This is a genomic window from Tateyamaria sp. (genome assembly GCF_059783535.1).
Genome location: NZ_JBYNDP010000009.1, coordinates 1 through 57,671, shown reverse-complemented (window position 1 = coordinate 57,671; position 57,671 = coordinate 1). Strand labels below are relative to the sequence as shown.

General features: G+C 57.7%; 49 protein-coding genes and 1 tRNA gene (1 of these 50 running past the window's edge). 23 read left to right on the top strand and 27 right to left on the bottom strand.

The window, feature by feature from the left end:
• A protein-coding gene (locus AC6RA8_RS03605) for a DsbA family protein (RefSeq protein WP_500350758.1) crosses the window boundary here: on the bottom strand, positions 1-629 show its 5' portion. The gene continues 118 nt to the left of window position 1, outside the view; only the first 629 of its 747 coding nucleotides appear in the window; it begins with the start codon at positions 627-629; its stop codon lies beyond the left edge, outside the window.
• A 3-nt stretch (positions 630-632) separates the two neighbouring features.
• On the bottom strand, positions 633-1,973 hold the full coding sequence (locus AC6RA8_RS03600; RefSeq protein ID WP_500350757.1) for a M48 family metalloprotease: 1,341 nt from the start codon (positions 1,971-1,973) through the stop codon (positions 633-635).
• A 21-nt stretch (positions 1,974-1,994) separates the two neighbouring features.
• Between AC6RA8_RS03600 and AC6RA8_RS03595 the strand changes: the two genes are divergently transcribed.
• From AC6RA8_RS03595 to AC6RA8_RS03570, 6 genes are all read left to right on the top strand, one after another.
• Positions 1,995-3,137: a pyridoxal phosphate-dependent aminotransferase gene (locus AC6RA8_RS03595; RefSeq protein ID WP_500350756.1), complete on the top strand. Its 1,143-nt coding sequence runs from the start codon at positions 1,995-1,997 to the stop codon at positions 3,135-3,137.
• A 63-nt stretch (positions 3,138-3,200) separates the two neighbouring features.
• Entirely contained in the window at positions 3,201-4,409 is a 1,209-nt protein-coding gene (locus AC6RA8_RS03590; RefSeq protein WP_500350755.1) for an N-acetylmuramoyl-L-alanine amidase, read from the top strand.
• Between the two features lie 103 nt (positions 4,410-4,512).
• On the top strand, positions 4,513-7,023 hold the full coding sequence (locus AC6RA8_RS03585; RefSeq protein ID WP_500350754.1) for a penicillin-binding protein 1A: 2,511 nt from the start codon (positions 4,513-4,515) through the stop codon (positions 7,021-7,023).
• Between the two features lie 83 nt (positions 7,024-7,106).
• Positions 7,107-8,231: a peptide chain release factor 2 gene (gene prfB / locus AC6RA8_RS03580; RefSeq protein ID WP_500350753.1), complete on the top strand. Its 1,125-nt coding sequence runs from the start codon at positions 7,107-7,109 to the stop codon at positions 8,229-8,231.
• 39 nt (positions 8,232-8,270) lie between these two features.
• A complete protein-coding gene (locus tag AC6RA8_RS03575; protein WP_500350752.1) occupies positions 8,271-9,686 on the top strand; it encodes an amidase in 1,416 nt (471 codons plus the stop codon).
• Positions 9,686-10,474, top strand: a complete 789-nt coding sequence (locus tag AC6RA8_RS03570) for a DUF2189 domain-containing protein (protein ID WP_500350751.1) — start codon at positions 9,686-9,688, stop codon at positions 10,472-10,474. The genes AC6RA8_RS03575 and AC6RA8_RS03570 overlap by 1 nt, the downstream gene beginning before the upstream one ends.
• Here AC6RA8_RS03570 and AC6RA8_RS03565 read toward each other — a convergent pair.
• From AC6RA8_RS03565 to AC6RA8_RS03555, 3 genes are all read right to left on the bottom strand, one after another.
• Complete coding sequence (locus tag AC6RA8_RS03565) at positions 10,471-10,689, bottom strand: hypothetical protein (RefSeq protein ID WP_500350750.1); 219 nt, start codon at positions 10,687-10,689, stop codon at positions 10,471-10,473. The two genes, AC6RA8_RS03570 and AC6RA8_RS03565, sit on opposite strands and share 4 nt — an antisense overlap.
• Positions 10,686-11,846: an aromatic ring-hydroxylating oxygenase subunit alpha gene (locus AC6RA8_RS03560; RefSeq protein ID WP_500350749.1), complete on the bottom strand. Its 1,161-nt coding sequence runs from the start codon at positions 11,844-11,846 to the stop codon at positions 10,686-10,688. Before AC6RA8_RS03560 ends, AC6RA8_RS03565 begins: the two co-directional genes overlap by 4 nt.
• A 97-nt stretch (positions 11,847-11,943) precedes the next feature.
• Positions 11,944-12,363, bottom strand: a complete 420-nt coding sequence (locus AC6RA8_RS03555; protein WP_500350748.1) for a hypothetical protein — start codon at positions 12,361-12,363, stop codon at positions 11,944-11,946.
• A gap of 208 nt (positions 12,364-12,571) precedes the next feature.
• On the opposite strand from AC6RA8_RS03555, the gene AC6RA8_RS03550 reads away from it, so the two are divergent.
• Entirely contained in the window at positions 12,572-13,330 is a 759-nt protein-coding gene (locus AC6RA8_RS03550; RefSeq protein ID WP_500350747.1) for a helix-turn-helix domain-containing protein, read from the top strand.
• Here AC6RA8_RS03550 and ilvN read toward each other — a convergent pair.
• The 5 genes from ilvN to AC6RA8_RS03525 form a co-directional block, all read right to left on the bottom strand.
• Positions 13,327-13,887 (bottom strand): acetolactate synthase small subunit, encoded by a 561-nt coding sequence (gene ilvN / locus AC6RA8_RS03545; RefSeq protein WP_500350746.1) that lies wholly within the window; start codon positions 13,885-13,887, stop codon positions 13,327-13,329. The genes AC6RA8_RS03550 and ilvN overlap by 4 nt on opposite strands.
• 73 nt (positions 13,888-13,960) lie before the next feature.
• Entirely contained in the window at positions 13,961-15,712 is a 1,752-nt protein-coding gene (locus tag AC6RA8_RS03540) for an acetolactate synthase 3 large subunit (RefSeq protein ID WP_500350745.1), read from the bottom strand.
• Between the two features lie 272 nt (positions 15,713-15,984).
• Entirely contained in the window at positions 15,985-16,749 is a 765-nt protein-coding gene (locus AC6RA8_RS03535; protein ID WP_500350744.1) for a methyl-accepting chemotaxis protein, read from the bottom strand.
• Between the two features lie 72 nt (positions 16,750-16,821).
• Positions 16,822-17,466, bottom strand: coding sequence for a response regulator transcription factor (locus tag AC6RA8_RS03530; RefSeq protein ID WP_500350743.1), 645 nt, complete (start codon positions 17,464-17,466; stop codon positions 16,822-16,824).
• Positions 17,463-18,893 carry a cache domain-containing protein gene (locus AC6RA8_RS03525; RefSeq protein ID WP_500350742.1) on the bottom strand — a complete coding sequence of 477 codons (1,431 nt, stop codon included), beginning with the start codon at positions 18,891-18,893 and terminating at the stop codon, positions 17,463-17,465. The genes AC6RA8_RS03530 and AC6RA8_RS03525 overlap by 4 nt, the downstream gene beginning before the upstream one ends.
• A gap of 250 nt (positions 18,894-19,143) precedes the next feature.
• Between AC6RA8_RS03525 and AC6RA8_RS03520 the strand changes: the two genes are divergently transcribed.
• From AC6RA8_RS03520 to AC6RA8_RS03505, 4 genes are all read left to right on the top strand, one after another.
• The gene (locus AC6RA8_RS03520; RefSeq protein WP_500350741.1) at positions 19,144-20,229 is read left to right on the top strand and encodes a TRAP transporter substrate-binding protein; all 1,086 of its coding nucleotides are present in this window, start codon (positions 19,144-19,146) and stop codon (positions 20,227-20,229) included.
• Between the two features lie 111 nt (positions 20,230-20,340).
• Positions 20,341-21,297 carry a TRAP transporter small permease subunit gene (locus tag AC6RA8_RS03515; RefSeq protein ID WP_500350740.1) on the top strand — a complete coding sequence of 319 codons (957 nt, stop codon included), beginning with the start codon at positions 20,341-20,343 and terminating at the stop codon, positions 21,295-21,297.
• Between the two features lie 17 nt (positions 21,298-21,314).
• The gene (locus AC6RA8_RS03510) at positions 21,315-23,669 is read left to right on the top strand and encodes a TRAP transporter large permease (protein WP_500350739.1); all 2,355 of its coding nucleotides are present in this window, start codon (positions 21,315-21,317) and stop codon (positions 23,667-23,669) included.
• 166 nt (positions 23,670-23,835) lie between these two features.
• Positions 23,836-24,306, top strand: coding sequence for a hypothetical protein (locus AC6RA8_RS03505; RefSeq protein WP_500350738.1), 471 nt, complete (start codon positions 23,836-23,838; stop codon positions 24,304-24,306).
• 12 nt (positions 24,307-24,318) lie between these two features.
• Here the strand turns inward: AC6RA8_RS03505 and AC6RA8_RS03500 are convergent, their stop codons facing one another.
• The 4 genes from AC6RA8_RS03500 to AC6RA8_RS03485 all read right to left on the bottom strand — a co-directional run bounded on the left by AC6RA8_RS03500 (position 24,319) and on the right by AC6RA8_RS03485 (position 26,711).
• The gene (locus AC6RA8_RS03500) at positions 24,319-25,137 is read right to left on the bottom strand and encodes an arginyltransferase (RefSeq protein WP_500350737.1); all 819 of its coding nucleotides are present in this window, start codon (positions 25,135-25,137) and stop codon (positions 24,319-24,321) included.
• A 68-nt stretch (positions 25,138-25,205) separates the two neighbouring features.
• A complete protein-coding gene (locus AC6RA8_RS03495; RefSeq protein ID WP_500350736.1) occupies positions 25,206-25,640 on the bottom strand; it encodes an RDD family protein in 435 nt (144 codons plus the stop codon).
• A gap of 58 nt (positions 25,641-25,698) precedes the next feature.
• Positions 25,699-26,106 carry a DUF2852 domain-containing protein gene (locus AC6RA8_RS03490; protein ID WP_500350767.1) on the bottom strand — a complete coding sequence of 136 codons (408 nt, stop codon included), beginning with the start codon at positions 26,104-26,106 and terminating at the stop codon, positions 25,699-25,701.
• A 137-nt stretch (positions 26,107-26,243) separates the two neighbouring features.
• Positions 26,244-26,711 (bottom strand): YbaK/EbsC family protein, encoded by a 468-nt coding sequence (locus AC6RA8_RS03485; RefSeq protein ID WP_500350735.1) that lies wholly within the window; start codon positions 26,709-26,711, stop codon positions 26,244-26,246.
• A 78-nt stretch (positions 26,712-26,789) separates the two neighbouring features.
• Here AC6RA8_RS03485 and AC6RA8_RS03480 point away from each other — a divergent pair, with 78 nt between their 5' ends.
• From AC6RA8_RS03480 to AC6RA8_RS03460, 5 genes are all read left to right on the top strand, one after another.
• Positions 26,790-29,543: a [protein-PII] uridylyltransferase family protein gene (locus AC6RA8_RS03480; RefSeq protein WP_500350734.1), complete on the top strand. Its 2,754-nt coding sequence runs from the start codon at positions 26,790-26,792 to the stop codon at positions 29,541-29,543.
• Complete coding sequence (locus AC6RA8_RS03475) at positions 29,543-29,818, top strand: hypothetical protein (RefSeq protein ID WP_500350733.1); 276 nt, start codon at positions 29,543-29,545, stop codon at positions 29,816-29,818. The genes AC6RA8_RS03480 and AC6RA8_RS03475 overlap by 1 nt, the downstream gene beginning before the upstream one ends.
• Before the next feature lie 127 nt (positions 29,819-29,945).
• Positions 29,946-30,617, top strand: a complete 672-nt coding sequence (locus tag AC6RA8_RS03470; RefSeq protein ID WP_500350732.1) for a DUF6778 family protein — start codon at positions 29,946-29,948, stop codon at positions 30,615-30,617.
• Between the two features lie 39 nt (positions 30,618-30,656).
• Complete coding sequence (locus tag AC6RA8_RS03465; protein ID WP_500350731.1) at positions 30,657-31,865, top strand: RSP_2647 family RNA methyltransferase; 1,209 nt, start codon at positions 30,657-30,659, stop codon at positions 31,863-31,865.
• On the top strand, positions 31,862-32,431 hold the full coding sequence (locus AC6RA8_RS03460; protein WP_500350730.1) for an RSP_2648 family PIN domain-containing protein: 570 nt from the start codon (positions 31,862-31,864) through the stop codon (positions 32,429-32,431). The genes AC6RA8_RS03465 and AC6RA8_RS03460 overlap by 4 nt, the downstream gene beginning before the upstream one ends.
• Positions 32,432-32,465: 34 nt before the next feature.
• On the opposite strand, the gene AC6RA8_RS03455 is transcribed toward AC6RA8_RS03460, so the two are convergent.
• The 7 genes from AC6RA8_RS03455 to AC6RA8_RS03425 form a co-directional block, all read right to left on the bottom strand.
• On the bottom strand, positions 32,466-33,161 hold the full coding sequence (locus AC6RA8_RS03455) for a M48 family metalloprotease (RefSeq protein WP_500350729.1): 696 nt from the start codon (positions 33,159-33,161) through the stop codon (positions 32,466-32,468).
• Positions 33,162-33,202: 41 nt separating this feature from the next.
• Complete coding sequence (locus AC6RA8_RS03450) at positions 33,203-34,366, bottom strand: cytochrome P450 (protein ID WP_500350728.1); 1,164 nt, start codon at positions 34,364-34,366, stop codon at positions 33,203-33,205.
• A gap of 113 nt (positions 34,367-34,479) precedes the next feature.
• Positions 34,480-35,667, bottom strand: coding sequence for a vWA domain-containing protein (locus AC6RA8_RS03445; protein WP_500350727.1), 1,188 nt, complete (start codon positions 35,665-35,667; stop codon positions 34,480-34,482).
• 1 nt (position 35,668) lies between these two features.
• Positions 35,669-35,839 (bottom strand): apolipoprotein acyltransferase, encoded by a 171-nt coding sequence (locus AC6RA8_RS03440; protein ID WP_500350726.1) that lies wholly within the window; start codon positions 35,837-35,839, stop codon positions 35,669-35,671.
• Between the two features lie 34 nt (positions 35,840-35,873).
• Positions 35,874-37,232 (bottom strand): DUF2927 domain-containing protein, encoded by a 1,359-nt coding sequence (locus tag AC6RA8_RS03435; protein ID WP_500350766.1) that lies wholly within the window; start codon positions 37,230-37,232, stop codon positions 35,874-35,876.
• Positions 37,233-37,237: 5 nt separating this feature from the next.
• Positions 37,238-37,693, bottom strand: a complete 456-nt coding sequence (locus AC6RA8_RS03430) for a GNAT family N-acetyltransferase (RefSeq protein ID WP_500350725.1) — start codon at positions 37,691-37,693, stop codon at positions 37,238-37,240.
• A 297-nt stretch (positions 37,694-37,990) separates the two neighbouring features.
• On the bottom strand, positions 37,991-38,830 hold the full coding sequence (locus tag AC6RA8_RS03425) for an AAA family ATPase (RefSeq protein WP_299774534.1): 840 nt from the start codon (positions 38,828-38,830) through the stop codon (positions 37,991-37,993).
• A gap of 184 nt (positions 38,831-39,014) precedes the next feature.
• Between AC6RA8_RS03425 and dksA the strand changes: the two genes are divergently transcribed.
• From dksA to AC6RA8_RS03410, 3 genes are all read left to right on the top strand, one after another.
• Positions 39,015-39,437, top strand: a complete 423-nt coding sequence (gene dksA, locus AC6RA8_RS03420; RefSeq protein WP_222520910.1) for an RNA polymerase-binding protein DksA — start codon at positions 39,015-39,017, stop codon at positions 39,435-39,437.
• A gap of 382 nt (positions 39,438-39,819) precedes the next feature.
• The gene (locus tag AC6RA8_RS03415) at positions 39,820-40,893 is read left to right on the top strand and encodes an SMP-30/gluconolactonase/LRE family protein (RefSeq protein WP_500350724.1); all 1,074 of its coding nucleotides are present in this window, start codon (positions 39,820-39,822) and stop codon (positions 40,891-40,893) included.
• 164 nt (positions 40,894-41,057) lie between these two features.
• The gene (locus AC6RA8_RS03410) at positions 41,058-41,546 is read left to right on the top strand and encodes a GNAT family N-acetyltransferase (RefSeq protein ID WP_500350723.1); all 489 of its coding nucleotides are present in this window, start codon (positions 41,058-41,060) and stop codon (positions 41,544-41,546) included.
• Between the two features lie 100 nt (positions 41,547-41,646).
• Here the strand turns inward: AC6RA8_RS03410 and ocd are convergent, their stop codons facing one another.
• Complete coding sequence (ocd, locus tag AC6RA8_RS03405) at positions 41,647-42,693, bottom strand: ornithine cyclodeaminase (protein ID WP_500350722.1); 1,047 nt, start codon at positions 42,691-42,693, stop codon at positions 41,647-41,649.
• Between the two features lie 8 nt (positions 42,694-42,701).
• Positions 42,702-43,622, bottom strand: a complete 921-nt coding sequence (rocF, locus tag AC6RA8_RS03400; protein WP_500350721.1) for an arginase — start codon at positions 43,620-43,622, stop codon at positions 42,702-42,704.
• A gap of 103 nt (positions 43,623-43,725) precedes the next feature.
• On the opposite strand from rocF, the gene AC6RA8_RS03395 reads away from it, so the two are divergent.
• Complete coding sequence (locus tag AC6RA8_RS03395) at positions 43,726-44,151, top strand: Lrp/AsnC family transcriptional regulator (protein ID WP_500350720.1); 426 nt, start codon at positions 43,726-43,728, stop codon at positions 44,149-44,151.
• Here AC6RA8_RS03395 and AC6RA8_RS03390 read toward each other — a convergent pair.
• Positions 44,132-44,602: a disulfide bond formation protein B gene (locus AC6RA8_RS03390; protein ID WP_500350719.1), complete on the bottom strand. Its 471-nt coding sequence runs from the start codon at positions 44,600-44,602 to the stop codon at positions 44,132-44,134. The two genes, AC6RA8_RS03395 and AC6RA8_RS03390, sit on opposite strands and share 20 nt — an antisense overlap.
• On the bottom strand, positions 44,599-45,177 hold the full coding sequence (locus tag AC6RA8_RS03385) for a YqaA family protein (RefSeq protein WP_500350718.1): 579 nt from the start codon (positions 45,175-45,177) through the stop codon (positions 44,599-44,601). Before AC6RA8_RS03385 ends, AC6RA8_RS03390 begins: the two co-directional genes overlap by 4 nt.
• A gap of 88 nt (positions 45,178-45,265) precedes the next feature.
• Between AC6RA8_RS03385 and AC6RA8_RS03380 the strand changes: the two genes are divergently transcribed.
• The 3 genes from AC6RA8_RS03380 (at position 45,266) to AC6RA8_RS03370 (ending at position 54,392) form a co-directional block, all read left to right on the top strand.
• Positions 45,266-45,351, top strand: a tRNA-Leu gene (locus AC6RA8_RS03380).
• 964 nt (positions 45,352-46,315) lie between these two features.
• Complete coding sequence (locus AC6RA8_RS03375; RefSeq protein ID WP_500350717.1) at positions 46,316-52,201, top strand: cadherin-like domain-containing protein; 5,886 nt, start codon at positions 46,316-46,318, stop codon at positions 52,199-52,201.
• Between the two features lie 313 nt (positions 52,202-52,514).
• On the top strand, positions 52,515-54,392 hold the full coding sequence (locus AC6RA8_RS03370; RefSeq protein WP_500350716.1) for a Hint domain-containing protein: 1,878 nt from the start codon (positions 52,515-52,517) through the stop codon (positions 54,390-54,392).
• Here AC6RA8_RS03370 and AC6RA8_RS03365 read toward each other — a convergent pair.
• Together AC6RA8_RS03365 and AC6RA8_RS03360 are read right to left on the bottom strand one after the other, a co-directional pair.
• The gene (locus tag AC6RA8_RS03365) at positions 54,385-54,984 is read right to left on the bottom strand and encodes a nucleotidyltransferase family protein (protein WP_500350715.1); all 600 of its coding nucleotides are present in this window, start codon (positions 54,982-54,984) and stop codon (positions 54,385-54,387) included. The two genes, AC6RA8_RS03370 and AC6RA8_RS03365, sit on opposite strands and share 8 nt — an antisense overlap.
• A 127-nt stretch (positions 54,985-55,111) precedes the next feature.
• Positions 55,112-57,520, bottom strand: coding sequence for a GcvT family protein (locus AC6RA8_RS03360; RefSeq protein ID WP_500350714.1), 2,409 nt, complete (start codon positions 57,518-57,520; stop codon positions 55,112-55,114).
• Positions 57,521-57,671: the final 151 nt, after the last annotated feature.

Here is a 57,671-nt window from a genome sequence, read left to right as displayed (position 1 = left end):
GCACGTGTCCGCCGGATTTCATCCGTCACGGCTTCGCTGTCCATATGCGCTTCGATCGCTTCGGCATCGAGGCCAAAGGTCGAGGCCATGCGCCGCAGCGTGCGCATTGATACATCCCCTGACATTTCCATCATCGCGTCGCTGATGTTCTTGTAGGCTTCAGAGCCCGCAATTTGCTTCGTTGCGATTGTGAAGCGTGAAGCCAGCAGCGACTGTTCTCCGAGGATCGGGAATTCTTTGACAATCAGGCGGATGTTGCCGTCCGTTTCCAACAGTTTGGCAACCTCACCATGGGCGCGTTTGCAGAATCCGCAGCGGTAGTCGAGGAATTCGACCAGTGTGATGTCCCCATCGGGGTTGCCGCCGACAAAGCTGAAGCCGTCGTTGAAAATGTCCTCGGCATTGTCCGACACCAGTGAAAGATCGGCTTGGGCCTGTGCTGCAGCCTGCCTTTGTTCCAGCACTTGGACCGCATCCATAATCACCTGCGGGTTGTCCATCAGATATGCGCGGACTTCCTCACGGAAAATCTGCCGCTCTTCGTCGGTCATTTGGCTCAGGTCAAGCGCTTGGGCGGGTAGGGCGAATGCCATGGCAAAAGAGGCTGCGGCGAGGGGGCGGAAGAACATCGTCTATCTCCGTTTCTTGCGCTTTTCTGCGCGTTCAGATGCAAGGACCACATCCTGTGCCCGTTGCCAAGGGCCAGACCCCTCTGCCAAGAGGCCGGTGGCCCGCTTTGCATGAATACCGGCATCTTCGAGCCGACCACGCAGGGCGTAGCGTTCGGCCGTGACAAGGGACGCCATGCCGCGCTGGCCGGATTTCGCATAGGCCACACTGAGATCGCGCAACATTGATCCATCGCGGAAATCTATGCGACGGGCGCGTTCAAGGGCTGGCAGGGCTGCGCTGACATTTCCACTGGCCAACAGCGCACGGCCATAGCCTGCCTGCAGCAGCCCATCGTTGGGGCGCAATTGCACCGCGCGACCGTGTGCATTTGCTGCCGCTGCGAACTGCCGGGTTTCCATCAGAATTTGACCCTTGAGATCGTATAGGAACGGATCCTGCGGGCGCAGAGCGATGGCTTTGTCGATGGCCGCAATCGCGCGACGTGTTTGCGAGTTCTGGTGTCGTGCAGCAGCCTCGCGCATCAAGGCAATGTCGCGGTAGCCGCTTTCACCCAATCGGTTCAGTGTCCAACTTGGACGTCGGGTGAAGGATGTCAGCTTTCCCTTTGCGCGCGCAAACCAGTAGTCCCACGTGGCGGAGTCTGCGGCGCCAGAGTTACCATATGCTGCGGCAAACCCTTCAATTGTGCGCAGGCGGTCGCGGCTCAGCGGGTGCGAACGGACATAGGGGTCCTGTCGGCTGGCACTCAGCATCTCCTGGCCGCGGAACAGGCGAAAGACGTCCAGCATTCCACCCAGATCTATGCCTGCACTGCGCAAGTACCGTGCGCCTGATTGGTCTGCGGCGGTCTCTTCAGCACGAGTGTGGCTTAGAAAGTTGCGTTGTGCGGCGCTTTGGCTGCCGAGGCTGATGGCCGCCGCACCTTCGCCAGCGCCCGCGGCCGCTGCAAGGATTGCCAGTGCCTGGCCAAGCGTTGCGGCCGTGCGCGCGTTGCCGAGATTGGTGATCCGACGCGTGATGTGCCCGTTTGCGATATGCGCAGCCTCGTGCGCGATGACGGCCTGCAGCATTGCCGCCCGGTCCATCCGACTGATCAGGCCCGAATGGATGTAGATCGCATCGTTACTGATCACAAACGCGTTGAGTGAACTGTCATTGACCACAAGGATTTTGGTGCGTGAAGCACTCAACCCAGCCGCCTTCAGCACGGGCGCGGCCACTTGCGCCAACGCGTATTCCATGTCTGCATCCCGCAACAAGGTTACCGCGCGCGCAGGCAAGGCGAGCGCCAGCGACACGATCAGGATTGACGCCACCCGCGCCAGGGTATGAAAGGTCATGGTTCGATCATAGGAGACGCCATGCGAACCTCAAGACGCAGCGATGTCGATCCCTTCATTGTGATGGATGTGATGGAGGCAGCACGGGCCGCCGAAGCCGCAGGCCGCCACATCATTCATATGGAAGTGGGGCAGCCTGGGACTGGTGCACCTCAGGCGGCGATCCGCGCATTGGAAGCGGCAATGAATGAAGGGCCACTTGGCTACACCGTAGCCTTGGGCTTGCCTGCGCTGCGGGCGCGCATTGCACGACTATATGGGGACTGGTATGACATTGATCTGAACCCGGAGCGTGTGATTGTTACCTCGGGAGCATCTGGCGGATTTATCCTTGCATTCAATGCGTTGTTCGACAGCGGAGATCGTGTTGGCATCGGCGCGCCGGGCTATCCCAGTTACCGGCAAATTCTGACTGGTCTGGGGCTGACACCGGTGGATTTGCCGACGGCCGCCGCAAACCGTTATCAACCTGTGCCCGATGATTTTGCCGACCATGAACTGCAGGGCTTGCTTGTCGCCTCTCCGGCCAATCCTACCGGGACAATGTTGGACCGTACCGCCATGACGCGTCTGGTTGAAGCCACGCAAGATGTCGGAGCCAGCTTTATCAGTGACGAGATCTACCACGGCATCGAATATGAGGCCAAAGCTGTCAGCGCGCTGAATGTCAGTGATGATGTCTATGTCATCAACTCGTTTTCCAAATACTTCTCGATGACGGGCTGGCGTGCGGGATGGATGGTGGTGCCCGAGAATCACGTGCGTGTGGTCGAGCGCCTGGCGCAAAACATGTTCATCTGCCCTCCACACGCCAGTCAGGTGGCCGCGCTTGCGGCTATGGATGCGACGGACGAGTTGGAAGCAAACCTGGATGTCTACCGCACCAACCGTGCCCTGATGCTCGAGGGTTTGCCGAAAGCCGGGTTCACGCGCATCGCGCCGCCTGACGGAGCCTTCTATGTCTACGCCGATGTGTCAGAGCTGACCAACGACAGCCGTGCATTTGCAGCGCAGATATTGGACGAGGTGGGTGTTGCCGTGACACCAGGCCTCGATTTCGATCCCGTTCGCGGGCACCAGACCCTGCGTTTTTCCTACGCACGCGCAACAGACGACATTGCAGAGGGCCTGCGCCGACTGAAGACATTCATGGATAAGCGTTAATCGGGGATTCCCGCGAGGAGCGGGGGCCGCTATGCTGCACGCAAAACGAAAAGGGCAGTGGCGATGCGGGCGATCTTGATCGCAATGATGATGTGGGGTTGTGCCATCTCAGCCATGGGGCAAGACCTGTCCGGCCTGGCGCGGGTGGATGTCGCGGAAAGCGAGATTTCGGACGGCTGGTTCGGATCGACTGATTTAACACTGTCGTTGAGCCAGGGCGTGCCATTCCGTGTCTTTTCGTTGTCTGACCCAGCGCGGCTGGTCGTTGATTTCCGAGAAGTGGATTTCTCCGGCATTTCGCCAGATGCCCTGTTGCCCGAGCCCGGCCGCATTTCAGCGGTGCGTTTCGGAGCGTTCAAACCCGGTTGGTCCCGACTTGTGCTGGATTTGAACACGCCGATGGTACCGAAGCAAATTGCAATGCCTGTCAACCCGTCCTCGGGTCGAGCGGTTCTCACAATCGCGTTGAAAGAGGTTTCGGCAACGGAATTCGCGGAACAGGCGGGTCCGCCTGTTGATGCTGATTGGGGGGTGCAGGCCGCAGACGAGCCGCGTGAAACGCAGCAGAATGGGTTCGTGGTTGTCATCGACCCGGGCCATGGTGGGATTGATCCGGGCGCCGTGCGCGACACCACCAGCGAAAAGGAACTGATGCTGGGGGTTGGACTGGCGTTGCGCGACGCATTGCGCCGGGCCGGTGGTGTCGAGGTCGTGTTGACCCGAGATACGGACACTTTTGTTTCGCTGACTGGCAGGGTTGCTTTGGCACATCAGGTCGGGGCGGATGCTTTCGTGTCCTTGCACGCTGACGCCCTGAGCCAGGGTCAGGCAAGAGGGGCCACGGTCTATACTTTGTCGGACGAAGCAAGTGATGCGGCATCAGCGCAATTGGCGGCGCAGCATGACCGAGCCGACATTTTGGCCGGCGTGGACCTAAGTGGCACGGATGATCAGGTTGCATCCGTTCTGATGGACTTGGCCCGCACCGAAACCATGCCGCGCACGGACACTTTGGCGACGGCACTCATCGACAATATGGCGGCGGCGGGCGGGCCGATGAACAAACGCCCGCGACGCGAGGCAGCGTTCTCAGTCCTCAAAAGCGCGGACATCCCATCCGTTCTGGTCGAAGTTGGATTTCTGTCAGACGAACGTGACCTTGCCAATCTGCGCGACCCCGTTTGGCGCGCGGTCATGGTTGAAGCATTGGCGGCGGGTATCCTGCAGTGGCGGGATGATGATCTGGCAATGCAACCGCTGATCCGGCAATAGCCGTTCACATCGGCGATATCGCGCTGCCGTTCGCTTTTGACCCTGTCCACGCCCTCGCGTATACCCAAACAAAAGCTACCGTTGAAAACAGGTGCGAGCGGTCATGTTTCGGTTCATTCTTTCTTTCTTTGGTGGGATTTTCACCACGGTGACGATGGGTGTCGCCATGATCGCGCTTTCTGTCGGGGCGATTTTCTGGATGTATGGGCGGGATTTGCCAAGCCACGAGTCGCTGGCCCAGTATCAGCCCGCCACGATCAGCCGCATCTATTCCGGTGAAGGACAAATAATTGACGAGTTTGCACAAGAGCGTCGCCTGTTTGCGCCGGCTGAGACGATACCGGATCTGGTGAAACAGGCCTTCATCTCGGCCGAGGACAAGAACTTCTATACACACGATGGGTATGACCTGCGCGGCATTGGTGCCGCTGCCTATGACGCCGTGCGCAGCAGGGGGCGCGATGTGCGGGGTGCTTCAACGATCACCCAACAGGTGATGAAGAACTTCCTGTTGTCCGGTGATCGGCAAGCCGAGCGGAAGATCAAGGAAATCATCCTGGCTGCCCGCGTGGAAGAGGCGCTGAGCAAGGAAAAGATCCTCGAACTTTATATGAACGAGATTTTCCTCGGCCAGAACTCCTACGGCGTTGCCGCTGCCAGCCAGACTTATTTCAACAAGACGCTGACCGAACTCGCGCCGCATGAGGCTGCGTTCTTGGCATCCTTGCCGAAGGCACCGTCGGACTTTCACCCTGTACGCCGTGCAGATCGCCTGCTGTCCCGTAGAAACTTCGTTCTGAAAGAGATGATGGAGAACGGGTATATCGACGACGCCACCTATGAGACCGAGGTGGCGATGCCACTGCGGTCTGTGCAGAATGGCGACTTCGAGAGTTTCAAGGCAGAGCTGCCGCCGCGTGACTATTTCACCGACGAAATTCGTCGCCAGTTGAGCGAGGATTACGGGGAGGGCGAATTCTTTACCGGTGGCTATACCGTGCGGGCAACCATTGATGCCGAGATGCAGCCCATTGCAGCCTATGCATTGCGGCGCCAGCTTGAAAGCTATGACCGGGGGCAGGGCGTCTGGCGCGGCACCGGCAAAAACATCGAAGCGGATCAGCTTGAGAATTGGGAAGAGGCCCTTAGGGGTGTTTCAGTTGCGCGTGACATTGACCTGAACGGCGTATGGCGACCCGCCGTCGTCTTGGAAGTCGAAGACCAGCAGCTGCGCGTTGGTATTGAAGGGTGGACAGACAGCGAGCCCGTTGCGGTCGTTCCGCGCGAAGACATCAAGTGGATCCAGGGCAACTTCTTTGACAATTTCGAAGTTGGCGACGTGGTGCATGTGCGTGCCATGACGGCCGATGACAATGGGTCCTTTATCCGCTGGACCTTGCGCCAAGTGCCGCGCGTGCAGGGCGGCTTTGTCGCGATGGACGTGAACACGGGCCGCGTTATCGCCATGCAGGGCGGGTTCAGCTACCAGAACTCGGTCTTCAACCGTGCCACGCAGGCCAAACGTCAACCGGGGTCGTCCTTCAAACCGTTTGTCTATGCGGCTGCCCTAGATAGCGGGTATTCCCCGGCCACCATCGTCGTGGACGCGCCGATCGAGATCAACACGCCGCAGGGTCTGTGGCGCCCGCGCAATTCGTCCAACAAGTTCTACGGCCCCACACCACTTCGTACTGGTATCGAGCGGTCGCGGAACCTGATGACTATCCGTCTGGCGGAAGAGGTCGGTATGGACATTGTTGCCAACTATGCAGAGCGTTTCGGCGTTTATGACCGCATGGGACTATTCCTTGCCAACTCGCTGGGGTCTGAAGAAACGACGCTGTACCAGATGGTGTCTGCCTACGCGATGTTCGCCAATGGCGGCGAGCGCGTACAACCCACGTTGATTGACAGGGTACAGGACCGGTTTGGACGCACCGTGTATCGCCATGATGAACGCGAATGTCGGGACTGCACCCAACTGGCCAGTCTCGATCCGGGCATTGCGCCCCGCGTGGTGTCCAATCGTGAACGCGTCATGGACCCGGTGACAGCCTATCAGCTGACATCGATGATGAAGGGCGTGGTTGATCGTGGCACCGCAGCGCGGACGGTGAACCTGCCGGTTCCGATTGCGGGCAAGACAGGCACGACGAACGATGCCAAAGACGTCTGGTTCGTCGGGTTTTCCAGCGATATCGTCGCGGGCTGCTACATCGGCTATGATCAGCCGCGCAGCCTTGGCCGGGGTGCATCCGGAGGCGGCATGTGTGGACCTGTATTCAACACGTTCATGCAAGAGGCCATTGCCAAATACGGCGGTGGCGCCTTCGAAGTTCCCGAGGAATGCATGTTCATCAAAATCGACCGCTTTTCGGGCGCACGCCTCAGTGACGGGGCATCTGGCGAAAATGTTGTCAGCGAGTGTTTCCGCGACGGGTTCGAGCCGACATTCGGCATCACTTTCGACGGCGGTTTTGCGATGGGGGCCGATCTGCCTTTGTTTGAAGAGGTCGGGAGTAGTGGTCGTCAGGTGACCACCTCAACAGGCAAGAAAGCAGTTGTGGGTCCCAAAGCGAACTTCGGCACGTTGAGTTCTGGTGGTTTGTACTAAACCGACCTTATCTACCGCTCCGAGTGATCTTGTCGCGCAGTCTTGCATGGGCTATCTCGAAGCTCTGCCAGGAAGGGTTGGACATGCGCGCCGAAATTCAAAATGTCGTGGAAGAGATTGAAAAGTCGGTGGCTTTGCTGGCTCAGCGGCTGGATGTTGAAACGGCTCAGCACCGGCTGGAAGAGTTCAACGCGCGTGTTGAGGATCCCAACCTGTGGGATGATCCCGAAGCCGCGCAAAAGCTGATGCGTGACCGCCAGATGCTGGTGGACGCCATGGAAACGCATGACCGCATCAAGCAGGACCTGGCTGACAACATCGAGCTGATCGAGCTGGGCGAGATGGAAGAGGACGACGAGGTCGTTTCTGATGCCGAGGCCGCGATCAAGGCACTGGCCGAAACGGCGGCGCAAAAGGAACTTGAGGCGCTGCTTGATGGTGAGGCAGACGGAAACGATACCTTCCTTGAGATCAATTCAGGCGCGGGCGGGACTGAATCCTGCGATTGGGCAGCCATGCTGGCGCGGATGTATGTCCGCTGGGCCGAAAAGAAGGGCTACAAAGTCGAACTGCAGTCCGAAAGCGCCGGCGAAGAGGCCGGGATCAAGTCGGCAACGTACAAGATCAGCGGGACAAACGCCTATGGCTGGTTGAAGTCGGAAAGCGGTGTGCATCGGCTGGTCCGCATCAGCCCGTTTGACAGTGCCGCCAAGCGCCACACCAGCTTTACCTCTGTCGGTGTCTACCCGGTGGTGGACGACAATATCGAGATTGAGGTGAACCCTGCGGACATCCGCATCGACACATACCGGTCGTCCGGTGCGGGTGGGCAGCACGTGAATACAACCGACTCGGCGGTGCGGATCACCCACGCGCCTACGGGTATCGTCGTCACCAGCTCTGAAAAATCCCAACACCAGAACCGCGACATCGCGATGAAGGCGTTGAAAAGCCGTCTGTACCAGATGGAATTGGACCGCCGCAACGCCGCAGTAAACGAGATGCACGAGAACAAGGGCGATGCGGGCTGGGGCAACCAGATCCGGTCCTATGTCTTGCAGCCTTACCAGATGGTGAAAGACCTGCGCACCAATTACGAGACGTCCGACACCAAGGGCGTTCTGGACGGAGACCTTGATGGTCTCATGGCTGCCACGTTAGCTTTGGATGTGTCGGGCAAGTCCCGGGCCGAGGCGCAGGCGGAGTAATCCGCCTTTGGCCTGCCAATGTGAAGGGGGGCCAATCACATGATCGAACAAGGCGCGCTCGCACTGCGGGCGCAATTGGATGCGGGCAGCGTCACCGCCGAGGCTCTCATGGAGCGCACGCTTGATCGCATTGCTGCGCTCAATCCAAAGGTCAACGCGATTGTGTCATTACGAGACACAGACACATTGATGTCCGAGGCGCGCGCAGCCGATGCTGCGCCCAAGGCAGGTTGGTTGCATGGTATCCCGATGGCCATCAAGGATTTGGCGAATGCCAGGGGGCTGGCGACGTCAATGGGATCACCCTTGTTTGCCGGGCAAGTGGCACAATCCGACGATGTCATGGTGGCCCGATTGCGTGCTGCCGGAGCGATTATCATTGGAAAGACAAACACACCCGAGTTTGGTTTGGGGTCGCACAGCATCAACCCAGTCTTTGGCGCCACGCGGAACCCATACAATGTGGACTGCAGCGCGGGCGGATCATCCGGCGGTGCCGGGGTGGCCTTGGCCACCGGGATGCTGAGCGTCGCTGACGGCTCGGACATGATGGGATCTTTGCGTAACCCGGCAGGGTGGAACAATGTGTATGGGATGCGGCCAAGCTGGGGCCTCATCCCGTCTGAGCCGATGGGTGACAGTTTCCTGCATCAGCTTTCGACAAATGGACCAATGGCCCGTACGCCCAGTGATCTGGCGGCCCTTCTAGATACAATGGCCGGATCTGATCCGCGTCAGCCGCACGGCGTCGATGCGCCGCCTACATTGCCGCAGATCGGAGGCGGAGCCGATGGGTTGCGCCTTGGTTGGTTGGGCGACTGGGGTGGCGCGCTGCCAATGGAGGCCGGCGTGCTGGACCTATGCAAGGCGGCGTTAACGGAGATGGAGACGCTCGGCGTCACAGTGGATGCCTTGACCGCCCCGTTTGATCGCGATGTGATTTGGTCGTCCTGGATCACTTTGCGCAGTTGGGCTGTCGCCGGGAACCTTGACGTTCTGTACGCGGACCCTGCCAAGCGCGAGCAACTGAAAGACACCGCGATCTGGGAGGTCGAATGCGGCCTTGACCTGTCTGCCATGGAAGTGCACCGGGCCAGTGTGGTAAGATCGCATTGGTTCAAGGCTGCCACGGCTTTGTTCGAAAGCTATGACGTGCTTGTGCTGCCGTCTGCTCAGATGTGGCCTTTCGACGTCTCAATGGATTGGCCGCGCGAGATTGGTGGCACGCCGATGGATACATACCACCGCTGGATGGAAGTCGTGGTGCCCGCGAGTCTACTTGGTTTGCCCGTTGTATGTATACCGGCGGGTTTCGGTGGGCCGCAGGATCTGCCCATGGGACTTCAGTTGATTGGGCGGCGGGGCAGCGACGCGCTCTTGCTGCGATTGGCTCAAGCATGGCACGATATGACAGACTGGCCTGCGCGCCGTCCCGGAATGGAGGGTCTCATGTAATGGAAGCGAACCCGTATCCCAACTTGCCCGCAGGTGTGCCGCCATTTGATGCGCCGCGGCCCGAATTTATTCGCCATGCCTTATCCGCTGGTTGGAATGATTTCCGCACGGCGCCGGGCTTTGGCCTGTTGACCGGGATTGCGTCCGTTGTTGCAGGGTGGGTGTTGATTGGTCTTACAATATGGGCTGGTCACACGTTCTGGCTGATCCTCGCCGTTTTCGGTTTCCCTCTGGTGGCTCCACTTTGTGCACTCGGAACCTACGAAGTGTCGCGGCGGATCGGGATGGGTCAACCTGCGGGAATTGCCGTCATCCTCGGGCAATTGCGTGAAGAGCGGGGGAGGCAGCTGCCATGGCTTTCAATGCTGATGGTGGTTGCGCTGCTGTTCTGGTTCTTTCTGGGGCACATGATTTTCGCGCTGTTTCTGGGCCTCAAACCCATGGTGAACGTCACCACATCCTTTGATGTGTTCCTGAGCATCGACGGATTGATGATGATGGGGCTTGGCACCGTTGTCGGCGGTATCTTTGCTTTCATCTTCTTTGCGATGTGCGTGTTTGGCCTGCCGCTGCTGTTGGCGCGAGAGGTGGATTACATGACCGCGATCCTCGCCAGTTGGGGACATGTGCAGGCCCACATGGTCCCCATGCTGAGTTGGGCGGCTGTCATCGTGGTTCTTCTGTTTCTGGCGATGCTACCAGGACTGCTGGGTTTGGTGATTGTGCTGCCGTGGCTTGGGCATGCGTCTTGGCACATCTATGCGCAAATGGCTGCAGGTGCACGTTAAAGCGGTGTTTCACGCCTCATCTGCATCAGCATTTGGTGCAGAAGCGGCGCATCAGGATGCGCTGTTTCCAAGGCAAAGACATGCGCTTGCGTTAGGAAAAAGGCGCGCTCATTCTCGGACGGCGCCGCAATCGCGGCCTCTTGATACAGACTGACCAAAGCGGCGTGTTTGCCATCGGTATGTGCCGCCAGGAGACGCTGCTCAAGATCGTTCATTCGGCCGCGTTGGCTGCTGCGCGATGCGCCATCATTCGTTCCGCAACCCAACTGTGAAACAGGTGCGTCGGTCCATCCATCGCAGGAGAGAAGCGGCCGCCGTCAAACGCCGGTGTTTGACGACCGCGCTGCATACCTTCGACAACAAAAATGTCTTCCTCGAAGACCTGCTTCCATTGCGTGGTGTTGCGCCTCCTCAAGGTAGGATCGGTGTCAGGCTGCGCATAATACAGGTGGATGTTTTCAGTCGTTTGTCCCGGGCCCTGTGGCGCCAATATGATCGCAAACGCATGATCGCGATGCACACCCAGCAGCACATTTGGATAGGCTGTGATGTACTCCGCTGCGGTGTCCCATTTGTCGCTCAGCCCATCGAAGTCCGGAAATGTGTGGTCGTCCTCTCCGGACAACTGCCGATAAACAAGCGTGCCTTGCCCCGAATACCGACCGGGCGCCTCGATGTGGTAGTGATCTTCGAGCCGCGAGTATGTATTGAGATCCGGGTGCACCCAAGGCAGGTGATAACTCTCGCAATAGTTCTCTACCGCGAGTTTCCAGTTGCAGTTCACACTGAGCTGGAAATGGCTGTCTGCGCCACCATGATAGAGCGGTTTGTCGAACTCAGCCCAACGGGCAAGTAAATCTGCGTTGGCCCGTTCAAAGGGCAGGGTATCACCGGACAAATTGATCCAGACGACGTCCATCCATACGTGGCTGCGCACCTCGATCAATCCCAACGTGGACTTGTCGATCCCTTCGGCGGTGTTCTGACCGGGGCCTCCCACATGCGGAGTCGACACCAGTCGGCCTTCGGTCGAGTAACACCAGCTGTGGTATGGGCAGCGAATGGCGCCCTCGATCTTACGGGGGGCGTCTACAAGGATCATACCGCGATGGCGACAGATGTTGTGGAACACGCGTACCATACCAGACTTGTCCCGGATCAGGAGCAAGGGGATGCCAAGAAAGTTCAGCGGAACGGCGTCACCCGGTGCCGGAACGTCTGCCGCAACGGCCAAACCTGACCAGCCTGCCATCAAAAGCGCCTCGCGCTCCTCCTCGAACACAGCTGGACTGGTGTAGTGTTCATTTGGCAGGCCATGCGCAGATGAAATCGGACGGCGCACTGAATTCAGGGTTGTGGTTTCCATTCGCATTCCCCACCTGCTGTTTGACACCAAGGTATGGGTCAGAGCGGTCGAGGTGCGTAGATTTTCGACAGGAGTTTTCCCTGCCCGACATATCCTCTACGGTTTAGATACTACGCATCCGTTGTGGCATATCCGGCGCGGTTGCGCGGGCTTTGGGGTGGAGGCGGAAGGGAATGATTTCCGCCGAGTCCGTAACATCGACAAGTGCACGTTTCTCGTGTCTGATTTGATGCAGACTGTCGGGCAGGGCTGTATCATGGTTTTGCTGCAGCAGGCGCGCGCAGCGCACCTTGCGCATATTGCGTTCGGCAAACGCGTCAAATTCGACCATGTCGCCAACGTCAAAAAAAGCTTCCGGCATTGAAGCACACTCGTCTCGCGACAGAAATGCGAGGTCGCCGTGGTCCTCGCACCAAATGACTGCTTTCTCAGTGGTCGGATCGCTCCAAAGGATGACACCAATCATTGCTCTACCCAGAGTTAGACAGCTTTTATCAAACTCAATTCTAGACATTTCTGACATGATTAAGTCGGTAACGTTCGCTTGCTTTTTGTGTCTGCGACGGTATCGTTCAGTTGCAGTTTTGCGTCACTGTTGACGCAGATTGGCGTCACTTTTTGGGCAAGTGGCTCGGATTGGCGTCGGATTAACGATTTGCATTCCAATTCGAGCACTAGACGAAGAGACGACAATGCCTGAAAAGCGCAGATCACCGGCGGAATTGCGCAGCATGTTCGGTGAAAACTTGCGGATTCTTGCCGAAAGCTATCCGTCCATTTCCGAACTGTCCCGCCAATTGGGGATCAACCGAACGCAATTCAATCGCTACCTTTCCGGAGAGAGCTTTCCGCGCCCTGATGTCTTGGCGCGTATCTGTGACTTCTTTGATGTTGATGCGCGGGTGCTGCTTGAACCTGTTCAAAACATTATGTCGGGTTCTGATCCGCTTACTGGTCCGCTGCTCAAGGATTTCGTCGGAGCGGGGGTTGGGCTGATTGATGAAAACCTGTTTCCCAGCGGGTTTTATCGTTTTGTCCGTGCCAGCTTTCTGGACAGCGACAGATACGTAACGGGACTGGTGCGCGTCTTCAGAGATAACGGGGCTACGATTGTGCGCGGGTACGAAACCAAAGCAGCGCTGGGTGTGCAGGGAATGCCTGTTACGCGGCAGGCGCGCGAGTTTCGCGGTTTGGTTTTACGCCAAGAAGACGGCGTGAGTGCCCTGATCTCGCGTCGGGGATCTCACACAGCGTCATTCAATTACCTGAGCCGAGTGACATCTTTTGAAAACAATGTCTGGGTTGGGTACGTGGCCCGTACCGTACAAGAGACGTTAAGCAATGACCGGGTCGTCCGCATGATCTATGAGCATCTCGGTACGAGCATTGGGGCCGCGAAGGCCGCAGCGCGCGCGTCGGGATACTGCACGGAAGATGAGTTGACACCCTACGAAAAACGTTTGCTGAAAGTGGGCGAACCTTTTGCCTAATCGCCGCGGGGCAGGGCGGCCACGCCCGTCCTTGCCACCTCTACCAGTCCAAGCGGACGCATCAAGTCGGCGAAAGCGTCAATCTTGTCCGGGGCGCCGGTAATTTCAAACACGAAGCTTTCCAGAGTGCTGTCGACCACATTGGCGCGGAAAATATCTGCCAGGCGCAGCGCTTCCACCCGTTTCTCACCTTGGCCAGCCACTTTAAACATTGCGAGTTCCCGCTCCACGGACGGCCCTTCGACCGTAAGATCGTGGACTTCATGCACGGATACGATCCGCCCAAGCTGCGCCTTGATTTGCTCGATCACTTGCGGCGTGCCAGTGGTCACAATTGTGATGCGCGATAGATGGCCGGTGTGATCTACCTCGGCCACCGTTAGGCTTTCGATGTTGTAGCCGCGTCCGGAGAACAGGCCAATGACACGGGCTAGTACCCCCGGTTCGTTTTCGACCAGTACCGCCAAGGTGTGTCGTTCTTCCACGTCCGAAAAGGTGGGGCGTAGGTTGTAGGCCGAGTGGCTGGTGGAGCCTTTTTTGATTTTGAGCGCGGGCATGTCATTCATTTCCTTGTCGTCAGCAGAGATCCAGCGGACCTCTGAACCATTTCCTTTGAAAGAAAATGGCGCGTTACACCAGCACCGAACCTTTGGCGTCGATGACGCCTTGCGTTTCGGCCTCACCCAGAAGCATTTCGTTGTGTGCCTTGCCTGATGGGATCATTGGGAAGCAGTTTTCGTGTTTCTCAACCAGACAATCGAACAAGACGGGCCCATCGTGGTTGATCATCTCCATGATCGCATCATCCAGATCATCTGGATCGGAACAGATAATGCCCTTGGCCCCAAACGCCTCGGCCAGCTTCACGAAATCGGGCAAGCTTTCGGACCACGAGTGGGAATAGCGTTCACCGTGCAGAAGTTCCTGCCACTGACGGACCATACCCAAGCGTTCGTTGTTCAGGATGAACTGTTTAACCGGCAGATTGAACTGCATAGCAGTACCCAGCTCCTGCATGTTCATTAACCAGGATGCTTCCCCAGCGACATTAATCACCAATGCGTCGGGATGGCCCATCTGAACACCAATGGAAGCAGGGAAGCCGTAGCCCATTGTGCCCAAGCCGCCCGATGTCATCCAGCGGTTTGGATCTTCGAATCCCAGGTACTGTGCTGCCCACATCTGGTGCTGGCCCACCTCGGTACAGATGTAGCGATCATGGTCTTTGGTCAGAGCCTCCAACCGTGCCAATGCATGCTGAGGTCTAATGGTTTTGCCTTCTTGCGTGAACTTCAGACAGTCGACGGCCTTCCATTCATCAATCTTGGTCCACCACTGTGCCACCGCAGCCTGATTGGTCTTGCGCCCACGTGATTTCCAGACCTTCAAAATGTCTTCCAAAACGTGGCCCACATCACCCACAATCGGGATATCCGCCTTGATCACCTTGTTGATCGAGGAGGGGTCGATGTCGATATGCGCTTTTTTTGATTTCGGACTAAAGGCATCGATGCGGCCAGTGATCCGGTCGTCAAATCGTGCGCCAATGTTGATCATCAGATCGCAATCGTGCATCGCCATGTTGGCCTCATAGAGACCATGCATGCCAAGCATGCCCATCCAATGCTTGCCGCTGGCTGGATAGCAACCGAGCCCCATCAAGGTCGATGTGATTGGGAAACCTGTCGCATCCACAAGCTCCCGCAACAACTGGCTCGCGCCCGGGCCGGAGTTGATAACGCCGCCACCGGTATAGAAGATCGGGCGTTTGGCCGTCTCGATCGCGGCAACCAGTTCGGTGATTGCCTCCATGTCACCCTTGACCTGCGGCTGGTAGTGGGAGGTCGAAGGCTTGGGCGCGCTGTATGTCCCGGTTGCGAATTGCACATCCTTCGGGATGTCAATCAGCACTGGACCCGGACGGCCCGCGGTTGCCACGTGGAATGCCTCGTGGATGACGCCCGACAGACCGTCAGTCTCCTTGACCAGCCAGTTGTGTTTTGTGCAGGGGCGGGTGATGCCAACCGTGTCCGCTTCCTGGAACGCATCTGATCCGATCATGAATGTCGGCACCTGGCCCGTCAGAACGATGATCGGGATCGAATCCATCAACGCATCTGTCAAACCGGTCACAGCGTTTGTGGCACCTGGGCCTGACGTGACAAGGCAAACCCCGGGCTTGCCCGTGGCGCGAGCATAGCCTTCGGCCGCGTGCACAGCACCTTGCTCATGACGCACCAGGATGTGTTTGATTGAGTTCTGCTGAAAGATCTCGTCATAGATCGGTAGCACGGCGCCACCGGGATATCCGAATACTGTGTCCACACCCTGATCGATGAGGGCTTGGACGACCATTTTCGCTCCGGTCATTTGACGTGTCATGTTCCGCGTGCTCCGATTTGCGGTTTCTGTTGCGCATAAAAAAACCCCCGGGTTTCGGGGGCGCATGGGTGTCGGTCTGGAGTTCCGTTACCGGCCCATGCGCATATCCACTACGATGACGACTAGTTCAGTCATTAACCCTGAGGCCCTTTTCTGCGTGCGCGAACACTATGCGGACCCCAAAGGGGCGTCAACAGTGGAAAATCAGAAAAAACTGTCTTGAGGTCGGAAAAATGTGAAACTTTATTTCGCCCGAGGTCTTTCTGCCGACATTAAAGGTAATTTTTGCCCCTGATTGCGGCGGCGCACTCATCCTCACTGCCTGTCATAGCAGCGATGTCGGACCGGGCGTTGGTGGCCAGCATCTGAATCTCTTCTGCCAGGGTTTTGAATTCCACCGCGATCACACCCAGGCCGCGGCCTGCATCACCAACGCGTGCTGCTTCGACCGACGCGTTGAGAGACACAAGTCTGACATGTTTACCGATTTGCTCAAGCCGTGTCAGAGTTTTGGAAATAGCATCCCCGGCTGCACTTGCGCGCTCCACCTCCGCGTGGCGCGTTGCGTCCAGCTTGGCCCAAAGACCGTCACAAAAGCTCGACACACTTTCGAAAAAGCCGCCGCGGCCAACCCGTAAATGGACATCGAGGGCGTCACGCAGCCGTCGGACATCGTCGCCCTCGGCGGCAAGGGCGACATCGTTCGTAAGCTCGCTCATTCTCACAAAGGCAGCGACTGTCTTGGGGTTTTCTGATCCATGCTGCCCAATCCACTCACAGACCCAGTCAGGTACAGCCCTTTGTGGGTCGGTTCCCTGCACAAGTGCCGCTGACCGTGCGATAGCATCACGCTGCTCGTTCAGGATGGTTCGCCATTGCGCCCGCTTTTCAGTGGTTTCGGGACCAAGTGGATTTACACGAAACAGATATGATCCAAACAATGCTGAACGTATGGCGCGTGCCCGGGTTGTTGCGATCAGGTCGATGGCCGCCCGGCGTTGTGCAAAGCGTTCTGCGTCCGTCTCAGGTGCAGACATGGTTTGAAAAGAGAGTTGTGACATGCCGGAGCATTGCCACCGATCACTTTAGAAATGGTTAGGAGGCACCGCCTAAAGCGCATTGCCGGTGCCCTGCAGAACGCCATGTTCCAGAGCATAGCGTGTCAGACCCGCGGTGGACGATATGCCCAGCTTGCGCTTGATGTTCTTGCGGTGGGTTTCAACCGTCCGTACGGAGATGTCCAAGGCGTTAGCCACTTCCTTGTTTGACAGTCCCTGCGCGAGTTGTAGCAGGATAGTTTGTTCGCGCCCGGTCAGTGCGCCGGCGACATCTGCGCGTTTGGGTGCAATGGCCCCCTCGGCGCCAGTGCACAGGTACCGTTCACCCTTCATGACCGTCTCTATCGCCTGTGCAATCTCTTCCGTCGGAACGTCTTTCAATACGTAACCCATCGCACCGTGGCTCAGGGCGGACGAGATGTATTCGGGACTGTCATGCATGGATAGAATGAGAATGCGTGTGCCAGGCCGCTTTTCCAGCACAAGTTCGGTTGCTGTCAGGCCGCCCATCTCCGGCATGTTGAGGTCCATCAGAATGACGTCCGGATCAAGGTCGTCTAGCTGATCAATGACGGCACGACCGGTGCCAAGTGTCCCGACAACCAAAATGCCGTCATGGTCCTCAAGAACAGATTGGATGCCTTGCGCGACCATGGGGTGATCGTCAACGATCAGAACGCGAATTAAGTCAGTCATGCGCGCGCGCGCTCCTTACCGGGTGTCGAGCTTTCTGGTGGCAGTAGGTGCGTCAATGGTACCGTCGCTTCGATCACGGTGCCACCCTGTTGCCCCGCTCCAGACAAGATACGCAGCGCGCCGTCCAGTTGCTCCACACGCTCCTGTATGTTTCGCAATCCAATGCCTGCGGATCTACTGCTCAGCGATTGGTCAAGTCCAACGCCATTGTCAGAGATGCGCAGCGTTGCCCCGCGTTTGTGACCACGCAGATCGACCGATACATTTGTTGCTGCGGCGTGCCGTTCGATGTTGGTGAGCGCTTCCTGTGCGATGCGATAGAGTGCGATTTTTGCATCCTGATCCAGTCGGTTTCGGAACACCACTGTTTGAAAATCCGTCTCGATCCCGGTCCGGTTCGCAAAATCCTCGATCAGCGCTTTTAGGGCGGGGCCGAGCCCCAAGTCGTCCAATGCGCCCGGACGGAGATCACGACTGATGCGGCGTACTTCCGAAATGGCCGTGCCCAAATTGTCTATTCCTTGGGTGAGGGGGGCTGTGGCGTCGCCACTGCCCTTGTCCAAACGCCGACGCGCGCTGTCGAGTGCATAGCGGACACCAACAAGAATCTGGCTGATGCCGTCATGCAATTCGCGAGCCACGCGCCCACGTTCCTCTTCCTGCGCGTCAAAAACCCGTTGTGTCAGCTTCTTCAGCTTGGCGTCAGCCAAACGGCGTTCTCGAAAGTTTAGCGCCATGCCGGAGCCAAAGACCATCAGAAGGGCCGCCAACGTAATGGCGGATATGTAGTAGAACGTGCGTTGCACCCGGGTTTCCACATCGGCGCGTGCCGCAGCAACCGAGGTCAGAACGTCATCGATATAGACACCTGTGCCGACCGCCCATCGCCACGATGGGAAGGAGGTGACATAGGTGATCATCTCGGCTTCCTGACCGTTGGAGGGTTTCGGCCAAAGATGGGTCAGATACCCGTCGCCCTGGCGCGCGATATCGATCAGGTTGGACACAACACGCGTGCCCCGGCTGTCCGTGAGCGCAAGGTGATTGTTGTTGATCATCTCGGTCTGGCGCGGGTTGACCAGATTTGTGCCGTCATAGTCATAGACGAAGAAGAACCCCTCATCCCCGTAAATCATGGCTGACAGGATCTGGGCCACCTGATCTTTGGCTTCCTGATCGTCGGGTGCGGCTGATCCGTAGATGAAGTAGAACCCGTTGCGAGCCTGTGTCACGTAGTTGCGCAGTTCCCTTTTTTTGGCCTCGATCAACTGGGTTTCCAGCGCTTGTATTTCCCGCTCGGCCAGTGCGCGAGACTGAATAGCGACGAGAATAGCGATTGCTGCGACCGCAAGGATAAGCGGAACGGCAGCTACAAGAGACAGCTTTTGCGCATAGGTCAGGCGCAGGTTGGAAAGGGCGTGTCGCACACCACGATTCGATACGCGGATTACCGCTCGAATCAAAGAGGCACAGCGAAAATTACGTGCGCTAACAGGATCGCGGTACAATGAAATGCTGTCAAAATTGGTGAAAAAAACTGACCAAACGCGCAGAATTGCCGACTTTCTACGCAGTACTAGGTATTTTCATCGTGGCCGCCATCGCTAGTGTGTCGGCACTCGAAACGATCCGCCCCCCTGGGAGGGGAAGGGCATCATATTTGGGAGGAGTATCTCTATGGATCGTCGTTCTTTTCTAAAGACGTCTGCACTGGGTGGTTCCGCCGCCGCGGCAACAACGCTGGCCGCACCGGCCTATGCGCAGGGCAAGCGCACGCTGACAATGGTCACATCGTGGCCCCGCGGCTTTGCCGTTCTGGATGACGCGGCAAGCTACCTTGAGCAATTCGTGGGTGCGATGTCGGACGGTCAACTGACCATCGACAAGAAAGCCCCGGGCGAGCTGGTTGGCGCGTTCGAAGTGTTCGACGCCGTGTCGTCGGGCCAGGCGGACATGTACCACTCGGCTGACTACTACTTCATCGGTCAGCACCCGGCATATGCCTACTATACAGCCGTGCCCTTCGGCGGCACCGCGCAGGAAGTCACCAACTGGTACGAGCACGGCGGCGGCCAAGAGCTGCACGACGAGCTGGGCGAAATTTTCAACCTCAAAGGTTTGCTGGCAGGTAACTCCGGTTCGCAATCCGGTGGCTGGTTCCGCAACGAGATCAACTCGGCGGCTGACTTCAACGGCCTGAAGTTCCGTATGCCCGGTTTGGGTGGCAAGGTGCTCGGCAAGCTGGGCGCATCCGTGCAGAACATCCCTGGTGGTGAACTGTATCAGGCGCTTTCGTCCGGTGCTCTGGACGGTCTGGAGTGGGTTGGCCCGATGGCTGACGAGCGCGCCGGCTTCCAGGAAGTGGCGAAAGTCTACTACACCGCTGGTTTCCACGAGCCGGGTTCGGCTCTGGCGGCCAACGTGAACCTGGATGTCTGGAATGATCTGACACCACAGCACCAGGCTATCCTGACCAACGCGTCGCGCGCGGTCACGCACTACCAGCTGGCTGAAACCCTGGCCAACAACGGTGCTGCGCTGGCACGTCTGCAACAGCAGGGCGTGAAAACGCTGCAATTCTCGGATGACGTCTGGGATGCGTTCGGTGCTGCGTCGGCAGAAGTCATGGACGAGAACATGGGCGACGAGCTGTTCGCACGGACCCGTGCCTCGTTCGAAGAGAGCCTCGCGACATCGGCCAGCTGGATCAACAAGTCCGACGGCTACTATGTCCAACAGCGCGTGCGCGTGCTGGGCGGCTAAGCCGACACTTCTGAAAACGCCAAGGGCTCCGATGATCGGGGCCCTTGGTTCACGTGAGGAACTGAGGCGATCAGATGGTCACGCTCTGACCAGATCGTAGGGGGCACATTCATGGAAAACGATAACGGCGCTGAAGCCGCAAGTACCTTTGCAACGCTGGTTGATGGCGTTCTCTGGTTCTTTCAGAACCTGGGCCTGGCCTTCTACAACATTGCCTATGCCATCACGCATCCAGCGTCCTGGTTGGACTGGGTCACGTGGGCCAACACGCCCGAAGACAAACTGTCCTTGATGAAATTCGTCTACTATGGCGGGTCGACGCAGTTCTTCTTTGCCGTCCTCGCCATTATCCTTGCCGCCACCGCCATCGGCCTTTGGAAACGAGAGTTCATGTGGGGTTGCGTTCGCGTGATGGAGGGGATCGCCAACACCTCGGGCCGATTCTTTGCATGGGCTGGCCTTCTGATGGTGCTGCAGCAGATCATTATTGTTTTCATGCAGCGGATTTTTACCCGGCCGGATATCTCAATTGGTTTCGGCATCCCGTTGCAGTTCGACATTTCCTGGTTTGCCGAAGAGCTGAAGCTCTATAACGCGCTCGTTGTTTGCATGTGCGTTACCTACACGTTCGTGCAGGGTGGGCATGTGCGTGTGGACCTGTTCTATTCCGCGGTGAAGTTCCGCACCAAGCGCGTGATCGACATGTTTGGGTCTCTGGTGTTCATGCTGCCCTCGGCCACGCTGATCTGGATGTACGGCTGGTACTTCCTGTGGCGCCACCTGGTGACACCAAAACCGGCCGCAAGTTGGGACCTGGAGCGTGCCGAACGTTCGGCTCGTGCCGTCCGCTGGAACGTTGAAACGATCGGGTTCAGCCCCAACGGCTTCAACGGGTACTTCCTGTTCAAAATCCTGCTGGTCGCCTTTGCGGGGCTCGTATTCCTGCATGCCATCGCCTTTTTCTACCGCTCGTATCTTGAGTGGAGGGAAGGCGAAGAGAGCGAAGGCAAATACCTCGACCGCGATACGCTGGGCGAGGGCGAAGAAGCCTACGAAGGCACACACTGAGTTAGGGGCAGTAAACAATGTTGTTTGGACTTGATGGCGTAGAAATCGGCCTGATCATCGTCTTTGTCTGCCTCTTTGGCGGCATCCTTTCTGGCTTTCCCGTTGCGTTTGCGATTGCGGGGGCAGGGGTCATCTCCTTCGGGATCATCGCGTCGCTCGACAGTGCCGGTCTCTTGATCCACCAGGCGATTGACGAAAGCGCACAAGCTTATCGTGATCTGGTCAATTCGGGGGTCAAACCTGATACGATCAGCGTGTTCCGATACCCCGACCTGCCGCGCATTGGCGAACCTGTGTTCCCGAACGGTTGGGAAGTTGCGCTGGACCGGAACGTATCCTTTGTTGTGAACCGGATGAACGAGCGTGTGCTGGCCGGTCAGTCCATCGAAACGCTGCTGGCCGTTCTGATGTTTGTTCTGATGGGCATCACCCTCGAACGGTCGAAAATCGCCAATGACCTTCTGACAACCATGGCCCGCGTCTTTGGGCCGCTGCCCGGCGGTCTGGCCGTGTCCATCGTTGTTGTGGGTGCCTTCCTTGCTGCATCGACTGGCATCGTGGGCGCGACGGTTGTGACCATGGGGCTGCTCGCCCTGCCGACCATGTTGCGGAACAACTACTCACCCGAGATCGCGACAGGTGTGATTGCAGCATCCGGAACGCTGGGGCAGATCATTCCGCCGTCCATCGTCATCGTTCTCTTGGGGACGCTTGCAGGTGACCTTTACTCGGCTGCGCAGGAAAACCGGGCACAGGTCGCTGGGTGTACTGACGCTTTGACATATCTGGGTGAGCCTGCGGTGGTCTCCGTTGGCACGTTGTTCCAGGCTGCTCTATTGCCTGGCATTATGCTTGCACTGCTCTACGCGCTCTATGCATTCGGATATGCGCTCTTGAACCCGGAAAAGGCGCCAGCTGTCGAAATGGGCGCGACAAATGCCGAACCGATTACGCGCGGCGAAGCGTTCACATGGTTCCTGGGCGCGCCTGTTCTGATCATTGTAGGTACCATCCTGCTCGGGAACCTGAATATTGTGGGCAGTCAGTCCGCGACAGTATCCGCGTTCTCTGACATAGGCCAAGCTGCAAGCCTGCGTACCAACGTGGGGGACGAATGCAAGGCATCCATGATCGAATTGCATGGTCAGGATGCGTGGGACGCCGCCCTCGCGCAGCAAGAGGAAATCGATGCCGCAGGTGGTGTTCAGCAATCGCAACGGTTGAGCGAAGAGGAGCTTGCAGCAGCGATTGAGACCAAAGTTGCGTCGGCTGCTCCCATCGGCACTGGTACCGCGATCCTGCTGATCTTGCTGGGTCTGATCCTGACCACGGCCAAGGGCATCGCGCCAAGCAAGGAAAACCAGCCACTGATCATCGGCGGTATTGGAGTGGTCCTTGCTTTGCTGGCTGACATTCTGCTTATCGGGCCGCTCAACAGTGCGGGCTACTACGTGGCTGTCATGTTGATTCCTTTTGCACTGGTTCTTTACGGTGCGGTTGAGGGCGTAAAGCGATGTTCAAAAAACGAGCTGGTGCGGGTCGTGTTCCCACCGCTGGTTCTGATTGTGGCGGTGCTTGGCTCGATCCTTGGCGGTATCACCAACCCGACGCCAGCGGCTGCTCTGGGGGCAGGTGGTGCGATCATGCTGGCCGCCTATCGCAAGCTGACCGATATGGACCGCAGCCCGAAAGTGATCATCTGGTCTACGCTGGCGATTGTCGTCTGTATCCTCGTCGGTGTGAACTTTGACCTGCGCATCAATCAAAGTGGCGTGTCTGCTCAAAGCTGGTTTGCGTTCTTCGTAGCTTACGGAGCTTACCTGTATGCTCTGTTCGGTCTGCTGTTCTCATGCTGGATCCTCTACACTTCCGGCGTTCTTAGCCCGGTTGTGCGTGAAACGGCCAAGGTGACATCGATGGTGTTCACCATCTTGATCGGGTCGCAGCTTTTGAACCTCGTTGTGATCTCTTTCGGCGGCGAGCACTACATCCAGCAGTTCCTCAAGTCGTTCGACAACGAGTTCACGGTGTTCCTGATCGTAATGCTGGTGCTGTTCATCCTGGGCTTCGTGCTCGATTTCCTCGAGATCATCTACATCGTGATCCCGATCGTTGGGCCGGTCATTTACGGCGGTACGTTTGATCCGAAGTGGGTGACGATCATGATCGCGGTGAACCTGCAGACGTCGTTCCTGACACCACCTTTCGGATTTGCGCTTTTCTATCTGAGAGGGGTGGCGCCGAAGGAAGTGACAACCGGGCACATCTATCGCGGGATCATTCCGTTTGTATTGATCCAAGTGGCGGGGCTTGCCTTGCTGTGGACCTTCCCTGGCATCGTGACACTCGTTCCGGACCTGATACCGAACTAGGGGGTCAACTACCAATCAAGGGCGGCCATACGGCCGCCCTTTTGCTTTGCGTGCGTGGTGTCGTGTGGTTTTGAATTCCTGTTTCACTTGCGAAGCATGATCCGCTGGCTTCCACCCGTGGCGAATGGCAGGTATTGGCCGTAGCTGTTTGGGAAAGGGTGCGACGATGCCAACTTGGTGGGTGTCTGTTCGAAACGACAGTTGGAACTACACCGCGTTGCAAAGTCGGTTCCGCGCATATCTCCTCGTCGATGATTTGCCTGAGCGAGTTTGCCAGGCTCTGAACAGTCGGATCGCAAAAGTGCGTCAGCGCCCGCAGTTGGACAACGGTGTCTCTCAAATCTCCAAAGAGCTTGGGCGCCTGCGGGCGTTTCAGGAACGCATTGAAAGCTTCACAAGCCACCGGTCGCAGATTGAAATCGGTGCTGCTGAAGTGCCCGTGGACTTTAATGCGGACCTATTCGAAGGACGCTTCACGCTGCTGCATTGTTGGCAATGTCAAAGGCTTAGCCCCGCGGAAAATACATGGCTCGATCCATTTGAGGAAACGGATGGCGCTCAGGTATTCGGATATCTTCGGAAGTGTTTGTGCGGCAACATCATCGCACACCAGATTGAAGGACAGCGTCGGCCCTGACAGGGGCTCGCCTTAGCGCGTGGGCCGCGTATCCGGCAGCGAGATGTTGGCAACCTGTTCAGCTATGGGATCAGTCGAAAGGGGGTGCATATCCGGGCTGAAAGCATCCGGATTGCGCATCTTTTGCCAACGTCCGCCAATATAGACCTCAAGCCCTGAAAACTTGGATTTATATCCCATTTTCTGGCTGCCAGGGACCCAATAGCCCAGATACACATATGGCAGATTGGCTTCTTGCGCGATCCGTACATGATCTAGGATCATGTACGTGCCAAGGGATTGGCGCTGCAGGCCCGGTTTGTAGAAACTGTAGACCATGCTGAGCCCATCAGTCAGCACATCGGTCAGGCTGACGCCGGTCAATTCGTTTGTATCTTTCTCAACATATTCGATCACCCTGCTGCGGATCGGTGTTTCCTCGATCATTGCAGCGAATTCAAACACGTCCATATCGGCCATACCGCCATCGGCGTGCCGACTGTCGAGGTAGTCGCGAAAAAGGGCGTATTGTTCCTCGGTCGCCCATGGCGATGTCGCACGGCGCTCAAGGCCTTCATTGCGCTTGATGGTGCGTTTCTGGCTTTTGGACGGGCCAAAAGCGGAGACATCGATCCGTGCGGACAGGCAGGCAGAACAATCGGCGCAAGAGGGGCGATACAGTACGTTTTGTGACCGTCGAAACCCTTGCTGACTCAGGCTGTCATTCAGCTTTTCCGCGTTCTCGCCTTGCAGCGCCGTGAACAGCTTACGCTCCATCCGCCCGTCCAGATACGGACAGGGCTGCGGTGCAGTCACATAGAACTGCGGGGCAAGGGGAAGCGTGTGACGCATAGGTATCCAGCAAAAGTTCGCGCAAATGATACCAGTGCACGCATTGCTGGCAAGTGTGTAACGTGCCCTCAGGCGCGCGCGCGCCGATTTAATGCAGCACTTCCCATCACGATGTCAGTCAAACCCTGACCGCGATTGGATGTGGCCATTAACACAATTGAAATCAGTTGGAGGGGCACAACAGCCCAGCTGACCGTATATCCCAATGTGTGCAGGAATGCCTGACCCAGATCCAGACGAGCGCCCGACGAATCCCGGATTTCGATGGCCATAAGGCGCATGCCCCAGGTGCCCGATCCTATCGCCAAGGTGATTGTCCGGTACATGAAGCCAACAACTGCATACAAACCCAGCCAAAAGAAGATTGCGATAAATGCAGTGAATGGCAAAATCAGCGCACAGATGAGGCCAATAATTATCGTGTCAAAAATCCACGCCATGAACCGTTTGCCGGCCACGTCGCGATAAAACTGGGGTTGCGTGATGGGGTCAGCGAGCTGCATTCACGTGCTCCGAAGGGGAGGTTGGAAGCGGTCCCGGGCAGAGCCGGGACCGGAGTGCTTAGTCTTCGGACTTTGCCGCTTTTGCGCGTTCGTCCATGAATTGATCGAACTCGGATTTGTCCTTGGCCTCACGCAGACGCTCGAGGAAGGCTTCAAAATTATGCTGTTCTTCCTCCAGCCGACGCAGCGTGTCGGCTTTGTAGGCATCAAATGCCGAGTTGCCGGTCGAGCGCATCGTGGTCATCGCACCGCCCATGCGGCGCGTCGTGCAGGACTTAGAGAACATGCGTTTGCTCCAGATCATATAGGCAAGAAGGGCGAGGCCGATGGGCCAGAAGAAGATGAAACCGAGGACCATCGCCGCGATCCAGGCACCTTTGCCACGGTCGTCAAGCCAGCGTTCGGTCTTGGAAAACCAACCGCCTGCGCTGTGCTGGGCGGGGGCAGTGGTGGACATGGACGTCATTTTCGAACCTTTCGCGTGATGCGGGGTCGGCGCCCCGAGGATGTGTGACTGTATGTGAAGCCGTTTCACATCTCTAAGATTGGCATCACGGCATTGTGTTGCAAGGGTTGATGTAAATCTTTTTCACATAACCGCAATTATGTCGTAAAATCAGATGGTTGTGCATCTGAAATTTGGCATAGCTCATCCGGTTTGATCCGAAAAACATGGTGCGGAGTGCCCGCTGCAGCCCAAACAACATCGAAATCCACAAGGCGCGGATCCAAATAGGTGCGGATCGGATTCAGGTGCCCCACGGGTGAAACGCCGCCGATGGCAAAGCCTGTTTGCGCGCGGATCAGCGCAGCATCCGCCTTGCCCAACGCCTCACCCGCGACGGCAGCAGCCTTGGTCGCATCAACTGTATTGCCGCCCGCAGTGATGAACAGGACGGCCTTGCCGCTGTCTTGCCCTTGGAAAATGATTGACTTCGCGATCTGGTCGATCTCGCATCCTATGGCGTTTGCGGCATCTGCAGCGGTGCGGGCCAGCGGCGTTTCCATGATTTCGGTATCGATCTTTGCTGCGTCCAGTGCAGCGCGTACTCGTTTCAGACTTTTGCTCATGATCCGAATTTGTGGTTCAGCGCGCGACCATGCGCAAGGGCCATTGACGGCGCTCAGTCTGCCTTTGATGGTGCAGTCATGCGCTTGAAAGATCATATCACGCGAATGCCCCGTCCGTTTGTTCTGGAACGGGGGCAGGCTGCGGCAGCTGCCGTCCCGGCGGTCAGCGGCGCGTTGCGTGATCTGATCGTGGGAACAGCAGGGTGCAGTCCCTATTTGGCGGGTCTCATGGAGAAAGAGGCTGATTGGTTACCAGCGGCTTTAGATGATTTTAATGCCGCTCTTGAGCAGGTGCTGGCGCCTCCGAGCCAGGACCTGAACAGTCTCAAGCCTGCCCTGAGGCGGGCCAAGCGTCGCGTTGCACTGTTGGCGGCTCTGGCAGATTTGTCGGGGGCGTGGTCGCTTGAGGATGTGACCGGCGCGTTGACCCGTCTTGCGGATATGGCATGTGATGTTGCGTTGTCCGCCGCCATTGAAGAGCAGGTGCGCCGCGGACGCCTGCCGGACACCGAGGTGGGTCTGTTCGTGTTGGCCATGGGCAAGATGGGCGCGTTTGAGCTGAACTACTCATCCGACATTGATCTTATCTGCCTTTTTGACGAGACGCGTCATGATCCGTCCGACTATGCGAGTGTGCGCAAGGGATGCGTCCGTGCGGTGCAGGAGATGTGCAGGCTCCTTAGTGACCTGACCGAGGACGGGTATGTTTTTCGCGCAGATTTGCGCTTGCGGCCTGATCCATCGGTGACACCGGTTGTTTTGTCGACTGGTGCGGCCGAACGCTATTACGAAAGCCTGGGGCGGACATGGGAGCGTGCCGCCTATATCAAAGCGCGGGCCTGCGCCGGCGATCTTTCGGCTGGGCAGGCTTTCTTGGATGAACTTCGTCCCTTTGTTTGGCGGCGGCATCTGGACTTTGCAGCGGTGCAGGACGCCCACGACATGCGTCTGGCGATCCGCGCGCACAAGGGAACTGGTGGCCCGATAACCTTGCCCGGCCACGACATGAAACTGGGGCGCGGTGGTATTCGCGAGATCGAGTTTTTTACTCAAACCCGGCAGCTGATTGCAGGCGGGCGCGATCAGGATCTCCGTGTTCGCGATACGGTCACTGGGTTGAGCCGCCTCGCTGCCAAGGGCTGGGTGCCTGATGCGACTGCCGTGACACTTACGGACCACTACCGCTTTGCCCGTACTATTGAACACCGCATCCAGATGCAGCGCGACGCCCAGACACACAAGTTGCCGGGCAGCGACGAAGGGTTCGAGCGGCTGGCCGCCATGATGGGGACCGAGCGAACAGCGTTAGAAGGTGAATTGAAGGATCGCCTGTCGTCCGTACATTCAGAGACCGAGGGCTTTTTTGCTCCGGACGCCCGCGCGCCCAAACCGAGCATTGCATTGGATGATGCCATGCAAGCGCGTTGGCGCAGCTATCCCGCGCTGCGAAGTGCGCGGGGTGCGGCCTTGTTCGACCGCATCGAGCCTGTGCTGCTGGAACGTTTGTCTTCGGCGACAAAGCCACAAGAGGCGCTGGCCGCGTTTGACGGATTTCTTGCCGGTCTGCCTGCGGGCGTGCAGCTCTTTTCCCTGTTCGAGGCGAACCCGCAGCTCATCGACCTATTGGTTGATATTGTGGGAACATCGCCCGCATTGGCGCAGTACTTGTCGCGCAATGCCGCTGTGCTTGATGCAGTGATTGGCGGCAGCTTTTTTGACGCATGGCCGGGTGGCGCTGCTCTGACCGATCTTGCTGTGGCTCGTTTGGACGCCGAACCTGACTACGAAGGCAAGCTGGACGCTATACGCGCTTGGGCCAAGGAGTGGCATTTCCGCATTGGCGTTCATCACTTGCGCCAGCTGACGACCGCGACAGAGGCTGGGAAGCAATACAGCGATCTGGCGCGGGCGAGCATCGCGGCGCTCTGGCCGGAAGTGCAGGCGCATTTTGCCAAACGACACGGGCCGCCGCCGGGGCGAGGTGGTGTCATCCTTGGTATGGGCAGTTTGGGGGCCGGACATCTGACCCCACAATCCGACCTTGATCTGATCGTCGTCTATGATCCGGATGATGTTGATCAATCTGATGGGCCCAGGCCGCTACAAACCCGCACCTACTACGCCCGCCTGACCCAAGCGATGATTACGGCGATCACCACGCAAACTGCGCAGGGACGGCTCTATGAGGCTGACATGCGATTGCGCCCCTCAGGCAATCAAGGGCCGGTAGCGACAAGCTGGTCCGCCTTCCAGCGGTATCAGCGCGAAGATGCATGGTTGTGGGAGCATTTGGCCCTGGTGCGTGCAACGGTTGTGGCAGGGCCTGAGGGTTTTGCCGAAGATGTAGAGCAGTTTCGCCGTTCGATCATAGGTCAAGTACGTGACCGTCATGTAGTGCTCGTTGAGCTTTCAGATATGCGCGCACGCATTGCTGATGCCAGACAACCATCATCCGTGTGGGATGCAAAAATTGGCGCTGGACGTTTGCAGGACATCGAGCTTCTGGCACAAACGGGTGCCGTGCTAAGGGGCGAGGTTAGGTCCGGTGTCCGGGAAGGTCTGAATGCCTGTGTCGCCGCAGGCATTTTGAGTGACGCGGATGCACAGCATCTTTCTGAAACCCATGCTTTACTGTGGCGTGTGCAGATTGCGTCGCGTTTGCTCAGCGTGGATGCGGTTGATCCGGATGCACTGGGGGCAGGGGGCCAAGAGGTATTGATGCGGGCGGTGGGCTCGGACACACGAAGCGCGGCAGAAAACCGACTGGCTGCCATGACGGAACGTGCAGCCGCGATCATTGATGCGACTACACAAGGCGAGGAACGTGAGTGATGCCAAAAGGTGATGATCTGGACCCGAAGGGCCTTATTTTCGAGGCTTACCGCATTGATGGGATCACCGTTGCTGAATGCAGGACCATTTTTTTGGATTGGGCATTGAGCGTGCCGGGCACGCATGTTCCGGCGGATTTGTTATCAGGCTTGCTAAAACAGTACGGCGCTGATCACCCGGACCATCCGATGACACAGACCTTGCGTGATGGGCAGGAACAGATCGCGCAACCGCGCCGTCGTGGTGGTTGGCGCAGCCGCCAACGCGATGCGTGACATTGTTCTGCATCCCTAAACAATCGCTTATTTGCACCAAATTTGTCTAATTTCTGCCCAATTCTCCCTTCAGGTTGAACTCCAGAACGCAAAGGACGCAGTGCATCTGCCCTGACTGGAGACCAAGATGAAACGCATGAAACTGGTATTGCTTTTGGTGATGGGTGGCCTTGTTTCGGCCTGTGCAAATACAAACGTTGCCTCGCGAAATGTTCCCTTCGAAGCACCGGCGCTACCGTTCGCACAATCCGCACCGGTGGAAACGACACCACTGCTTGCGCCGTTGACGGATGTTAGAGTGGAAAGCATTACCGTGCGCGTGCCGCGCTCTCTGTCTGTCTCGGAGGCAAACCGCTATCTACCCAAGGCCGACATCGTATGGCGTGGTGATGCGATCGGTGATCGTCATGCGCAAGTTGCGGCGATCTTTGACACGGCCATGCAGCGTGGTACAGATCCGCTTTCCGGCGCTGTACCAGTCGCAATGGAGGTCAAAGTGCTTCGGTTCCATGCGCTTACAGAAAAGGCACGCTACACCGTAGGCGGTGTGCACAATATCAATTTCGAGCTGACGCTCCGCAACCCCGAAACGGGTGCACTGTTGACCGAGCCTCGTCTGGTGCGGGCTGATCTGGACGGTTTCGGCGGCCAACAGGCCCTACGGGCAGAAGCACGCGGCCAAACGCAAAAGGTGCGGATCACAAACCACTTGGCTGAAGTCATCCGTCAGGAGCTGACGACGGTTGAAGGATACAAGAACCCGCAATTGGGCTTCTTCCAGGCCATGAACCAAATCTGATCTTTCACAAGACAGCCGATGGGATTAGAGGAGGGCGCCATGACAGCGCCCTCTTTTCCGTCCGACCGTCCGAAACTGCGTATGCGTCCCAAAACGGATGCGCGTCGCATTCGGCATGGGTTTCCGTGGGTCTATAGCAACGAAACGGTCTTGGACCGGCGAACAAAGGCGCTCACACCCGGCACGCTGGCCATTTTAGAAGATGATGGCCGCGCTCCGCTCGGTCTCGTGGCGGTCAACCCTTTGTCAAAGATCGCGGGACGCATGTTGGATCGCGATCCCAATGCCGTGGTGGATCAAGCGTGGTTCGAAGAACGCATTGCCCATGCTCTGGCTCTGCGCGAAGTTCTGTTCGATGCGCCATTTTATCGTTTGATCCATGCGGAGGCGGATGGCCTTCCGGGCGTGATCATCGACCGGTTTGGCGATACTGCGGTTATCCAACCAAACGCAGCTTGGGCTGACGCACGCTTAGATGAACTTGTTGCGGCGCTACAAAACGTCACGCAAATTCCCAATCTGATCAAGAATTCCAGTGGGCGAACACGCGCGCTAGAGGGGCTGGATGATCAGAATGCCGTTCTTGCCGGTGAAGTGCCCGAGGCACCTATTCCGGTGCCGATGAACGGAGCGATCTATTTGGCTGACGTCGCAGCCGGGCAGAAGACAGGTTTGTTTTATGACCAGCGGCCGAACCACGCCTTTGCCAAGTCTGTTGCAAATGGCGCACGCGTGCTGGACGTGTTTTCACATGTTGGTGGATTTGGCCTAGCGGCGCTCGCAGGCGGCGCGCAGTCTACTTTGTGTGTCGACGGGTCAGCTCCCGCTTTGTCGCTTGCATCGGGTGGGGCAATGGCGATGGGTGCAGCGGACAGGTTCGAAACGCGCCAGGGTGATGCGTTTGACGTTTTGGCAGCATTGCAGGACGAAGGCGCGCAGTTCGATGTCGTGATTTGTGACCCGCCGGCTTTTGCACCGTCCAAGAAGGCACTGGATGCCGGTTTGCGGGCCTATGAAAGGGTTGCGCGCCTTGCGGCCCCCTTGTTGGCCGAGGGGGGCATTCTGGGGCTCTGCAGCTGCTCGCACGCCGCGGATTTGACCAAGTTCCGTGCAGCATCTGTGCGTGGCATTGGACGGGCAGGGCGGTCACCCGCTTTACTTCACACCGGATTTGCCGGGCCGGATCATCCGCAGTTGCCGCAGCTGGCGGAAAGCGGTTACCTCAAGGCGCTGTTTTTTCGCCTATGAAAGTCCTGATCGACGCAAACGTGCTTTATCCCACCGTCATGCGAGAGGTGGTCTTGGGCGTGGCTGCGGCAGGTTTTTTTGCACCGCAATGGTCTGATCGCATTCTTGAAGAGTGGGCGCGCGCCGCTGCCCGGTTGGGGCCCGATGGTGAGGCGCAGGCACGGGGTGAGATTGCAATGCTTGGTGCGCGGTGGCCACGATCGAATGTGAAGCACCCACCAGAGTTGGAGCATCGGCTGTGGCTACCCGACCCTGCGGATGTACACGTGCTTGCGGCCGCGATTGCGGGTTCGTCCGACATCATTCTGACATCAAATGCCAAGGATTTCCCGCGTAACATTCTGGCCGAAGAAGGGTTGTCGCGCGCCGATCCTGACGGGTTCCTGCTGGGCTGTTTTGAAGCGCAACCAGACGCAGTGAACGGCGCCGCTCAAAGCGTGCTGTCAGAGGCGCGGCGATTGTCCGGTGAGGATTGGCAGATGCGCGGTCTGATGAAAAAGGCGCGTTTGCCGCGATTGGGTAAAGCACTGGAGCGGTTTGCCTGTGAGCGTTTTGAAAGACGTTGAAACAACGTGTTGACGTCAAAGACGTTGCGACGGTTTAGCGCGCAGGGACGCGCTTCCACTTGGCGTCCAACACCTCCAGCGCCTTGATACGTTCCTTTGTTTTCGGATGGCTCATCAACCACGCCGGAACGGCACCGGAGTTGGACTTGGTCAGCACCTCGAGCTTTTCAAAGAGTGATATCTGAGGGCCAATCCCGATCCCGGCTTTTGTCAGCAAAGCGGCGGCATAGGCATCCGCTTCGTACTCATCGCTGCGCGAAAGGCGCGCTGCCAGCAGGGTGGTCAATGTGTTGGCGATCAAGACGCCGATACCGGGGATGAACCTTGAGAGCACCATTGCTAGTGCTGTGCGCAGCGCGTTTTGCCCGGAAAAATCAATCATCCGACGCCGGCTGTGCCCGAGGGCGACGTGACCCAACTCGTGTGCAATCACACTGGCCATTTCGGATGCAGAAACAGCACCTTGTCTGAACTTGTTGTAGAACCCGCGTGTGATGAAGATGCGCCCATCCGGTGCGGCGAGGCCATTTACCGGGTCAATCTCGTAGATGTGGACACGGATGCGATCCAGGTCGAGCGCGGCTGCCATTTGATCACACATCTGGCGCAACATCGGATCAGCGAGTTCCGTGGATTTCTCGTCCAGCTCGCGCGCTGTGCGCCAGACAGAGAAACGGTACATCGCCAGGCCGTAAACAAGGGCAAGGAGGATGGGCAGAAACTTGATCATGCTCAGGATATGGGTGCGTTTTAGGGCATCGGCAAGCTCACTTACGTTTCCCAACTGACGGGAACCGTCAGCGGACCGCGAAATGCCCATCCGGCAAAGGAGACATCGCCGTCCAGATGCAGGTTGGGCAATTGGTCAAACAGCATGGGCAGGGCATGATCCGCAATCAGGCTGCGAGAGGCCGCGGCACCTGCGCAAAAGTGCGGGCCAGCTCCAAATGGAATGGCGGGGCCTGTATCCCGGCTCAGGTCAAAATCGTCTGGGTCGTTGAAATGCGTTGCGTCTCGGCAGGCTGATCCAAACATGAAAAAGATCAGTTCGTTTTCCTCAAAGTCCACACCGCAGGCCGTGTCATTCCGCGCCACACGTCTGGGTGACATTCCAATAGGCGCGACAAGGCGCACATATTCGTCAAACGCATTACCCCAATTCGCCGTACCCTTGGCAATCTGCGCGCGTTGCTCTGGGTGCGTCAGCAGTGCCCAAACAGTGCCCGCTATGGCGTCGCGGGGTTCGTTCTGGCCACCGCCGATGATGACGCGTACGTTGCCGGCTATTTCGTCGAGCGTCAGCCCAGCTTGATCAAGTACAGAGATGATCGAGTGATCCGGTTGCGCCCGCAGCTCTGGCAAGCGCGTTTCGATCAAGGACTGCACGCGGTCCGCATAGTGGTGCCCGCGCGCGTCGACGTCCGAAGCACGCTGATAGTTCGCTGCTGCGTCCAGCATCGCTTGGCTTGCGGCATCCATCTCGGCGGCTGCCATGTTGGTAAGGCCGGTCATAAGTCGCAAAGCATCGGCTGAGACCGGCATTGCGAATTCGGTAACCAGATCACACGCGCCATGCGGTTTCAGGCGATCAATGTGGCCTTGAACAATATTCTGAAACTGTGGCGCCAGAATGTCTCGCACGGTTCGAGGGCTGAGTGCAGGAAACAGCGCTTTTCGTTCGCGCATATGAGCATCACCGTCCTTGCGCATCATGTTTGAGCCCATGATCTTGGTCAGCAATCCGTCAGGTTGATGGCTCGAAAACAGGTCGATCCGCTTTTCTTCGCGAAACACATCGTCGCGCCGGGTGAACAGGGTCGCGCCCAATTCAGGTACGAAGCACACAGGGGTCTCATCGCGCATTTGCGCCAAAGTGGGGTAGGGATCAGCGTGGAAAGCCGCAGGGTCGATAGAGACGATGGGAGCATTGGACATGCATTGAACACTAAGACCCGAGATGTTTTGTTGAAAGCCTCATAGATCGGTCGTCTGATGATCGATGCCAATCAGCCGTTTTTTGAAACAAATAGGTGGCGATGCAGACCAGACTAGCGAGTCAGAGCGCGCATCCCGCGGCTAAGCCCCTCAAGCGTCATGGGCACCATCGCGTCGGCGCCAAAAATCTCTTGGATCATGCTGATGGAGTGCGTGTAGGGCCAGTACTTCTCGGGCACCGGATTGATCCACAGGTTCGAAGCCCATTGGTCGCGGGCACGGGCCAGCCATACTTGTCCGGCTTCCTGATTCCAGTGTTCGTTTGCTCCGCCAGGATATGCAATCTCGTAAGGGGACATGCTGGCATCCCCCACGAAGATGCATTTGTAGTCCGGGCCATAGGTGCGCAGCACCTCGTGTGTGGGTGTCTGTGCATCCCAGCGGCGTCGATTGTCCCGCCATACACCTTCATAGAGGCAGTTGTGGAAGTAGAAGTGTTCGAGATGCTTGAACTCGGATTTGGCCGCCGAAAACAGCTCCTCGACGATCTTCACATGCGGGTCCATTGATCCACCCACGTCAAGAAACAGCAGTACTTTCACGGCATTGCGCCGTTCCGGACGGGTCTTGACGTCAAGATAGCCATGTTCGGCTGTTGCGCGGATTGTTCCGTTGAGGTCCAGCTCTTCAGCAGCACCATCGCGAGCCCAGCGGCGCAGGCGTTTTAACGCCACTTTGATATTGCGTGTGCCCAGTTCAACTGTGTCGTCTAAGTTTTTGAATTCACGCTTGTCCCAGACCTTGACTGCACGTTGGTGACGGCTTTCCTTTTGGCCGATACGCACACCTTCCGGATTGTATCCATAAGCGCCAAACGGCGATGTGCCCGCTGTGCCGACCCATTTATTGCCGCCCTGATGTCGGCCCTTCTGTTCTTCAAGGCGTTTTTTGAGTGTGTCCATGAGCTTGTCGAAGCCGCCCAAGGCTTCAATCTCTTTCCGCTCTTCTTCGGACAGATGCTTTTCGGCCAGTTTTTCCAACCAATCCTGAGGGATATCCACGGCCTCAAGCACCTGGTCGATGCTGATCTGTTCCAGCCCTTCGAACGCCGCAGCAAAAGCCCGATCAAACTTATCGATGTTCCGTTCGTCCTTCACCATCGCTACACGGGCAAGGTAATAGAAGGCTTCGACATCGTAGGTTGCCAGGCCAGCCTTCATTCCCTCAAGAAAGACGAGGAATTCGCGCAAGGACACAGGCACGCCGTTCTTTCGGAGGCTTTCGAAGAAGGGCAGTAACATGTCAGCCTCGCATCGCGCGATCAATCAGAACAGTTGCGATCATACCGACGATGACGAAAGCCAAAGCGTAGCCCGCGGCGTATTGCAGGATGTCCAATCGGTTGCCGTCACGCTTCTTCGCGGTAAAGCCACCGACCAAAGCGCCAAGCACAGCCGCCGCAATAACGATCATTTTTCTTGCCCCTCAATGTGTTGGGGCGGATAGCTCACCCTTTGAGTGGGCTGAGCGAGGAGATTTCCCGCAGCTTGGCCCGCACCGCCCAATCAGAGCCGAATCCGTAGCGCGCCCACCCAAGGCTGTCCAGTCTGACGGCACGTGCTTCTGCGGTTCGGCCCTGCAGATCAAGCGCTTCTGCCCGAAGCAGGAGAAGGGTCGACAACAGCGCAGCGTTTTCGTTGCGCGCAGCGAGGTCGATGTGCGGAGCTAGAGTGATGACGGCGGTATCGCCGTCGCCCCGACTAATGGCATAGGCGGCCAGTTGGGTTGCAACGTAGGCACGATGCAGATTGGCGCCGGGAGTGGCTGCGTAAAACTGGTCGGCTGCACGGAAATGCGACTGTGCTGCCTTGGGATCACTGGATAGTAGCAAGCGCCCGTTGGCGTAGTGGGCAAAAGCGCGGCGGTGGTCGCGCCATCCCATTGCACGTGCAATCTCAAGCGCGCGTTTGGCGGCATCCTTGCGCTGCACTGTGGTTGCACCGGGACCAAGGGCGGTTTGTACGGCCTGGCTCCAGGCGCGCGGCGTGCGGGTGGCGAATTTCGCGGGCAGGTTTTCCCCGCCCGGGTTGATGCGGGCAAAGATCTGGGGCAGGCGCACGGCCACCTGGCCACGGGTCATGCCGGACCTCAGTTCCGGGGCGTAATAGGCCTTGAGCATCAGCATGTCGAAGCCGGTCAGAACGGTATGCACGTTGTCGTCGTTGAAGACGCTGTCAGGCAAGCGATACAGGTCATTCAGCGGACCAATGGCCTGAGCGAGCTCTTCGTGCAGGCAATCGCGCACCTCTTGCGGGCTGGCGTCGTTCGGAAGGAAGATGGCCAGTTTATTGCGCGTGCGCAGGTTGCTCCAACTTGTGCGCGGCGTGCGGCGGGTCGCTTTGTACTCGGATATTGTCGTGATGTTGGGCACCACAAAACATGCGGCGTGGGGCAGGGCCTTGCTGATGTCTCTGCGGGACACAGCTTCGATCGTGATGTTTGCCGGGTTGCCGGGGGCGGCCTCGTAAATATCGATATCCGCCTCGGAGCGCAGCCGATGCATCAAACGGCGCAAGTCCATGCCCAAAGAAGCGGGTGGCTTGCCAGTGACCCGGACCGCGATCGGACCCTCGAACCGCGTGAACACGGGCAGGGCACGGCCGGATTCGAGTTGGAAGCTGAGTTCGATGAAGTCCAGAGCCAGATCGTTGTTGGATCGGATCGGCTTGTCAGGACGTGGCGCCCCAAATGTCTTCATCGGTGGCAGATCGGAACTGTAAGGCAAGGCGCGGGTCGGCGTGTCGCCGGGTGTGACCGGCACACAGGCATTGAGCGCAAGGACGAGGGGTAGAACAAAGCGGCGCATCATGCTCATCCCCGATCATACTTGATGAAGGGGGACAGGGTGCCGATGCGGTCATAGAGCTTGCGCGCTTCGGTGTTGAAGTCTTGTGTCAGCCAGTAGACTGATGGTGCGCCCGCCGCATCGGCAGCAGCATACACACCTTCGATCAACGCCCGACCAATCCCTTGCCCACGTACGGCCGGGTCCGCGTATAGATCCTGAAGATAGCAGACGTTTTCGACTTTCCATCCATGACGGTGAAACAGGAAGTGGGTCAGGCCGACGAGTTTGCCGTCAAGCTCTGCAACCAGGCAGTTATAGTCCTGTGGGTCATCGCCCAATAGCCGTGCGAAGTAGGTGTCGTAGATGTCTTGAGGGCGGGTGGTTTCGTAAAAAGCCAAATATGCTGTCCACAGATCGTCCCATGCGGGGCGATCCGACAATATGAGAGGGCGCACAATAAGTGCGTCGGAACCGGTCATTATTATTACTGCCTGCCTGCCTTTTAGCATTTTGGATGCGGGCGTTTTCGCCTCTCATCCTGGGCAGGGTATGAAGCAATTCAGGCAAAATAAAGACTTTTTGTCCGCAATCCTTATGCGGCCTGCTCGGCGTGGATTTCTGTGGCGAAAAAGACTCGGTTTTCGTGTCAGTCGATGAACTTCGTAGGGTCCAAAGTGTACTCCACGGCTGACTATTCGATGCCAGCAAGCAACACGCGGGCTACGTAGTGGCCAGCGTGTACAGATGTGTCTCATTTCAGTGCGGAACGGTCAGGACTACCGTTGGCCTCGCGCCATGAAGGCAAGGCGTTCAAAGAGGTGAACGTCCTGTTCGTTCTTCAGCAATGCGCCATGCAGTTTGGGTAAGGCGTTGGCACCGTCAGATTTCAGATCTTCAGCGCTCATATCTTCGGCGAGAAGCAGCTTGAGCCAATCCAACACTTCGGATGTCGACGGTTTCTTTTTCAGCCCTTGCTGATCGCGGATTTCGAAGAACTGAGTAAGCGCTGTGGTCAGCAGGCTCTCTTTGATGCCCGGGTGATGGACGGCAACGATCTGCTTCATCGTTTCCATGTCGGGAAAGCGGATGTAGTGGAAGAAACAGCGGCGCAGGAACGCGTCGGGCAGTTCCTTTTCGTTGTTTGACGTAATGATCACGACGGGCCGCTGGCGCGCTTGGATCGTCTTGCCGGTCTCGTAGACAAAGAACTCCATCTTATCGAGTTCCTGCAGCAGGTCGTTCGGGAATTCGATGTCTGCCTTGTCGATTTCATCGATCAGCAGAACGACCTTTTCGTCAGCTTCGAACGCCTCCCAGAGCTTGCCTTTCTTGATGTAATTCGACACGTCGTGGACCTTGTCTTCGCCCAATTGGCTATCGCGCAGGCGGCTCACGGCGTCATATTCATAAAGACCCTGCTGCGCGCGCGTCGTCGACTTGATGTTCCATTCGATCAAACGCAATCCCAGACCACGTGCGACCTGTTTGGCCAGCTCGGTTTTTCCTGTGCCCGGCTCGCCCTTTACGAGCAGGGGCCGTTCAAGTGTAACGGCGGCATTCACCGCAATGGTTAGGTCGTCGGTCGCGACATAGGCATCGGTGCCTTGGAATTTCATGTTTGTTTACCCTGTTGCGGCATTGTGTTGATCAAGCTGCTTTTAGCCAATCTGGAGCGGGAATGGGTAGTGACAATCCTTGGTGCCTCGGATAGACGCTGCGGCAGGGAGCTGATCGGGGCAAAACACTGGACCAACTGGGGAACCGTTGATGGCCAACGTCAGTCACATCGAGGGGAAGCTAATGAAACAGGAAGTGTTCCTGCCGGATGACTATCGCCCGGCAGAAGACGAGCCGTTCATGAATGATCGGCAAGTCGAGTATTTTCGTCGCAAACTGCTGAACTGGAAGTCCGAGTTGCTTGCAGGCAGCAAGGATACAATCGAAGGGCTGCAAGACGGGACGCGGAACATCCCCGATGTCGCGGATCGCGCATCTGAGGAAACGGATCGCGCGCTCGAGCTGCGCACCCGTGATCGGCAGCGCAAGCTTGTAGCCAAGATCGACAGCGCATTGCGCCGGATCGATGAAGGTGAGTACGGGTACTGCATCGTGACGGGCGAGCCGATTTCGCTGAAGCGTCTGGATGCACGTCCGATCGCAACGATGAGCCTTGAAGCTCAGGAGCGTCACGAACGCCGTGAGAAGGTGCACCGCGACGACTGAGTCGATGCTGCGGTAGTGTTATGAATTATCGGGGCGGTTTCTTCCGTCCCGAAGAGCAACATGCGGCTGACCAAATCCTTGGGATTGAGCAGTTTTGGTAAGTCTCTGTGGGCGACCGCGATCTACGCGCTTTCGTGGTTTGCCCTTTTTGCCTGCTGTTTTGTTTCAACCGCACAAGTCAACGTATGCGGAAGTCTATTGAGGTTTTCGACACTTGGAGCGCCATCCGTCGTCCTTGCGCGTAAGGCTGCGCCGTACGTCCGTTTTCGATGGGGTGTGCACGGATTGCCGAGCAAGATGTAGGGTGCTGTGGGATGATGCTTGAAACGCTCGCAGAAAGGTTTGGCCTCAGCGCCGGCGTGCTGGAAGAAGGAGAGGATGCGTGAGGCTCGTGTTTCGTGGAATAGCAGCCATTGCCATAGGCCTTGTCGCCTATCTTGCACTTTGGCCGGTGCCCGTGAAGCCTGTGGCGTGGTCGGCGCCAGAGGATGCAGGCTATGAGGGAGCGTTTGCTGCGAACGAACGGCTGACGGCGCTGGATTTCATCGACCTTGATGGACGCAGCGGGCCGGAGGATGCTGATGTTGGCCCCGATGGGCTGATCTACGCAGCGACCCATGAGGGCGAGATCATTCGCGTCGAGAACGATGGCAGCATCACATCCTTTGCACAAACGGATGGCAGGCCTTTGGGTATTGAGTTTGGCGGCGAAGGCACACTGTACGTTGCGGATGCTTACCGTGGTCTGCTGGCCATCGACCGCGCGGGCGTGGTCACACTGCTAACTGACGCGACCGACGACGGCAGTCCGATTCTTTATGCGGATGACCTCGACGTAAAGGCCGACGGTGTAGTGTATTTCACCGATGCCTCGACCCGGTTTGGTGCCGAAGCAAGCGGTGGAACACTGGCGGCGTCAGTGCTTGATCTGGTCGAGCACTCGGCAAATGGACGTGTGTTGAAATATGATCCGGCTAAGGCGGAAACGACCGTTTTCTCCTCCGGTTTGACCTTTGCCAATGGATTGGCGCTCAACGAAAGCGAAGACGCGGTTTTTGTTGTGGAGACAGGAGACTACCGGATCTGGCGCTTTCCGGTGGATGGCACACCGGGTGAGGTGATTTTGGATAACCTGCCGGGTTTTCCGGACAACATTAATCCGGCGACAGACGGGACGTTCTGGGTTGGGCTCGTGAGCCCGCGCAACGCGATCATGGACGGTTTGTCAGGCGCACCGTTCTGGCGTCGCATGGTCATGCGCCTTCCAGATGCGTTGCGTCCCGCGCCAACGCGATATGGCTTTGTGCTGCGTATCACAGAGTATGGTGAGGTGATCGAAACGCTTCAGGACCCAGGCGGCGCTTATGCATTGACCACAGGAGCAGTGACGCTGCCCGACGGTCGGGTTGTCGTTACATCCCTGACAGAACCGCGCCTGGGAGTGTTGTCTGAGTAGCTGGACGTGCCGCTTCAAGTCATTTGAGATGGTAAGACACCGGTACGGCGAAGGCGCATTGCACCTGACCGCAAATCTTATAGGGCGTGAGCTGGCTGGCAAATTCTAAGATGGCGCAATGGACTTTGGAGCCAGTCCGGCCGACAATTTGCTAAACTAGTGCAATGATCGCCGCCAAAGCATACGATTTTCGCCAAGTGACGATGAATGACCTCGATCTGCTAATGAAATGGCAGGCCGAGCCACATGTTCGAGAATGGTGGGACTCAGAAGAACCACATGATGAGGAAGAGATATACGATCTTCGCGTATCTCGCTGGATCGTCTCGTTAGATGGTCGGCCTTTTGCGTATATGCAGGACTACACTGTACACGGATGGGAAGGTCATCATTTTGCTCATCTCCCAAAGGGATCAAGGGGCATTGATCAGTACATTGGCGATCCCGAACTGGTAGGCGTCGGGCATGGCTCAGCCTTTATCGGGATGAGGATGCAAGCACTCTTTAACCAAGGCGCTCCGATGATTGGGACTGACCCGCACCCTGAAAACAAGCGTGCGATTTCGGTCTATCGAAAAGTCGGCTTCGAACCTGCTGGACCACCTGAAGAGACACAGTGGGGTTTGATCCTGCCAATGGTCGCGACACCGTAAGGTAAGATCGGCAACAGGCAACCTGTGTGCAAATCAGGCCTTGCGCTGCACTTCAACCGACCAAGCCGGATCAAAATAGGCTGAGTGCATGCTTTGGTCGTTAGTCTTTGGCCCTTGTCAGCATTCCAAATAGGTCACGTGGATCATCCGGGTCTGCCAACAGATCAAGCGGATGAAAAAACTCTGTTTCTTCGATCCGATCGCGTACAAAACGCAGGGCTGAGAAATCCTCGATCGCGAAACCAACGCTGTCGAAGATTGTGATCTGCTTTTCTGATGTGCGGCCTCGCGCCTGCCCGGTGAGGACCTGCCAGATCTCGGTCACTGGGTGGTCATCATCCAGTTGCTGGATGTCGCCTTCAATCCGGGTCTGGGGCGGGTATTCAACAAAGATGTCGCCACGCTGCAAGATCGCTGGTGCGATTTCCGTCTTGCCCGGGCAGTCGCCGCCGATGGCGTTGATGTGCACCCCTGCGCCAACCATGTTGTCTGTCAGGATCGTGGCATAAGCTTTGTCAGCGGTGCACGTGGTAAGGATTTGGGCGCCTTGAATGGCATCCTCTGCTGTTCTGCAGGTCGTAACCTTAAGGCCAGATCCGGCGAGGTTTGCCGCACATTTTGCAGTGGCGGCTGGGTCGATGTCGTAAAGCCGTACTTCGTCAATTTCGGCAATGGCCCGCATCGCTATGGACTGAAATTCGGATTGCGCGCCGTTCCCGATCATGGCCATCGTTTTCGCACCCTTCGGCGCTAGCGCCCGTGCGACCATTGCGGATGTCGCTGCTGTGCGCATGGCTGTCAGCATCGTCATCTCAGTCAAAAGCACGGGGTAGCCTGTGTCTACATCCGCCAGAAGCCCAAATGCCGTCACGGTTTGCAGCCCCTCAGCGGTGTTCTTCGGATGGCCGTTGACGTATTTGAACCCGTAGGTTTCGCCATCCGACGTGGGCATCAGTTCGATGACGCCTTCGGCGGAATGACTGGCGATGCGTGGCGTTTTGTCAAACAGCTCCCACCGTTTGAAATCGTCCTCGATGTAAGAGGCCAGCCCGCGCAACATGTCCGGCACGCCGATGTGATGGATCAGTTGCATCATGTGGTCGACTGATACGAAAGGCACGAGGGCCTTATCCGAAGGTTCCATCATATGTCCTTTCAATACGCGCGGGTGGGGCGGTCGAAGATGCGGCGCCCAAAGGCCGAGGCGACAAGGTCGACCATCAATTGTGCGGTGCGTCCGCGTTCATCGAGAAACGGGTTGAGTTCCACGATATCGAGCGAGGTCATCAGACCGCTGTCGCAGATCATCTCCATCACCAGATGCGCTTCGCGGATAGTGGCGCCTCCAGGGACGGTGGTACCGACCGCCGGGGCGACTGATGGGTCGAGAAAATCCACGTCCAGCGACACGTGCAGCAGGCCATGTGCCTTGGTCACGCGGTCTAGGAATGCGGCCAGCGGTTTTGCGATCCCGTGTTCGTCGATGTGGCGCATGTCGACGTAGGTGACGTCGCTTTGTTCGAGGGCCGCACGTTCTTCTACATCGACAGAGCGCAATCCGAGCATGGCAATGTTTTCGTGTGAGACAGGGTGCGTGATCTGCGGAAAGTCGTCGAAGCCGGGCCGCCCGGTCACGTATCCCATAGGGGTGCCGTGCAGGTTGCCGGAAGCTGTCGTTTCGGGCGTGTGGTAGTCGGTATGCGCATCGAGCCAGAGGACAAAGAGCGGGCGATCCTGTTGCGCTGCAGCATTTGCGACGCCGCGGACCGTTCCCAGCGCAAGCGCGTGGTCACCGCCCATGAAAATCGGGATGGATGTTGCGGGCGTGCTTTCCGCCATATCTGACAGGGCCCGAGTCCAAGCTATTGTTTCTTGGGGTGCGTGTAGTCGCCCGGTGGTGTCTTCGGTGAACGGAGCGGGCGAGACGTTGCCGCGATCTGAAACGCCGTGCCCGAGATCGGTCAGCGCTTTTCGCAGACCGGCGGTGCGCAGCGCATCCGGACCCATCAGACAGCCTTGCCGCCGCTTACCGCTGTCCATCGGCACCCCGATCAATTCGATTGTCCTGGCTTCCATTCCGCACCTCGTCGCTGTTGTGAACAGATTTGCGCAATTCGTGTCGTGGACAAGCGACCGTTTTGTCCGTATCGAAACATGATTGATCAAAATGGAGACCAAGATGGATGAAACCGACAATCGGTTGATTGCCGCGTTGCGCCACGATGCGCGTGCATCGCTGTCTGACCTGTCCATCCGCCTTGGGTTGTCGCGCACAACGGTGCGATCCCGGATCGAGAAACTGCAGGCGCGTGGCGACATCCTGGGCTTTACCGTGGTTGTACGTGCCGACACGGCCTGCGACCCGGTGCGAGGGCTGATGATGATCGCGATCGAGGGGCGTGGCACGGAACGCATCATCCGCCAACTGCAGGGCATGGTTGAGATTCGCGCTGTTCACTCAACCAATGGCCGCTGGGATGTGATTGTCGAGATCGGCACCGACACGTTGGAGCAGTTCGACAAAGTCCTGTTCGGCATCCGTAAACTGGATGGGGTTGTGGCCAGCGAGACGTCGCTTTTGTTGTCTACGCGGAAGTCGGCCTAACCCGAAGGGCGGCGATCCAGACCCCGGCAAGCACCAGTGACAGGACCATGTTCCAGCCCGCCATGCTGAGCCCGGCGAACTGCCAGGCGATTTCGTCACAGCGGATCAGGGGCGCGGCCATGATCTGGTCGAACAGTTCATCGGGGTCAAGATTGTCGACGGCACCGGCAGAGCAACTGGTTGGTCCTTCCCACCAGCCTTGTTCAACTCCGACGTGGTAGGCGCCAACGCCTGCGGTGCTGAGAGCCGCGATGGCGCCCAGACCAACAAGAACGGGGAGGGGGACAAACAGGGCCAGTGCACCCAACACAATTGCTGCCACGTGTGGGTAGCGCTGCCAGATGCACAGTTTGCAAGGCGGCAAACCGCCAAGATGTTGGAAGGCAAACGCCCCCAGAAGCAATGCGACCGAGCCGCCCGCCGCCAATGCAACAAGACTTTGTTGTTTCATAGTGCCCCCACAGCCAGAAATCCGCCCACAAGGATCACGACGAACAGGGTGAACATCAACCCAAGACGGCGCTCGATGAAATCACGAATGGGTGCGCCAAACTTCCAAAGCAGTCCGGCGACGATAAAAAAGCGCAGGCCGCGAGCGAGGACCGATGTGGCCATGAAGGTCGCGAGCGGCATGCCCGTCCAGCCGGACATGATGGTGACCACTTTGTAAGGAAAAGGGGTCACACCAGCGGTCAAGACGGCCCAGAAGCCGAAATCATTGAAACGTGTGTTGAACGCTTCCATCGCGTCCGCCTTTCCAAGCGCGGCAAGGATGGGTTGGCCGATGGTTTCGAAGGCCGCCGCACCGATGGCATAGCCAAGCAATCCCCCGAGAACCGAGGCGACGAGGGCCACACCTGCAATCAGCCATGCCCGGTGCGGCGCGGCCAGGATCATGGGGATCATCAGGACGTCGGGCGGGATCGGAAAGACCGAGCTTTCCACAAATGCAACAACAGCCAATACCCACAGCGCGTTCGGGTGATTGGCCCATCCCATGGTCCAGTCATACAGTCGCTTTATCATGCGAGGCGGCAGACCATGGGCGGGAAGGGAGGTCAAGTCGCTTTGCGCTTGCCCCTGCCGCAGCACTTCGGTATCCGACAGTCCTGAGGCCCAAGTGGCGGAATGGTAGACGCAGGGGATTCAAAATCCCCCGCCTTTGCGGGCGTGCCGGTTCGAGTCCGGCCTTGGGTACCAGCCTCTTATTATGGATGTGACCGTGCATGGCCAATTTTTAGCGTGCTCAGGTTTGTCTGCTCGATATCTTGCACAATGATTGCGTAAAGGCCTGGCCGTGCTTTGCTGGCGGTGAGGACGACATCGCCTTTTCGAAGCGCTTTGGAAACTGCTCGATCGCTACACGGCGATGTCATCTTGGTAAATTTATCTCAAGCGATTCGTGGCGACCGCTGCCCTGTTGGGCAGATCGCATCATTATGGTATCTTTTTGTTCATTGATCGCGGTTTGAGAACATAAGCACCACAAAATCTGGCAGAAACACGGCAAAATTATCCGTGGTTAACTGTCATGATCGAGTGAACTTGAAGGTGAATCCGTTGACAAGCGGGAATGCACTTAAAATGTTCTTCTACAGTGATTTATGCGGGTTTCTGCCCATACTTATGCGTACCCTCCACATTTAGATGCAATCAAGGGTGGTAAAAAAGTTCGCCTATTTGGGGATTGTGTGCGTCTGTTTGCGCTGATGGTGCCACTTTTCGAACATTTTTCCCTTTTTTTGCATCAAATGTGACCGTAAGAACGATCTTGCCCAACTGGGGGGCGATGTCTGTAGGTCAAGGGGACGACCGCACAAGACGCATTGAAAAGTGCGAGGAGTGTGTTCGCTACGTTGCTGAGCAACCGCTGTGAGATGCGTTTGCCGGAACGCTACCGGTTTGCCGGTCGTAGGCGATCACCTCTCTCTCCATTTGCTCAAGCGTGTGTGCGGACCGCCCGACCGATAGGTGCGTCGCTTCGCCTTGGGAGAATAGTGAGTGATTGATGGAGACGTACCCATGGCGCCAACAACCAGACAGCTGATGCCGACGACGGTAATCACCTGCGACGCCGCCGTGCCCGAGTTCTCTGTTCTTTGTGCAATTGTTCCGGTCGCGCGCGTTGCGTGCTGCGCGTAGCCACGCCTAGGAGTTCCGAAATATGACCAAGTTCATAGACTTTAATGCCCTTGCTTCAGGAACCGTCGTCGATAACGAATTTGCGACCCAAGGCGTGACGATTTCGGCCACTGGCGGTTCAAACCAAGCCATGGTGTTCAACACGGCGCAGCCTACCGGGCAGGATGGCGATCTGGCGACCACGAACCTGGGCGGTGCGCTTATCATTTCGGAAGATGGCGACAGCAGCGACCCGGATGACAACGCCAGCGGTGGCAAGATCAACTTTGTCTTTGACGAACCTTCCGCCATCAACCGACTGACATTCCTGGATATCGAAGAGGGCGCATATGTGCGCTTTTACGATGCCCATGGCAACGAGATCGATAAGATCAAGATCGACGACACTGACAACAATGGCCAGACGATGGTTGATTTCGATGTCTCTGGTGTGTTGCGGATGGAAGTCGAGCTGAAAGGGTCGGGTGCCATCGACAACCTTGTGTTCGACACCTCGGGCCTTGATGGCGTGGTTGAAGGCGACAATGAGGGTAACCTGATTGATGCCGCCTATGACGACGATCCTGAGGGCGATTGCATTGACGCAAATGATCAGATCCTGCCGGGCGAAAACCGCGACGATGACATCGTGGATGCTCTGGGTGGCAACGACACGGTCGAAGCCGGTCGCGCGGACGACGAGGTGTATGCTGGCAGCGGCAATGACAGTGTCGAGGGCGGCGACGGTGACGACGTCATCTTTGGCGACAGCAATTATGCCGGGCCCGGAGCCGGTGTTTCCGAACGCGAAGTTTTCGAGTGGGAAAAATCCCCCTTCGGTGATGGCAACAACCTCGGCAATTTCACGCAGGACACCGGCAACGTCGAAGTGTCCTTTACGGTGCTCAACCAGTCCGGTGCATCCCGCACGATCCAGTCGAACGATACCCAGAACACTCAGAACATCGACGGTGACGGCAATTCCATCGACAACAACAGTTCGCTCGATAACATATTGAACGGGCATGGAAACTCGGCTGATTACCAGCTTGAGTTCTCTGCACCGGTCGGAGATGTGTCTTTCCGGATCAACGACATCGACGGCGATGGTGTGGTGCGCGTCACGGCATATGACGCGGCTGGTCAACAGATCGTCGTCAACCTTGAGGGTGGCAGCAATCTGACCCTGCTGGACACCGATGGCGTTGCAGGCAACGACACCGCTGACAGCAATGGTGGCTATCTGCCCGACACATCGGAAGAGTATTCGCTGCTGGTCAGCATCCCGGGTCCTGTGGCCCGCATTGTCATCGAACATGAACAGGATGGCGGCAACAATTCCGGGATCAACATCACCGACGTCTATTTTGACGCACCAATCGTGGATGATGGCGCCGACGGCGACGACATCCTGGAAGGTGGCGACGGTGACGACACCATTTTTGGTGAGGGCGGCCACGATACGCTGCGCGGCGAAGATGATAATGACAGCCTGGTTGGTGGTGACGGCAATGATCGTCTTGAGGGTGGCCGTGGCAATGACGTTCTGGATGGTGGTGCCGGGCGTGATGTCCTGATTGGCGGATCGGGCAATGACACCGGTTTTGGTGGCGCGGGCAACGACGAAATCTGGATGGGACCCGGCGACGACTCTGTCGACGGAGGCAGTGGCAACGACTGGATCCATGGCCAATCCGGTGATGACACGCTGAACGGCGATGCCGGTAGCGACATGGTCTTTGGCGAAGAGGGCGATGACGTCATCTCTGGCGGAGCGGGCGCTGACCTGCTGAGCGGCGGTGATGATGCCGACACAATTTTTGGCGGTGCGGGCGATGAGGTCGACGGTGGAGCCGGTGGCTTCAGCACCAATCCGGCAGAAAACACCGACCGTGACGTTCTGGACCTGACGGGTCAGGGACCGTTCTTCCTGGAAAGTGTTACGCCGGACAGCAACGGCAACGGCATCAATGGCACCGTCGTCTTCGTGGATGCGGATGGCAATCCAAACGGGCTGACCCTGACCTTTACCGAGATTGAAGAGGTCATTGGTGACGAGATCAACCGTGGTCCCGAAGCCGTTGACGATGCAGCGGAAGTCGATGAAGACGGCAGCGTTGATATCGCCGTGCTTGACAACGACAGTGACCCCGATGGCGACGCGCTGCGTGTGACCGAAGCTATGTCGCCGGACGGCGTTGTTACCATCAATCCTGATGGCACGCTGACCTTTGAGCCAAACGAGAATTTCAACGGCCCGACTACGATCACCTACACCATTACGGACGATCAGGGTGGCGAAGATACGGCGACCGTCAACGTGACTGTGAACCCCGTCAATGACGCGCCTGATGCCGTCAATGATGCCGTCAGCACAGACGAAGACATGCCGGTGACCATCGACGCATTGGCCAATGACACGGATGTGGATGGCGACGCGCTCACTATCACCGGCGCATCAGTTCCAGCCGATCAGGGCACGGTCGAGATCGTGAACAACGAGCTGCTGTTCACCCCGGCTGAGAATTTCAATGGCGATGCGACTATTTCCTATTCCATCGAGGACGGCAACGGTGGCACCGACACGGCCGAGGTCGTGGTCACTGTCAATCCGGTCAATGACGATCCTGTCGCTGTTGATGATCTGGCGGACACGATGGAGGACGAGGCCGTTGTCATCGACCTCTTGGGCAATGACACGGATGTGGATGGTGACGACCTGACGCTGGCGTCCGTGTCTGTGCCTGCCGACCAGGGCTCGGTCGTCGACAATGGAGACGGTACTGTAACTTTTACCCCCGCGCCGAACTTCAACGGGACGGCAACCATCGACTATACCGTGTCGGACGGTGCTGGTGGGACGGATGATGGTCAGGCCATTGTCAACGTCGGTGCGGTCAACGATGGCCCGACGGCGAACGATGATGTGGCTGAAACTGACGAAGACACGCCGGTAACCATCGACGTTCTGGTCAATGACACCGATCTTGACGGCGACGACCTGACAATCACCGGTGCATCGGTGCCTGCAGATCAGGGCATGGTTGAGATTGTCGGCAACGATTTACTGTTTACACCTGCTGAGAACTTCAACGGCGATGCGACGATCTCGTATTCAATCTCGGACGGCCAAGGCGGCACGTCTGCTGCCGAAGTCGCAGTGACCGTGAACCCTGTCAATGACGACCCCGTGGCCGTGGACGACATCGAAACCACGGATGAGGACGTGGCGGTGGTCGTTGACCTGCTGGGCAACGATACGGATGTGGATGGTGATGACCTGAGCATCGGATCAGTGAGCGTTGATCCTGCTGAGGGTTCGGTTGTCGACAATGGCGACGGGACCGTGACCTTTACGCCCGCTCTGAACTTCAATGGCCCCGCGACGATCACGTACACGGTTGTTGACGGCAATGGCGGTGAAGACACCGGTGAAGCCGTTGTGTCGGTTGGGGCGGTCAATGATGGCCCTGTTGCCGAAGACGATGCCGACACGACCGAGGAAGATACACCTGTCACCGTTGATGTTCTTGGCAATGACAGTGATGCAGATGGCGATGATCTGACCGTGATCTCCGCCGTGGTTCCGGCAGAGCAGGGTGAAGCAGACATCAATCCCGATGGTACGATCACCTTTACACCGGCCGAGAATTTCAACGGCACCGCAACGATCACCTACACGATCGCAGACGGCAATGGTGGGACCGATACGGCTGAACTGGTCATCGAGGTAACACCGGTCAACGATGCGCCCGAGGCGGCGGACGATGCCGAGACGACGCCGTTCAATACGGCTGTCACCATTCCGGTGCTCGACAATGACACGGACGTGGATGGTGATGCGCTGCGGGTGACCGAGGCGACCTCGCCCGATGGGGATGTGGTGATCAACGGCGACGGAACGCTGACCTTCACGCCAAATGACGGCTTCGAAGGCGACGCGACCATCGACTACACCATAACGGATGATCAGGGTGGCTTTGACAGCGCCCAGGTCACCGTGACGGTTGAGCCGAATCCATTGGACGGCATTGTCGAAGGCACCGACGACGGCGAATTGATCGACGACAATTATACCGGCGATCCCGAAGGCGACATGGTCGACAGCGGCGACAACATATTCTCGAACGATCCGGACGATGCAGATGATGACATCATCGAAGCAGGCGGTGGCAACGACACCGTTATCGCGGGCCAGGGTGATGATGTTGTTGATGGCGGCGACGGCGATGACCTGATCGAGACCGGCAATGGTGACATTGCGCCGGATCTGGGCTTCCCGAACGACGATGGAACGCCTGCGCCGGGCTTCCCCTTTGGTTTCCCGGCGGATGATGACCCGAACAACGACCTCGACTTTGTTGATGGCGGGGCTGGTGACGACACCATCAGCACCGGTGACGACGCCGACACCATCGTGGGTGGCACCGGCAACGATGTCATTGATGGCGGTATCGATGATGACGAGATTTCCGGTGATGAAGGCTTTGACCGCATCGTGGGTGGTGAGGGCAATGACCTGATCGAAGGTGGCGTCGGCGACGACACGATCTTTGCAGGCAACGACCCCGATCTGGGTCTGGACCAACTCAACATCGAAGACGATGGATCGAACCCGATCTTCCCAGCTGATCCACGTCCTGACAATGGTCAGGATACGGTGTTCGGCGGTGAGGGTAACGACCTGATCTTTGGCGCCGATGATGATGACGAGCTGTTTGGTGAAGAGGGCAACGACACTATCGATGGTGAGATCGATGACGACCTGATCGACGGTGGCATCGGCGATGACAGCCTGTTGGGCGGTCAGGGCAATGACACAATCCTTGGCGGTGAAGGCAATGATTTCATTGATGGTGGCCGTCAGGCCGACACCGTAGACGGGGGCGACGGCAACGACACTATCTTGGGCGGCAACGGCGCAGACGTTCTGTCTGGTGGCGACGGTGACGATGTGATCGACGGCGGCACCGGCGACGATACGCTGAGCGGTGAGGCCGGCAATGACTCGATCCTTGGATCGACCGGTGATGATGTCATCGACGGTGGCAGCGGCAACGACACCATCGATGGCGGCAACGGTGGTCAGGACATCATGTCCGGCGGTGATGACCGTGACCTGTTCATCAATGTCGATGCGGGCGAAGTTGTTGACGGTGGCGGCGGCGGAGACGACTTTGACACCCTGGACTTGCGTGGCTCTGCGCCGAATAACGGGTCGCTTCAGGTTGTCTTTACAAACCCCGACGCAGGCGGCAACGGCTTTGACGGGGTGGTCAACTACTTCGATGAGAACGGTGACCCGGCAGGCACGCTGACATTCACCGACATCGAAGAGGTTATTCCCTGCTTCACGCCCGGTACGATGATTGCGACCCCGGTGGGCGAGCGTCGTATTGAAGAACTGCAGGTCGGGGACCGCGTGATCACACGTGACAATGGCATTCAGGAAATCCGATGGGTGGGACGCCGTGAGATGTCGGGTGAAGAGCTGGCTCGCGCCCAACATCTGCGTCCAGTCCTGATCCAGCAAGGTGCGCTTGGTCGGGGCCTGCCGGAGCGTGATATGCTCGTGTCACCCCAGCACAGGGTATTGATGGCCAGCGACAAGACGGAACTGTATTTCGACGAAAGTGAAGTGCTGGTGGCCGCGAAGCATCTTACCTTTATGGATGGCATCGATGTCGTGGACGTATCGGGTACGACGTATATCCACGTCATGTTTGACCAGCACGAAGTCATTCTGTCCGACGGCGCATGGACGGAAAGCTTCCAGCCCGGTGATATGACGTTGAACGCGATGACAGACGCGCAGCGCAGCGAAATCCTCGAGCTGTTCCCGGAACTGGAAAACAGTGAGGAATCAGGCATATACGCGTCCGCTCGTCGGAGCCTGAAGAAGCACGAAGCGCATCTCCTCTCGCATTAAGCCTCCGGCTCGATGCTGAGATCGCGATGCGACTCCCCGCGATGATTCGCGGGGGCGCAGGGAACGGGGCATGGGGGGTGCACCCGTTTTCTGTGTTCAATACGGGTAAAAATGCCGAATTGTTTCTTCTACGGCAACGTATGTCGCTGCATTGCGGCATCTTTGTGCACGAATAATGTGCACGTTTACTGTCTTTCAGTTTTTCCCCCTGAATTTGGCTCAACTTTGAATTAACACCGAGGCTTGGGTGTTTGGTCTGTGGGGGCAGTTCATAATCCCCTTTCATTATGAGCGAATATGAAGGGCAGCTGCCATGGCCAATATCAACGGAACGTCGAACAACGACACCCTCCAGGGAACGAATGAAGACGATACGATCCAATCCTTGGGCGGGGCGGATCTGGTGTCGGGCGAAGGCGGCGACGACAGTATTCAGGGCGGCGGCGGCAATGATACGCTGTTTGGGGATGTGGGCGAAGGCACTGCCCCGGGCAACGACGCTACGCCCTTGGTCATCGACATTAACAATCTGGTCACGCGCGACGGTGCGGACAACAATGCGCAGCCGGGTACGTTCGCCGTCTACCGCAAAGTTGCTCAGCTGGAGGATGGCACTCAGGTGTCAGCCCGGATCGTATTGGTGTCCAAGTCTGATCCGAACCTGCGTGTCGACCTGTCGGGAGGCAACGGTTCGGAAATCCTGATGAACGGCAATGGAACTGGCGATACCGCCAGCTTCCGTATGGAATTTTTCATCCCCGATAGCCCCAATGCGACAACTGGCACACCCGTCGCGTTGAATTCAACTGCAACCGTCAATGACCTTGACCGCAACAGTCCTGGTGACCAGGAGGCTGTCACGATTGACGCAAGCAGTTTCACCGCCTTCGCAACTGATGCTGACACTTCGCTAAACGTGACAACCAGCGGTGGGACTGTCACCGCTGCAGGCACGGAACAGAACAATCCAAGCGATCAGGATGCATGGTTCTCTGCCTCATTCGAGAACCGCGAATTCATTGAGTTTACCCTAGAAGCCCGGAACACAAATTCAGGCTTTTCGTTCTCGGGTGACCTGATCGACGATGTTGTTGTGACGCCAATCGAAGCCGGAGATGACACGATTGACGGAGGTGCGGGCCAGGATGTCATCTTTGGTCAGGGTGGTGACGACAGTCTGTCTGGTGGCCAGGGCGATGACGACATCGACGGTGGCGAAGGGAATGACGTGCTGGACGGCGGCCAGGGCCAAGACGAGTTGATCGGCGGTGCGGGCAACGACACGCTGATTGGTGGAACTGGTGATGATACGCTGCTGGGCGGTGACGGCGAGGACCTGATCACGCTGGGCCCCGACAACGATCAAGCTCAAGGTGGCACGGGATCTGACCGCTTCAATTTCGACGGATTGGGCAACCACAACATCGTCGGTGGTGAAGATGCTGACGGGTCAGATATCGATATTCTCGATCTGTCCGGTGTGCGGGCGAACGTTCTGCCCGACGGACCGGGCTCGGAATCAGGCACCGTCGAATTGCTTGATGACAACGGAAACGTCGCGCGTCGCGTCACCTATTCCGAGATCGAGCAGATCATCATTTGTTTCACTCCGGGTACGCGTATCGCAACGCCAAAGGGCGAGGTTGCTGTTGAGAAGCTCAAAGCAGGCGATAAGGTCATTACCCGTGACAATGGCGCACAAACCCTGCGTTGGGTTGGACGCCGTGATCTTATGCCGAACGAGATGCATATGAATGACGCGGTTCAACCAGTGCTGATCCGCGCCGGTGCGCTTGGCAAGGAACTGCCCGAACGCGATATGCTTGTATCGCCGCAGCACCGTATGCTGGTCAAATCCGATCTGGCTGAGATGATGTTCCAAGAGCGTGAAGTTCTGATCGCTGCCAAACACCTGACAGGTCTGGACGGTGTAGATCAGGTCCAGACTGGTGCTGTCAGCTATCTGCACTTGATGTTCGATCAACACGAGGTTGTGCTAGCAGAGGGCGCGTGGTCAGAAAGCTTCCAGCCGGGTGATCACTCGTTGCGTGGCATCGGTGCAGAACAACGACAAGAGATCCTGACGCTTTTCCCGGAACTCGACACGCTCGCGGGGCTGGACACGTATAGTTCAGCGCGATTGTCCTTGAAACAGCACGAGGCACACACCCTCGTGGATCGGCTTAGGTGATGTGACGGGCCGCGCGCCATTCGGCCCAATCCTCTGGCGTATCCAGATCCAGACGCGCGCGTGTACCGGGCAGGGGGACCAGGTGCACCCTGTTGCCCGCTTGTTTGACGATATCGCGCCCGCCATCGTCTCCACGCAGCTTTGCGAATGCTGGGAATAGCGTTCTTTCAAAGATGATCGGGTGACCGCCGCGCCCATCTTCAGTCGCGCCGCGCCATATCAGTGCATTGGGATGGGTGTTTATCGCTTTCTGGACCTTGAGAATATCGTTCTCTGTGATGTCTGGCAGGTCGCTCAAGAGCAGCATGGCGTGTGTGTCCTGCGGACCCAAAGTGGCAAAGATCGTGCGCAGGCTTGCGCCCATGCCTTCCGCCGCGTCGTGCACGGTGATGGGCTGCGCTTTGGTCTGTGCAACAAGTGTGTGCCGCGGATGCGGTTCCGGGGGCAGGGCGACGCGGACATCAACGCTGACCGCCTGCGCGATCTTGATCAGTCGCCCCAGAAGTGGCTGGCCGTCCACGTCTTGCATCAGCTTGTCCGCGCCACGCATGCGCGACGCGGCACCGGCGGCGAGGATGAGGATCGGCATCATGGGTGTATCCTAAAGGCGCAGAAGGACTGCCGCAACACGGGCGCGCGGACGCTCGACACCATTGTGATGGGGGCAGCCCTCGTCGCTGGCGGGACTCACCCGAGACTTTTGAAACACTGAAGAGGACCTAGCCGCGCATGCGGGTGCCGTTCGGGTCAAAGAGCGGTGTTGTGGTCATTGTTGCCCTGCGCATCTGGCCGAGGATTTCGATCTCAACCTCCAGCCCGTCTTTCACACGATTTGCAGGCAAGAACCCCAGTGCAACAGATGTGTTCGTATGGTGTGAGAAGCCTCCAGACGTGCAGAAACCGACAACGGAACCATCCAGCCATATAGGTTCGTAGCCATGAGCGTCAGCATCGTCCGCGTCAACGCGGAATGCACAGAGCTGGCGGGCAGGACCTTCTGCACGTTCGGCCTCTGCAGCGGAGCGGCCAATGAAGTCCGTGTTCTTTTTCCATGAGATAAAGCGGTCCAATCCGGTTTCCGCAGCCGTGTAATCCGGGGAATATTCTGACAGCCAGGAACCGAAGAACTTATCAAGGCGCAGGGACATCATCGCCCGCATGCCGAATGGTGTGATCTCATGATCCTGACCGGCCTCCCACAAGGTCCACCACAATTCACGCTGCGCCATGGGATCGCAGTAGATTTCATAGCCCAGATCGCCTGTGTAGCTGACGCGTTGGACGATGCAATCAGTCATACCGATCGTGAGGGGATGCACGTTGAGAAACTTCATGCGCGTCAAATCCGAGCGTGTGCAAGCCTGCAGCACATCTCGCGCCTTTGGCCCCGCCAGTTGGAATCCGTTTCGTTTATCACTTATATTTTCGACGCTTGCGCCGTCTTCTTCATGTCGTTGGAAGTGTCGCATGTGTACTGCTTGCGCGCCGTAGCTGGCCGTAAGCTGGAACTCTGTCTCGCTCAGGCAGGACATTGTGAAATCACCGATCAGTTTGCCCCTTGGACTGAGCATTGGAGTCAACGAGAGGCGACCGGGCTGTGGCACGCGGCCTGCCATGATGCGGTCAAGCCAAGCGCGCGCCTTTGGCCCTCTGACGCGGTACTTTCCGAAATTGTGCACTTCGTTGATGCCGACGCCGTTTCGGACCGCGTTGACCTCGCGCGCTGTTGCGGAGAAAGCGTCCGAGCGGCGGAAGCTTGGGGTTTCAAAGGTTGGCTCGTCACCCTGAGCAAAGTAGTTGGGCACTTCCAGCCCGTATTGTTGACCCCAGACGGCACCCATGTCGCTGAAGATGTCGTACATGGGCGTTGTGCGATTGGGGCGGGCTGCGGGCAGTTCTTCGTTTGGGTAGGCGACCGAAAACCGTTTTTGATAGTTTTCGATGACCTTGGGGCGTGTGTACCCGGGACTGATCCAGCCACCAAAGCGGGCGACGTCCATGGCGGTCACGTCGCGTTCGCATTCGCCCTCGATTATCCATTGAGCGAGCATGAGGCCGACGCCACCACCCTGTGAGAATCCTGCCATGACACCGCAGGCTGACCAATAGTTGCGCAGGCCCGGGACGGGACCGACAAGCGGATTCCCGTCGGGCGCAAAGGTGAACGGGCCGTGGATGACCGACTTGATGCCAGCGGTTTCCAGCACGGGGAAGCGTTTGTAGGCGAAGGCGATACTGTCTTCGATCTTGTCGAAATCGTCGGGCAGGAGTTCGTGGCCGAAGTTCCAGGGTGTGCCATCGACGGCCCAGGAGCGGCAGGGTTGTTCATAGAAGCCGATGCAGAGGCCGCGGCCCTCTTGCCTCAGGTAGCTCTCGCCTGCGGGGTCCATTACGTGGGGGTGTTCTTGCGCACGTTCGTAGATCTCAGGGATGTCGTCGGTGACAATGTATTGGTGCTCCATCGGATGCAGGGGCAAATAGACACCGGCCATGGCACCCACCTCGCGCGCCCAGAGGCCGCCTGCGTTGACCACGTGTTCGGCGTGAATGGTGCCTTTGTCCGTCACCACATCCCATGTCCCGTCGGGGCGTTGATTGGTGTCCTGCACCATGGTGTGGGTGTGGATCGTGGCGCCACCCATGCGCGCAGCCTTGGCATAGGCGTGGGTGGTGCCAGACGGATCGAGGTGGCCGTCGAGCGGATCGTAGAGCGCGCCGAGGATGCCGTCGGTGTTGGTGATGGGGGCGACCTTGGCGATCTCTTCGGGGCCTACGATTTCGGTTTCCAGCCCCATGAAGCGGTGCTTCGCCCGTTCGGCCAACAGCATGTCGAAGCGGTCCTGATTGTCAGCCAGCGTCACGCCGCCCACATGGTGCAGGCCGCAGGACATGCCGGTAATCGCTTCCAGCTCTTTGTAAAGCTTGATGGTGTAGCCCTGCAGCGCCGCCATATTGGTGTCGCCATTGAGCGTATGGAAACCGCCTGCCGCGTGCCATGTGCTGCCCGAGGTCAGTTCGGACCGTTCCAGAAGCATGACGTCTGACCAGCCAAGCTTGGTCAGGTGATAGAGGACAGAGGCGCCGACGACGCCACCGCCGATAACGGCTACACGGGTTGTGGTCTGCATAGTCTTTCCCTTGGTTTGCGCATCGATAGAGCCCAAGGGATGGGTACAAGGAAAGCCCGAATGCGACGGGTTGTGTCGTTGCAAGCGCACCTGTGTGTTTTGTCACGTTTGTACGTGCCCTCGGAGTGCTGACTATTGCACTGTGGGCTGC

What these genes read in the sequence shown, in the direction of transcription:
- AC6RA8_RS03600 (WP_500350757.1), bottom strand. Translation starts at nt 1,973, where the DNA reads ATGACCTTTCATACCCTGGCGCGGGTGGCGTCAATCCTGATCGTGTCG.
- AC6RA8_RS03595 (WP_500350756.1), top strand. Translation starts at nt 1,995, where the DNA reads ATGCGAACCTCAAGACGCAGCGATGTCGATCCCTTCATTGTGATGGAT.
- AC6RA8_RS03590 (WP_500350755.1), top strand. Translation starts at nt 3,201, where the DNA reads ATGCGGGCGATCTTGATCGCAATGATGATGTGGGGTTGTGCCATCTCA.
- AC6RA8_RS03585 (WP_500350754.1), top strand. Translation starts at nt 4,513, where the DNA reads ATGTTTCGGTTCATTCTTTCTTTCTTTGGTGGGATTTTCACCACGGTG.
- prfB (WP_500350753.1), top strand. Translation starts at nt 7,107, where the DNA reads ATGCGCGCCGAAATTCAAAATGTCGTGGAAGAGATTGAAAAGTCGGTG.
- AC6RA8_RS03575 (WP_500350752.1), top strand. Translation starts at nt 8,271, where the DNA reads ATGATCGAACAAGGCGCGCTCGCACTGCGGGCGCAATTGGATGCGGGC.
- AC6RA8_RS03570 (WP_500350751.1), top strand. Translation starts at nt 9,686, where the DNA reads ATGGAAGCGAACCCGTATCCCAACTTGCCCGCAGGTGTGCCGCCATTT.
- AC6RA8_RS03565 (WP_500350750.1), bottom strand. Translation starts at nt 10,689, where the DNA reads ATGAACGATCTTGAGCAGCGTCTCCTGGCGGCACATACCGATGGCAAA.
- AC6RA8_RS03560 (WP_500350749.1), bottom strand. Translation starts at nt 11,846, where the DNA reads ATGCGAATGGAAACCACAACCCTGAATTCAGTGCGCCGTCCGATTTCA.
- AC6RA8_RS03555 (WP_500350748.1), bottom strand. Translation starts at nt 12,363, where the DNA reads ATGTCAGAAATGTCTAGAATTGAGTTTGATAAAAGCTGTCTAACTCTG.
- AC6RA8_RS03550 (WP_500350747.1), top strand. Translation starts at nt 12,572, where the DNA reads ATGTTCGGTGAAAACTTGCGGATTCTTGCCGAAAGCTATCCGTCCATT.
- ilvN (WP_500350746.1), bottom strand. Translation starts at nt 13,887, where the DNA reads ATGCCCGCGCTCAAAATCAAAAAAGGCTCCACCAGCCACTCGGCCTAC.
- AC6RA8_RS03540 (WP_500350745.1), bottom strand. Translation starts at nt 15,712, where the DNA reads ATGACACGTCAAATGACCGGAGCGAAAATGGTCGTCCAAGCCCTCATC.
- AC6RA8_RS03535 (WP_500350744.1), bottom strand. Translation starts at nt 16,749, where the DNA reads ATGTCTGCACCTGAGACGGACGCAGAACGCTTTGCACAACGCCGGGCG.
- AC6RA8_RS03530 (WP_500350743.1), bottom strand. Translation starts at nt 17,466, where the DNA reads ATGACTGACTTAATTCGCGTTCTGATCGTTGACGATCACCCCATGGTC.
- AC6RA8_RS03520 (WP_500350741.1), top strand. Translation starts at nt 19,144, where the DNA reads ATGGATCGTCGTTCTTTTCTAAAGACGTCTGCACTGGGTGGTTCCGCC.
- AC6RA8_RS03515 (WP_500350740.1), top strand. Translation starts at nt 20,341, where the DNA reads ATGGAAAACGATAACGGCGCTGAAGCCGCAAGTACCTTTGCAACGCTG.
- AC6RA8_RS03510 (WP_500350739.1), top strand. Translation starts at nt 21,315, where the DNA reads ATGTTGTTTGGACTTGATGGCGTAGAAATCGGCCTGATCATCGTCTTT.
- AC6RA8_RS03505 (WP_500350738.1), top strand. Translation starts at nt 23,836, where the DNA reads ATGCCAACTTGGTGGGTGTCTGTTCGAAACGACAGTTGGAACTACACC.
- AC6RA8_RS03500 (WP_500350737.1), bottom strand. Translation starts at nt 25,137, where the DNA reads ATGCGTCACACGCTTCCCCTTGCCCCGCAGTTCTATGTGACTGCACCG.
- AC6RA8_RS03495 (WP_500350736.1), bottom strand. Translation starts at nt 25,640, where the DNA reads ATGCAGCTCGCTGACCCCATCACGCAACCCCAGTTTTATCGCGACGTG.
- AC6RA8_RS03490 (WP_500350767.1), bottom strand. Translation starts at nt 26,106, where the DNA reads ATGACGTCCATGTCCACCACTGCCCCCGCCCAGCACAGCGCAGGCGGT.
- AC6RA8_RS03485 (WP_500350735.1), bottom strand. Translation starts at nt 26,711, where the DNA reads ATGAGCAAAAGTCTGAAACGAGTACGCGCTGCACTGGACGCAGCAAAG.
- AC6RA8_RS03480 (WP_500350734.1), top strand. Translation starts at nt 26,790, where the DNA reads ATGCGCTTGAAAGATCATATCACGCGAATGCCCCGTCCGTTTGTTCTG.
- AC6RA8_RS03475 (WP_500350733.1), top strand. Translation starts at nt 29,543, where the DNA reads ATGCCAAAAGGTGATGATCTGGACCCGAAGGGCCTTATTTTCGAGGCT.
- AC6RA8_RS03470 (WP_500350732.1), top strand. Translation starts at nt 29,946, where the DNA reads ATGAAACGCATGAAACTGGTATTGCTTTTGGTGATGGGTGGCCTTGTT.
- AC6RA8_RS03465 (WP_500350731.1), top strand. Translation starts at nt 30,657, where the DNA reads ATGACAGCGCCCTCTTTTCCGTCCGACCGTCCGAAACTGCGTATGCGT.
- AC6RA8_RS03460 (WP_500350730.1), top strand. Translation starts at nt 31,862, where the DNA reads ATGAAAGTCCTGATCGACGCAAACGTGCTTTATCCCACCGTCATGCGA.
- AC6RA8_RS03455 (WP_500350729.1), bottom strand. Translation starts at nt 33,161, where the DNA reads ATGATCAAGTTTCTGCCCATCCTCCTTGCCCTTGTTTACGGCCTGGCG.
- AC6RA8_RS03450 (WP_500350728.1), bottom strand. Translation starts at nt 34,366, where the DNA reads ATGTCCAATGCTCCCATCGTCTCTATCGACCCTGCGGCTTTCCACGCT.
- AC6RA8_RS03445 (WP_500350727.1), bottom strand. Translation starts at nt 35,667, where the DNA reads ATGTTACTGCCCTTCTTCGAAAGCCTCCGAAAGAACGGCGTGCCTGTG.
- AC6RA8_RS03440 (WP_500350726.1), bottom strand. Translation starts at nt 35,839, where the DNA reads ATGATCGTTATTGCGGCGGCTGTGCTTGGCGCTTTGGTCGGTGGCTTT.
- AC6RA8_RS03435 (WP_500350766.1), bottom strand. Translation starts at nt 37,232, where the DNA reads ATGCGCCGCTTTGTTCTACCCCTCGTCCTTGCGCTCAATGCCTGTGTG.
- AC6RA8_RS03430 (WP_500350725.1), bottom strand. Translation starts at nt 37,693, where the DNA reads ATGACCGGTTCCGACGCACTTATTGTGCGCCCTCTCATATTGTCGGAT.
- AC6RA8_RS03425 (WP_299774534.1), bottom strand. Translation starts at nt 38,830, where the DNA reads ATGAAATTCCAAGGCACCGATGCCTATGTCGCGACCGACGACCTAACC.
- dksA (WP_222520910.1), top strand. Translation starts at nt 39,015, where the DNA reads ATGAAACAGGAAGTGTTCCTGCCGGATGACTATCGCCCGGCAGAAGAC.
- AC6RA8_RS03410 (WP_500350723.1), top strand. Translation starts at nt 41,058, where the DNA reads ATGATCGCCGCCAAAGCATACGATTTTCGCCAAGTGACGATGAATGAC.
- ocd (WP_500350722.1), bottom strand. Translation starts at nt 42,693, where the DNA reads ATGATGGAACCTTCGGATAAGGCCCTCGTGCCTTTCGTATCAGTCGAC.
- rocF (WP_500350721.1), bottom strand. Translation starts at nt 43,622, where the DNA reads ATGGAAGCCAGGACAATCGAATTGATCGGGGTGCCGATGGACAGCGGT.
- AC6RA8_RS03395 (WP_500350720.1), top strand. Translation starts at nt 43,726, where the DNA reads ATGGATGAAACCGACAATCGGTTGATTGCCGCGTTGCGCCACGATGCG.
- AC6RA8_RS03390 (WP_500350719.1), bottom strand. Translation starts at nt 44,602, where the DNA reads ATGAAACAACAAAGTCTTGTTGCATTGGCGGCGGGCGGCTCGGTCGCA.
- AC6RA8_RS03385 (WP_500350718.1), bottom strand. Translation starts at nt 45,177, where the DNA reads ATGATAAAGCGACTGTATGACTGGACCATGGGATGGGCCAATCACCCG.
- AC6RA8_RS03375 (WP_500350717.1), top strand. Translation starts at nt 46,316, where the DNA reads ATGACCAAGTTCATAGACTTTAATGCCCTTGCTTCAGGAACCGTCGTC.
- AC6RA8_RS03370 (WP_500350716.1), top strand. Translation starts at nt 52,515, where the DNA reads ATGGCCAATATCAACGGAACGTCGAACAACGACACCCTCCAGGGAACG.
- AC6RA8_RS03365 (WP_500350715.1), bottom strand. Translation starts at nt 54,984, where the DNA reads ATGATGCCGATCCTCATCCTCGCCGCCGGTGCCGCGTCGCGCATGCGT.
- AC6RA8_RS03360 (WP_500350714.1), bottom strand. Translation starts at nt 57,520, where the DNA reads ATGCAGACCACAACCCGTGTAGCCGTTATCGGCGGTGGCGTCGTCGGC.